At 68.8% G+C, this 55691-nt stretch carries 59 protein-coding genes and 1 tRNA gene (2 of these 60 cut by a window edge); 32 read left to right on the top strand and 28 right to left on the bottom strand.

The features are described 5' to 3' along the window. The 6 genes from RS883_RS11580 to RS883_RS11605 all read left to right on the top strand — a co-directional run. Positions 1-380, top strand: the 3' portion of a protein-coding gene (locus RS883_RS11580; RefSeq protein WP_315765097.1) for a TIGR03013 family XrtA/PEP-CTERM system glycosyltransferase. 1009 nt of this gene lie to the left of the window's left edge; 380 of the gene's 1389 nt are visible here — the last part of the coding sequence; its start codon lies off the left edge, out of view; the stop codon is at positions 378-380. Between the two features lie 7 nt (positions 381-387). Then, positions 388-2433, top strand: coding sequence for an XrtA/PEP-CTERM system histidine kinase PrsK (gene prsK, locus RS883_RS11585; RefSeq protein WP_315760347.1), 2046 nt, complete (start codon positions 388-390; stop codon positions 2431-2433). After that, on the top strand, positions 2430-3779 hold the full coding sequence (gene prsR, locus RS883_RS11590; protein ID WP_315760348.1) for a PEP-CTERM-box response regulator transcription factor: 1350 nt from the start codon (positions 2430-2432) through the stop codon (positions 3777-3779). The genes prsK and prsR overlap by 4 nt, the downstream gene beginning before the upstream one ends. Next, on the top strand, positions 3763-5754 hold the full coding sequence (locus tag RS883_RS11595; protein ID WP_315760349.1) for a tetratricopeptide repeat protein: 1992 nt from the start codon (positions 3763-3765) through the stop codon (positions 5752-5754). The genes prsR and RS883_RS11595 overlap by 17 nt, the downstream gene beginning before the upstream one ends. Before the next feature lie 74 nt (positions 5755-5828). Next, positions 5829-6023: a hypothetical protein gene (locus RS883_RS11600; protein ID WP_315760350.1), complete on the top strand. Its 195-nt coding sequence runs from the start codon at positions 5829-5831 to the stop codon at positions 6021-6023. Positions 6024-6125: 102 nt separating this feature from the next. After that, on the top strand, positions 6126-6446 hold the full coding sequence (locus tag RS883_RS11605; protein WP_315760351.1) for a multidrug efflux SMR transporter: 321 nt from the start codon (positions 6126-6128) through the stop codon (positions 6444-6446). 45 nt (positions 6447-6491) lie between these two features. Here the strand turns inward: RS883_RS11605 and RS883_RS11610 are convergent, their stop codons facing one another. From RS883_RS11610 to RS883_RS11620, 3 genes are all read right to left on the bottom strand, one after another. After that, positions 6492-6950, bottom strand: a complete 459-nt coding sequence (locus RS883_RS11610; RefSeq protein ID WP_315760352.1) for a hypothetical protein — start codon at positions 6948-6950, stop codon at positions 6492-6494. Between the two features lie 120 nt (positions 6951-7070). Next, the gene (locus RS883_RS11615; RefSeq protein ID WP_315760353.1) at positions 7071-8285 is read right to left on the bottom strand and encodes a dipeptidase; all 1215 of its coding nucleotides are present in this window, start codon (positions 8283-8285) and stop codon (positions 7071-7073) included. A gap of 20 nt (positions 8286-8305) precedes the next feature. Further along, a complete protein-coding gene (locus RS883_RS11620; protein WP_315760354.1) occupies positions 8306-9304 on the bottom strand; it encodes an adenosine kinase in 999 nt (332 codons plus the stop codon). A 17-nt stretch (positions 9305-9321) separates the two neighbouring features. Here RS883_RS11620 and RS883_RS11625 point away from each other — a divergent pair, with 17 nt between their 5' ends. Together RS883_RS11625 and RS883_RS11630 are read left to right on the top strand one after the other, a co-directional pair. Then, entirely contained in the window at positions 9322-10080 is a 759-nt protein-coding gene (locus tag RS883_RS11625; protein ID WP_315760355.1) for an EI24 domain-containing protein, read from the top strand. After that, positions 10077-10451 carry a hypothetical protein gene (locus RS883_RS11630; RefSeq protein ID WP_315760356.1) on the top strand — a complete coding sequence of 125 codons (375 nt, stop codon included), beginning with the start codon at positions 10077-10079 and terminating at the stop codon, positions 10449-10451. Before RS883_RS11625 ends, RS883_RS11630 begins: the two co-directional genes overlap by 4 nt. A gap of 233 nt (positions 10452-10684) precedes the next feature. On the opposite strand, the gene RS883_RS11635 is transcribed toward RS883_RS11630, so the two are convergent. The 8 genes from RS883_RS11635 to carA all read right to left on the bottom strand — a co-directional run bounded on the left by RS883_RS11635 (position 10685) and on the right by carA (position 20518). Then, positions 10685-12256 carry a peptide chain release factor 3 gene (locus RS883_RS11635; RefSeq protein WP_315760357.1) on the bottom strand — a complete coding sequence of 524 codons (1572 nt, stop codon included), beginning with the start codon at positions 12254-12256 and terminating at the stop codon, positions 10685-10687. 43 nt (positions 12257-12299) lie between these two features. Further along, positions 12300-13499, bottom strand: coding sequence for an MFS transporter (locus RS883_RS11640; protein ID WP_315760358.1), 1200 nt, complete (start codon positions 13497-13499; stop codon positions 12300-12302). Positions 13500-13568: 69 nt separating this feature from the next. After that, complete coding sequence (locus RS883_RS11645) at positions 13569-14435, bottom strand: aldose 1-epimerase family protein (RefSeq protein ID WP_315760359.1); 867 nt, start codon at positions 14433-14435, stop codon at positions 13569-13571. Next, a complete protein-coding gene (locus tag RS883_RS11650) occupies positions 14432-15067 on the bottom strand; it encodes a rhomboid family intramembrane serine protease (protein ID WP_315760360.1) in 636 nt (211 codons plus the stop codon). Before RS883_RS11650 ends, RS883_RS11645 begins: the two co-directional genes overlap by 4 nt. An 8-nt stretch (positions 15068-15075) precedes the next feature. Beyond that, positions 15076-15552: a transcription elongation factor GreA gene (greA, locus tag RS883_RS11655; RefSeq protein WP_315760361.1), complete on the bottom strand. Its 477-nt coding sequence runs from the start codon at positions 15550-15552 to the stop codon at positions 15076-15078. Positions 15553-15630: 78 nt separating this feature from the next. Then, positions 15631-18969, bottom strand: a complete 3339-nt coding sequence (gene carB, locus RS883_RS11660; protein ID WP_315760362.1) for a carbamoyl-phosphate synthase large subunit — start codon at positions 18967-18969, stop codon at positions 15631-15633. Beyond that, the gene (locus tag RS883_RS11665) at positions 18969-19250 is read right to left on the bottom strand and encodes a hypothetical protein (protein WP_315760363.1); all 282 of its coding nucleotides are present in this window, start codon (positions 19248-19250) and stop codon (positions 18969-18971) included. The genes carB and RS883_RS11665 overlap by 1 nt, the downstream gene beginning before the upstream one ends. Continuing rightward, entirely contained in the window at positions 19247-20518 is a 1272-nt protein-coding gene (gene carA / locus RS883_RS11670; RefSeq protein ID WP_315760364.1) for a glutamine-hydrolyzing carbamoyl-phosphate synthase small subunit, read from the bottom strand. Before carA ends, RS883_RS11665 begins: the two co-directional genes overlap by 4 nt. A 139-nt stretch (positions 20519-20657) precedes the next feature. Between carA and RS883_RS11675 the strand changes: the two genes are divergently transcribed. The 8 genes from RS883_RS11675 (at position 20658) to RS883_RS11710 (ending at position 28753) form a co-directional block, all read left to right on the top strand. Then, the gene (locus RS883_RS11675; protein ID WP_315760365.1) at positions 20658-21110 is read left to right on the top strand and encodes a GatB/YqeY domain-containing protein; all 453 of its coding nucleotides are present in this window, start codon (positions 20658-20660) and stop codon (positions 21108-21110) included. Between the two features lie 255 nt (positions 21111-21365). After that, a complete protein-coding gene (locus RS883_RS11680) occupies positions 21366-21755 on the top strand; it encodes a GIY-YIG nuclease family protein (RefSeq protein WP_315760366.1) in 390 nt (129 codons plus the stop codon). Next, entirely contained in the window at positions 21752-23617 is a 1866-nt protein-coding gene (gene dnaG, locus RS883_RS11685) for a DNA primase (RefSeq protein ID WP_315760367.1), read from the top strand. The genes RS883_RS11680 and dnaG overlap by 4 nt, the downstream gene beginning before the upstream one ends. 142 nt (positions 23618-23759) lie before the next feature. After that, entirely contained in the window at positions 23760-25790 is a 2031-nt protein-coding gene (gene rpoD, locus RS883_RS11690; protein WP_315760368.1) for an RNA polymerase sigma factor RpoD, read from the top strand. Between the two features lie 202 nt (positions 25791-25992). Continuing rightward, positions 25993-26199 carry a ParD-like family protein gene (locus RS883_RS11695; protein ID WP_315760369.1) on the top strand — a complete coding sequence of 69 codons (207 nt, stop codon included), beginning with the start codon at positions 25993-25995 and terminating at the stop codon, positions 26197-26199. A 1-nt stretch (position 26200) separates the two neighbouring features. Then, complete coding sequence (map, locus tag RS883_RS11700; protein ID WP_315760370.1) at positions 26201-26968, top strand: type I methionyl aminopeptidase; 768 nt, start codon at positions 26201-26203, stop codon at positions 26966-26968. A 74-nt stretch (positions 26969-27042) separates the two neighbouring features. After that, a complete protein-coding gene (locus tag RS883_RS11705) occupies positions 27043-27888 on the top strand; it encodes an Mbeg1-like protein (RefSeq protein WP_315760371.1) in 846 nt (281 codons plus the stop codon). Between the two features lie 70 nt (positions 27889-27958). Next, the gene (locus RS883_RS11710) at positions 27959-28753 is read left to right on the top strand and encodes a hypothetical protein (protein ID WP_315760372.1); all 795 of its coding nucleotides are present in this window, start codon (positions 27959-27961) and stop codon (positions 28751-28753) included. A gap of 198 nt (positions 28754-28951) precedes the next feature. On the opposite strand, the gene RS883_RS11715 is transcribed toward RS883_RS11710, so the two are convergent. The 15 genes from RS883_RS11715 to RS883_RS11785 form a co-directional block, all read right to left on the bottom strand. Then, complete coding sequence (locus RS883_RS11715) at positions 28952-29812, bottom strand: DUF1521 domain-containing protein (RefSeq protein ID WP_315760373.1); 861 nt, start codon at positions 29810-29812, stop codon at positions 28952-28954. Between the two features lie 47 nt (positions 29813-29859). Beyond that, entirely contained in the window at positions 29860-30294 is a 435-nt protein-coding gene (locus RS883_RS11720; RefSeq protein ID WP_315760374.1) for a hypothetical protein, read from the bottom strand. Between the two features lie 109 nt (positions 30295-30403). Continuing rightward, positions 30404-30670 (bottom strand): hypothetical protein, encoded by a 267-nt coding sequence (locus RS883_RS11725; RefSeq protein WP_315760375.1) that lies wholly within the window; start codon positions 30668-30670, stop codon positions 30404-30406. A 45-nt stretch (positions 30671-30715) separates the two neighbouring features. Beyond that, complete coding sequence (locus tag RS883_RS11730) at positions 30716-31003, bottom strand: hypothetical protein (protein ID WP_315760376.1); 288 nt, start codon at positions 31001-31003, stop codon at positions 30716-30718. Between the two features lie 17 nt (positions 31004-31020). Next, positions 31021-31308, bottom strand: coding sequence for a hypothetical protein (locus tag RS883_RS11735; protein ID WP_315760377.1), 288 nt, complete (start codon positions 31306-31308; stop codon positions 31021-31023). A gap of 27 nt (positions 31309-31335) precedes the next feature. Then, positions 31336-31629: a hypothetical protein gene (locus tag RS883_RS11740; RefSeq protein ID WP_315760378.1), complete on the bottom strand. Its 294-nt coding sequence runs from the start codon at positions 31627-31629 to the stop codon at positions 31336-31338. 81 nt (positions 31630-31710) lie between these two features. After that, the gene (locus tag RS883_RS11745) at positions 31711-32310 is read right to left on the bottom strand and encodes a hypothetical protein (protein WP_315760379.1); all 600 of its coding nucleotides are present in this window, start codon (positions 32308-32310) and stop codon (positions 31711-31713) included. Positions 32311-32430: 120 nt separating this feature from the next. Continuing rightward, entirely contained in the window at positions 32431-32787 is a 357-nt protein-coding gene (locus tag RS883_RS11750; RefSeq protein ID WP_315760380.1) for a helix-turn-helix transcriptional regulator, read from the bottom strand. Further along, on the bottom strand, positions 32784-33578 hold the full coding sequence (gene sctT, locus RS883_RS11755; protein ID WP_315760381.1) for a type III secretion system export apparatus subunit SctT: 795 nt from the start codon (positions 33576-33578) through the stop codon (positions 32784-32786). Before sctT ends, RS883_RS11750 begins: the two co-directional genes overlap by 4 nt. Continuing rightward, complete coding sequence (sctS, locus tag RS883_RS11760; protein WP_315760382.1) at positions 33578-33847, bottom strand: type III secretion system export apparatus subunit SctS; 270 nt, start codon at positions 33845-33847, stop codon at positions 33578-33580. Before sctS ends, sctT begins: the two co-directional genes overlap by 1 nt. Before the next feature lie 228 nt (positions 33848-34075). Beyond that, positions 34076-34732: a type III secretion system export apparatus subunit SctR gene (gene sctR / locus RS883_RS11765; RefSeq protein WP_315760383.1), complete on the bottom strand. Its 657-nt coding sequence runs from the start codon at positions 34730-34732 to the stop codon at positions 34076-34078. Between the two features lie 3 nt (positions 34733-34735). After that, complete coding sequence (locus RS883_RS11770) at positions 34736-35008, bottom strand: FliM/FliN family flagellar motor C-terminal domain-containing protein (protein ID WP_315760384.1); 273 nt, start codon at positions 35006-35008, stop codon at positions 34736-34738. Then, the gene (locus tag RS883_RS11775; protein WP_315760385.1) at positions 35009-35647 is read right to left on the bottom strand and encodes a hypothetical protein; all 639 of its coding nucleotides are present in this window, start codon (positions 35645-35647) and stop codon (positions 35009-35011) included. Next, the gene (gene fliO / locus RS883_RS11780) at positions 35644-35937 is read right to left on the bottom strand and encodes a flagellar biosynthetic protein FliO (RefSeq protein WP_315760386.1); all 294 of its coding nucleotides are present in this window, start codon (positions 35935-35937) and stop codon (positions 35644-35646) included. Before fliO ends, RS883_RS11775 begins: the two co-directional genes overlap by 4 nt. Further along, a complete protein-coding gene (locus RS883_RS11785) occupies positions 35934-37073 on the bottom strand; it encodes an EscU/YscU/HrcU family type III secretion system export apparatus switch protein (RefSeq protein ID WP_315760387.1) in 1140 nt (379 codons plus the stop codon). The genes fliO and RS883_RS11785 overlap by 4 nt, the downstream gene beginning before the upstream one ends. A 446-nt stretch (positions 37074-37519) precedes the next feature. On the opposite strand from RS883_RS11785, the gene RS883_RS11790 reads away from it, so the two are divergent. The 13 genes from RS883_RS11790 (at position 37520) to RS883_RS11850 (ending at position 48325) form a co-directional block, all read left to right on the top strand. Continuing rightward, positions 37520-38308, top strand: coding sequence for a lytic transglycosylase domain-containing protein (locus RS883_RS11790; protein WP_315760388.1), 789 nt, complete (start codon positions 37520-37522; stop codon positions 38306-38308). Then, positions 38305-40269 (top strand): flagellar biosynthesis protein FlhA, encoded by a 1965-nt coding sequence (locus tag RS883_RS11795; protein ID WP_315760389.1) that lies wholly within the window; start codon positions 38305-38307, stop codon positions 40267-40269. The genes RS883_RS11790 and RS883_RS11795 overlap by 4 nt, the downstream gene beginning before the upstream one ends. Beyond that, positions 40266-42149, top strand: coding sequence for a type III secretion system outer membrane ring subunit SctC (gene sctC, locus RS883_RS11800; protein ID WP_315760390.1), 1884 nt, complete (start codon positions 40266-40268; stop codon positions 42147-42149). The genes RS883_RS11795 and sctC overlap by 4 nt, the downstream gene beginning before the upstream one ends. Beyond that, on the top strand, positions 42146-43285 hold the full coding sequence (locus tag RS883_RS11805) for a hypothetical protein (protein ID WP_315760391.1): 1140 nt from the start codon (positions 42146-42148) through the stop codon (positions 43283-43285). Before sctC ends, RS883_RS11805 begins: the two co-directional genes overlap by 4 nt. Positions 43286-43306: 21 nt before the next feature. Beyond that, positions 43307-43627, top strand: coding sequence for a hypothetical protein (locus tag RS883_RS11810; RefSeq protein ID WP_315760392.1), 321 nt, complete (start codon positions 43307-43309; stop codon positions 43625-43627). 5 nt (positions 43628-43632) lie between these two features. Next, a complete protein-coding gene (locus RS883_RS11815) occupies positions 43633-44034 on the top strand; it encodes a hypothetical protein (protein ID WP_315760393.1) in 402 nt (133 codons plus the stop codon). Between the two features lie 19 nt (positions 44035-44053). Next, entirely contained in the window at positions 44054-44794 is a 741-nt protein-coding gene (gene sctJ, locus RS883_RS11820; RefSeq protein WP_315760394.1) for a type III secretion system inner membrane ring lipoprotein SctJ, read from the top strand. After that, entirely contained in the window at positions 44791-45246 is a 456-nt protein-coding gene (locus RS883_RS11825) for a hypothetical protein (RefSeq protein ID WP_315760395.1), read from the top strand. Before sctJ ends, RS883_RS11825 begins: the two co-directional genes overlap by 4 nt. Next, the gene (locus RS883_RS11830; RefSeq protein WP_315760396.1) at positions 45243-45845 is read left to right on the top strand and encodes a hypothetical protein; all 603 of its coding nucleotides are present in this window, start codon (positions 45243-45245) and stop codon (positions 45843-45845) included. Before RS883_RS11825 ends, RS883_RS11830 begins: the two co-directional genes overlap by 4 nt. Then, positions 45835-47145, top strand: a complete 1311-nt coding sequence (locus tag RS883_RS11835) for a FliI/YscN family ATPase (protein ID WP_315760397.1) — start codon at positions 45835-45837, stop codon at positions 47143-47145. Before RS883_RS11830 ends, RS883_RS11835 begins: the two co-directional genes overlap by 11 nt. Then, positions 47142-47585 carry a hypothetical protein gene (locus RS883_RS11840; protein ID WP_315760398.1) on the top strand — a complete coding sequence of 148 codons (444 nt, stop codon included), beginning with the start codon at positions 47142-47144 and terminating at the stop codon, positions 47583-47585. Before RS883_RS11835 ends, RS883_RS11840 begins: the two co-directional genes overlap by 4 nt. Next, positions 47582-48184: a hypothetical protein gene (locus tag RS883_RS11845; RefSeq protein WP_315760399.1), complete on the top strand. Its 603-nt coding sequence runs from the start codon at positions 47582-47584 to the stop codon at positions 48182-48184. Before RS883_RS11840 ends, RS883_RS11845 begins: the two co-directional genes overlap by 4 nt. Before the next feature lie 66 nt (positions 48185-48250). Beyond that, a tRNA-Val gene (locus tag RS883_RS11850) sits at positions 48251-48325 on the top strand. A gap of 288 nt (positions 48326-48613) precedes the next feature. On the opposite strand, the gene RS883_RS11855 is transcribed toward RS883_RS11850, so the two are convergent. Beyond that, on the bottom strand, positions 48614-49621 hold the full coding sequence (locus RS883_RS11855; protein WP_315765100.1) for a D-glycerate dehydrogenase: 1008 nt from the start codon (positions 49619-49621) through the stop codon (positions 48614-48616). Positions 49622-49716: 95 nt separating this feature from the next. On the opposite strand from RS883_RS11855, the gene RS883_RS11860 reads away from it, so the two are divergent. Together RS883_RS11860 and RS883_RS11865 are read left to right on the top strand one after the other, a co-directional pair. Next, entirely contained in the window at positions 49717-50205 is a 489-nt protein-coding gene (locus RS883_RS11860; protein ID WP_315760400.1) for an SH3 domain-containing protein, read from the top strand. 99 nt (positions 50206-50304) lie between these two features. Further along, positions 50305-52353: a M10 family metallopeptidase gene (locus RS883_RS11865; protein ID WP_315760401.1), complete on the top strand. Its 2049-nt coding sequence runs from the start codon at positions 50305-50307 to the stop codon at positions 52351-52353. Between the two features lie 51 nt (positions 52354-52404). Here the strand turns inward: RS883_RS11865 and RS883_RS11870 are convergent, their stop codons facing one another. Then, complete coding sequence (locus tag RS883_RS11870) at positions 52405-54576, bottom strand: M10 family metallopeptidase C-terminal domain-containing protein (RefSeq protein ID WP_315760402.1); 2172 nt, start codon at positions 54574-54576, stop codon at positions 52405-52407. 315 nt (positions 54577-54891) lie between these two features. Between RS883_RS11870 and nadC the strand changes: the two genes are divergently transcribed. After that, on the top strand, positions 54892-55691 hold the 5' portion of the coding sequence (gene nadC / locus RS883_RS11875) for a carboxylating nicotinate-nucleotide diphosphorylase (protein WP_315760403.1). It continues 43 nt past the right edge of the window; 800 of the gene's 843 nt are visible here — the first part of the coding sequence; it begins with the start codon at positions 54892-54894; the stop codon falls past the right edge of the window.

Here is a 55691-nt window from a genome sequence, read left to right on the forward strand (position 1 = left end):
GCACCGCCGTCTGGGCCGAGAAGGACGATCCGCGCATCACCCGCATCGGCCGCATCATTCGCAAGACGCGGATCGACGAGCTGCCGCAATGCTGGAGCGTGCTGAAGGGCGAGATGAGCTTCGTCGGCCCGCGGCCCGAACGACCGCAGTTCGTCGACGATCTCGAACAGAAGCTGCCTTATTACGCCGAGCGGCACATGGTGAAGCCGGGGATTACCGGCTGGGCACAGATCAACTATCCCTATGGCGCCTCGATCGAGGATGCGCGGCAGAAGCTCGAATACGACCTCTACTACGCCAAGAACTACTCGCCTTTTCTCGACGTGCTGATCCTGCTCCAGACGCTGCGCGTGGTGCTCTGGCCCGAAGGGGCACGCTGAGGCAGCCATGGCGGAGGGGCTTGCCGCACTCCTGACGCTCTGGAGCCACGCGCTCGCCGCGTTGTTGTTCGCGGCGCTCGGGTTCTGGAGCTGGCGTTCGCGGCGGCGCGGGCGCGCGCTGCCGCTCGCCTTCGCCGTCACCGCCATCTGGGCGCTCGCCGTCGCAGGATTGGGCGGCGCGGACGGCGTGACCCGGCTTGCCGAAGCGGCGCGCAATCTCGCCTGGCTCGGCTTTCTGTGGCGGATGCAGGTGCATGGCGGCGTGCTGACGGCGCGCCGGTCGAGCGCGGCGTCGCATGTCGCCGTCGCATCGGTCTTCGTGCTCGGCGGGCTCGTCGGGTCGGGCGGCGCGATGATCCGCGATTTGGAAATCGCGCACGTGCTGGCCGAGGCGGGGGTCGTCCTCCGCCTGCTCGCCGCCGTCGCCGGCCTCGTCCTCGTCCAACATGCCCATGCGCGCTCGCTTTCCGCCAGCGGCCGGGCGGCGGCGCTCGGCATCGCGGCGATGTGGCTGGTCGACGTCAACCTGCTGACGCTCGCCTGGGCGACGGCGAGCTGGCCCGCGCCGATGCTCGCCACTCGCGGCGCGGTGATGGTCGCGGTCGCGGGGGTGTTCGCCGCCGACCTTCAGCGCGAGGGCGACCGACCCGTCCAGCTCTCCCGCGCGGTCGCGGTCCAGTCGCTCTCGCTGCTCGCCGTGCTCAGCTATTTCGCGATCTTCGCGGGCGTGACCGAAGGACTGGCGGCGTTCGGCGGCGACCATGCGCGCGTGCTCCAGACCGCCTTCGTGTTCGGCTCCACCGCCGCCGCGCTCGCGATCCTGTCGGCACCGCGGGCGCGCGCGTGGCTGCGCGTCAAGGCGGCCAAGCACCTGTTCCGCCACCGCTACGACTATCGCCACGAATGGATGCGCTTCACCGAGACGCTTGGCCACCGCGGCGAGGACGAGGCACTCGGCGCCCGCGTCACCCGCGCGCTCGCCGACCTGCTGGAGGCGCCAGGCGGCGTTCTTCTCACCTGCTCGGGCGACGCGCTGGCGCCCGCCGCCGACTGGCGCTGGGACGGCCCGCCCTTGCCGCAGCACATCGACGACGGCACGCTTGCCCGCCACCTGGCCGAAACCGGGCGCATCATGGAACTCGACGCCGTTCGCGCCGGCGCTGCCTCGATCGACGCCGACGCCGTGCCAGAGGCCTTGCGCGACCTCGACGAGGCCTGGGTGATCGTGCCCCTTCCTCATCCCGGAGGACTTGCCGGCGCGATCGTGCTCGCCCGGCCGGCGCTGCCGAACGCGCTCGACTGGGAGGATTTCGACCTCCTCAAGGTCGCCGGACGCCAGGCCGCCAGCACCATCGCCGAACAACAGGCACAGGCGCGCCTCGCCGAGGCCGAGCGCTTCGACGAGTTCAACCGCCGCTTCGCCTTCATCCTCCACGACATCAAGAATCTGGTGAGCCAATTGAGCCTCGTCGCGCGCAATGCCGAACGCCATGCCGACAACCCTGCGTTTCGCGCCGACATGGTCGCGACGCTCAAGGAATCGGCGACGCGGATGAACGAGCTCGTCGCTCGCCTCTCGCCGGCCCAGGCGCCGCGCCCCGAAAGCCCGCGCGCGGTCGCGCTGCTCGCGGTGGCTGAAGCGCTCGCGGCCGAGCGGCGGCTCGTCCATCCGGTCGTCGTCACCGGCGATGCCGAGGCGCTGGCGCTCGCCGATCCTGCCGGCGCCGCCCAGGTGCTCCGCCACCTCCTCCAGAACGCGATCGAGGCGAGCCCGCCCGGCGAACCCGTCGGCGTCGCGGTGCGGCGGGAGGGCGATCGCGTCGTCGCCGAGGTGATCGATCGTGGCTGCGGCATGTCCGCCGCCTTCGTCCGCGATCGCCTGTTCCGCCCCTTCGCCTCGACCAAGGCGACCGGCTTCGGCATCGGCGCCTATGAAGCGCGCGCGATCGCACTGGCGATGGGCGGCGGGATCGAGGTGTCGAGCCGCGAGGGCGAGGGCAGCCGCTTTCGCCTGACGCTCCCCGCCGCAACCAGCATGGAGCGCGCGGCATGAGCGCCCCCCTTCCCAAGCTACTCGTCGTCGAGGACGATCCCGGCCTCCAGCGGCAACTCCGCTGGGCCTATGACGGCTATGAAGTACTGATCGCCGCCGACCGTGCCGCCGCGCTGACGCTGCTGCGCGCCGAGGAGCCTGCGGTGGCGACGCTCGACCTCGGCCTGCCGCCCGATCCGGACGGCGTCAGCGAAGGCTTTGCCGCGCTGGCGGAAATGCTCGCGCTCAAGCCCGACCTGAAGGTCATCGTCGCCTCCGGCCATGGCGAGCGCGAGAGCGCGCGTCGCGCGATCGCCGAGGGGGCGTGGGACTTCTATTCGAAACCGATCGACATCGACGCGCTCGGCCTGATCGTCGCGCGCGCCTTTCACGTCCATGCGCTGGAGGCGGAGAACCGCCGCCTTGCCGCGCGCGGCGACACGGTCACCGGCCTCGTCACCGCCGCGCCCGAGATGCTCAAGGTCACGCGCATGATCGAGCGGGTGGCGGGCGCCGACGTCTCGGTGATGCTGCTGGGCGCCAGCGGCACGGGCAAGGAAGTGCTGGCGCGCAGCCTCCACGACGCGAGCCCGCGCGCCAGGGGCAGCTTCGTCGCGATCAACTGTGCCGCGATCCCCGACACGCTCCTCGAGAGCGAGCTGTTCGGTCACGAAAAGGGCGCCTTCACCGGCGCAGTCAAGACGACCGAGGGCAAGATCGAGCAGGCCGCGGGCGGCACCCTGTTCCTCGACGAGATCGGCGACGTGCCGCTGCCGCTTCAGGTAAAATTGCTCCGCTTCCTTCAGGAGCGCGTGATCGAGCGGATCGGCGGGCGCCGCGCGATCCCCGTCGACACGCGCATCGTCTGCGCGACGCATCAGGACATCGACGCGATGGTCGCCGACGGTCGCTTCCGCGAGGACCTTTACTACCGCCTGGCCGAGATCATCGTCCGCATCCCCGCGCTCGCCGAGCGGTCGGGCGATGCCGTCCTTCTCGCCCGCCACTTCCTCAAGCGCCACGCCGACGCGATGAAGCTGCCGGTCAAGGGCTTCACCCCCGACGCGATCGCCGCAATCGAGGGGTGGGGCTGGCCCGGCAACGTGCGCGAGCTCGAGAACCGGGTGAAGCGCGCGGTCATCATGGCCGATGGCAGCCACGTCACCGCCGATGATCTCGACCTGACCGGCGACGGCGCGCCCGCGCTGCCGATCAACCTCCGCGCCGTGCGAGAAGCGGCCGACCGCGCCGCGATCCGACAGGCGCTGGCCCATGCCGAGGGTAACATCTCCGGCACCGCCCGCCTGCTCGGGATCAGCCGGCCCACTCTCTATGACTTGATGAAGGCCTATGACCTCCAGCCCTGATCCCAAGCCCACCAGCCGCCGCAGCCTTCGCCGGCGCTGGCGCCGCCGCATCGTTATCGGCGTCATCGCGCTGTTCGGGCTCGGCGTCGTCACGCTCGGCATCCGCGGGCTCCTTCCCGACCGCGCCGATCGTCCGGCGGCCGAGAAGTCGCTGGCGATGGCGCAGGCGCTGCTGAAGGCTGGCAACCCCTCCGCCGCACGCGCCGCAGCGGGCGATGCGGTCGCCGCCGATCCCAACTGGGGGGAGGCGCAGGTGGGCCTCGCCCGGATGCAGCTGGCGCTCGACGACGGGCTCGGCGCCGGCGCGTCGCTCGATCGCGCGCAGGCGGTCGGATACGACATGCGCCGCACCCGCGCGCTTCGTGCGCGCGCGATGATGCTGATGGGCGATCCCAAGCGCGCCGCCGCCGAACTCGCCGCCGCCGATCCGCGCGACGCGGCGGAGGCCGATCTCGTCCGCGCCGAACTAGCGACCCGCACCGGCCGGCATGGCGAGGCGCTGTCGATCCTCGATCGCGCCGTCGCCGCGCGCCCGGCCGACGGCACCGCATGGCTTGCGCTCGCGCGCGCCCGCCGCGCCGCCGCCGACGTCTCCGGCGCGATCGCCGCGAGCGAGCGTGCGGTCGCCGCCGCCCCGCGGTCGACCGATGCGCTGGCGCTCCGCGGCGAGCTGGTCCGAGACCAATATGGCCTTGTCGCCGCGCTCCCCTGGTTCGAGCGGTCGCTGGCCAGCGATCCGCGCAACCACGCCGCGCTCATCCAATATGCCGCCACGCTCGGCGACGTCGGTCGCACGCGCGACATGCTCGCCGCGCTCCGCCGCGCGACTCAGGTCCGCAAGGGAAGCGCGCAGGCACTCTACCTCCAGGCCGTCCTCGCCGCCCGCGCACGCAAGTTCGAGCTTGCCCGCGACGTGCTCGACCATACCAACGGCGCGATCGACGGCATGCCGGGCGTCATGCTGCTGCGCGGCGTCCTCGACCTTCAGGCCGGCGAACAGGAACAGGCGATCGCGACGCTCCGCACGCTCGTCACCCGCCAGCCGATGAACCTGACCGCGCGCAAGCTCCTCGCCACCGCCTATCTCCGCTCCGATGCCTCGCGCAATGCGATCGACGTGCTCGCCCCCGTGGTCGCCCGCGGCGATGCCGACAGCTATGCGCTGGCGCTGAGCGCGCGCGCGCACGAGCGCATCGGCGCGCGGGAAATCGCCGCCCGGCTGCTCGATCGCGCCGCCGTGCCTGCTGCCACGGAAAGCGCCGCGTTCAGTCCCGACGACGGGCTCCAGGTGCTTCGTGCCCGCGCCGCCAGCGGTCCGCCGGGCGAGCGTATCGCGCTGATCCGCGGCCTGATTGCCGCCGCCGACGGCCCGCAGGCGCTTGCCGAGGCGCGCGCGCTGGCCGAGAGCAATCCCGGCGTCCCCGCCGCGCAGATGCTGCTCGGCGACGTCTGGATGATGGGCAAGCGCCCCGCCGACGCTGCGGCCGCCTATGCCAGCGCCGCCGCGCTCCGCTTCGACGAGCCCGCGGCGATGCGGCTGGTCGAGGCGCTCGACCTTGCCGGCAAGCGGCAGGAAGCGGCGAACGCGCTCGCGCTGTTCCTGTCGCAGAATCCGCAGAACGTCGCCGCCCTGCGTCTCTCCGCGCACTGGCAGCTTGCCGCGGAGGACTATGCCGCCGCCGCCGCGACCCTGGAGGAATTGCGCCTGCGTGTCGGCGACCGCGACGCCGGGCTGCTTGCCGAGCTGACGCTCGCGCATCTCGGCCTCGGCAACGATGCGCGCGCCGCCGAGTACGCCGCGGCCGCCTATGCGCTCCAGCCGCAAAGCCCCGCCGTCGCCGACGCCTACGGCGCAGCGCTGCTGGCGACGGGCGACACCGGCGGTGCCCGCGACCTCTTCCGCAAGGCCGCGCTGCTCGCCCCCGGCAATCCGCTGATCGCCGCGCATTTGAGGGAAGCGGAAGCGGCCGGGTGAGCTCAACCTGCCCCCTCTCTTCCGGGGAGGGGAGAAAAGGCGTAAGGTCGCGCTGCTTGTCAGGAGCATCGCGCATGAACAACGCCATCGTCCTCGCCCGCTCGACCTATCTCTGGATCGCCGCCGGCCTGATCTTCGGCTTCACGCTGTTTGCCGGATCGACGGGCAGCCTGCCGCTCATCAAGGGCGCGCTGATCGCCAATGGCGTGTTCGCGCTCCTCGGCATCGCCTTCGGCGTCTGGACCGGCCGCAAGGTCGCCCGGCGCTAGACCCGGTGCACCCGATCGGTTAGGCGCAGCCGCGCGCGGCCTCTTGCGGGTTTCCGGCCGCCGCCTCCTTTCCGAGCCCGAGTTGCATAGGAGAACGCCGACATGGCGTGGCTCATCCTCGGCGTGGCGGTCGTCACCGAGATCATCTGGGCGTTGAGCTTGAAATGGGCAGCGACGCAGGCAAGCTGGTCCGCCTCGATCGTTCCGATCGTGCTCAGCTTCGTCAACATGGGGCTGCTCGCGCTGGCGATGCGGGGCCTGCCCGCGGGCACCGCCTACGCGGTCTGGACGGGGCTCGGCGCGGTCGGCGTGACGATCTTCGGCATCTGGCTGTTCGGTGAGAAGGTCAATGTCGCGCAGCTCGGCTTCATCGCGCTGATCGTGGTGGGCGTCGTCGGCACCAAGCTGACGGCCACCGCCTGATCCGAATGGCGGGGGAGCGCCCTTCGCTCCCCCCCGAACTCAAGCTTACTTCGTGTGCTCGTGGACCAGCTCGCGCGTCCGGCTCTCGATGCTGTCGTTATATTCCTTGAACAGCGCCATCGCCTTGTCCTGACCGCCTTCCTGCTTGGCCAGCGCCGCCATGAACCGGACGTCGTCCGCCGTCGCCGACCAGCCGAGATCGTCGGTGCCACCCTTCAGCGGGGTGATGACGATCGTCGACGGCTTGCCCGTTTCGGTGTGATAGACGATCGGCGCGGGCACCCCGGCGACCTTGGCCGCGGGCATGAAGTGCTTGCTGATGATCGTCCACAACCGCGAGTTCGGCTTGGCGACCAGCGTCTCCATCGTCAGGTAACGCACATCCGCCACGCGCTCGGCCTTGGTCGGGAAGCTCGGTGCCGGCGCCGGTGCGGTCTGGCCCAGCGCCCCCGTCTGAAGCACGCAGAACAACGCAGCGCCAAGCGCCGTGATACGAATAGCCATCAAGATTCCCCCCGTATAAGTCGAGTCGTTCAACTCGACTTGGGGATTGAACCTCATCTCTTCGGCGCTGTCTAATCGCCACCAGGAGGCACCTGATTTCACGGCGGTTCTTCGGCGCGACTATTCTCTCGCCGCTGCCTCCACCGCCCGCATCATGCGCAGCATGTTGCCGCCCGCCAGCTTGGCGAGGTCGGCATCGCTCCATCCGCGCCGCATCAGCTCGGCGAACAGCAGCCGCCAGCCGTCGACGCCCGTCATCCCCTCCGGTCCCGTCCCGCTGATCCCGTCATAATCGCCGCCCAGGCCGACATGATCGCGACCGGCGACGCGCGCGATATGCTCGACATGGTCGGCGACGTCGGCCGCGGTGGTGCGCGGCATCGGGTGCGCGGCGACCCACTCGGCCATCCGCGCCTCGACCGCCGCCGCCGGCTCGCCCAGCAACAGTCCCGCGGGCGAACTCTTGAGCCGCGCCTCTTCCGCCGCCTTCTCCGCCTGCCAGCCGCGGACCTTGGCCGATACGAAGACGGGATAGACGTTGACCATGACGATCCCGCCCTTGGCCGCAGCCGCGCGCAGCACGTCGTCAGGCACGTTGCGCGGGTGCGGGTTCACCGCGAATGCGTTGGAGTGGCTGAACATCACCGGCGCGCGCGACGCCGTGATCGCCGCCATCGCCGTCGCCGACGAGGTATGGCTGAGATCGACGATCATGCCGATCCGGTTCATCTCGGCGATCACCTGCCGCCCGAAGTCGGTCAGTCCGCGCACCTCGGGCACGTCGGTGCCGCTGTCGGCCCAGCCGACATTCTTCGTGTGGGTCAGCGTCAGATAGGCGACGCCCAGCGCCTTGTACTGGCGCAGCACCGCCAGATTGCCGTCGATCTGGTGCCCGCCCTCGGCGCCGATCAGCCCGGCGATCCGCCCGGCCTTGCGCGCCGCTTCGATGTCGGCGGCAGTGGTCGCCAGCACCATGCGGTCGGGATAGCGTGCGACCATCCGGCGGACGAGGTCGATCTGCTCCAGCGTCGTCTCGACCGCTTTCGGCCCCGCCTCCGTCGCCGGAATCCACACCGACCAGAATTGCGCGGCATAGCCCGCGCGTCTCAGCCGCGGCAGGTCGGTCTGGAGCGGCGGATCGAGCCGCGCGGTATCTGTGGAAAGGTCGACGCGCTCCGGCGCCGACCCGTATTTCTCGCGCAGTTCCCAGGCGAGATCGTTGTGCCCGTCGATCACCGGACGGTTCGCCAAGAACCGGTCGAGCCGCGCCTCGACTGACTGCGCCGCCACCGGTGCGGGGAGGAGCAACGCCGCGATCCAGATCAGCCCGCGCATCGCCCTCTCCCCCGTCCGCCTCATCCGAGTTTCTGCGCGATCATCGCCTTCAGGTCCACCTCGGGACGTGCACCGTAATGCGAGATGATCTCGGCCGCGCACAGCGCACCCATCCGCAGCGACGTGGACAGGTCGCGGCCCTGCGCCTGACCGTGGAGGAAGCCCGCGGCGAACAGGTCGCCCGCGCCCGTCGTGTCGAGCAGCCGCTCGATCGGCTCGGCCGCGACCGATGCGCGCTCGCCATTGGCGATCGCGATCGCGCCATGCTCGCCGCGCGTGACGACGAGCACGGGCACCTGCGCCGCGACCTGATCGACCGCCGCATCGAAATCCTCGACCTGCGCCAGCGCGAGCAATTCGTTCTCGTTGGCGAACAGGATGTCGATCAGCCCGTCGGCGAGCAGGCGGCGAAAATCGTCGCCGTGGCGGCTGATGCAGAAGGTGTCGGACAGCGTGAACGCGACCTTGCGGCCGGCGCCCCGCGCCACCTCGATCGCCGCACGCATCGCCTGGCGCGGTTCCTCGGGATCCCAGAGGTAGCCCTCGAGATAGAGGATCGCCGCCGCTTCGATCATCGCGCGATCCAGCGCCGCCTCGGGCAGGAACTGCGAGGCGCCCAGGAAGGTATTCATCGTCCGCTGCCCGTCGGGGGTGACGAAGATCAGGCAGCGCGCGGTCGTCGGCTCGCCTGCGCGCGATGCGGTGTCGAAGCGGACGCCCTGCGCGCGGATATCGTGCGCGAACACCTGGCCCAGCTGGTCGTCGGCGACCTGGCCGATGAAGCCGCACTTGCCGCCAAGCGCGGCGATGCCCGCAACCGTGTTCGCCGCCGAACCGCCGGAAATCTCGCGACCCGGCCCCATCTTGCCATAGAGCGCGGCAGCAGCCTCGGGCGAGAAGACGAGCTGCATCGATCCCTTGGCCATGCCCTCCTGGGCGAGGAAGGCGTCGTCGGCCTGCGCGAGAATGTCGACGATCGCGTTACCGATGGCGACGACGTCGTAGGTGGCTTCGGTCAATTGCATACTCCTGGCGTTTGCGCGCGGTTATCGCCGCGACGGCGGCGGCGCAAGCAACGCTGGCGCTTGGCCGTCCGTGCGTGCCAGAAGCGGCGGCGATGCTGCGTGACCTTGCCCTGTCGATCGGTCAGCTCGGCGACCCGCCGGTCCGACGCGTGCTCTTCAAGTCGCTGGCGCTGACCGCTGCCTTGTTCGTCGCTTTTGGCGCCGCGTTCTGGTGGGGCGCGCGGCGCGTCGCGCTCGCTTACGGTGCGGGCGGGTGGAGCGAGCTGGCGGGCGCGGCGGCAGTCGTCATCGCGGTGCTCGCCTCTTGGCTCCTGTTCCGTGCGGTTGCGATTGCGGTGATCGGCATCTTCGCCGACGAAGTGGTCGAGGCAGTCGAGCGGCGCCACTATCCCGCCGCGCTCACGACCGCCCGCAACGTGGCCATGGCGCGTGGCGCGGCGATGGGGCTGGGTTCGGCTTCGCGCACCATCCTCGTCAATCTGGTGCTGTCGCCCGTCTATGTCGCGCTGCTGGTCACCGGCGTAGGCACGGCCGCGGTGTTCTTCGTCGTCAATGGCTGGCTGCTCGGCCGCGACCTTGGCGACATGGTCGCGGCGCGCCATCATCCGCGAGCCGCGATGCGCGATTGGCGGAGGTCGACGCGCGGCGGGCGGATGATGCTGGGACTGGCGGGCACCGCGCTGCTGCTGATACCGGGCGTCAACCTCGTCGCGCCAGTGCTGGCCGCGGCGATAGCGACGCATTGGTATCATCGAAGGGGGCAAAGTTGAGGCACATCGGATCGGCGGCAGTAGGCGCGCTCCTCCTTGGCGGCTGTGCCGCGGTGCCCGCGCCGATGGCCAGCCCCCCGCCCCCGCCGGCCAAGCCGACCTACACCACCGTCGGGCTGGAACGCGTGCTCGGCCAGACCGCCAATGCGCTGACGCAGCTGTTCGGCACGCCCGATGCGGAGGTGACCGAGGGGACCGGGCGGAAACTCCAGTTCGGCAGCGGCATCTGCGTGCTCGACGCCTATCTCTATCCCAAGCAGGGCGGCGGCGTGCCGGTCGTCACCCATGTCGACGCCCGCCAGCGCGACGGCCGCGCCATCGACCGCGCAAGCTGCGTCGCGGCGCTGACCCGGCGGACGGGGGGGCGGTAGGCCGCCTAAGCAGGACGCCTCCTCTCACCGTTTGTGCTGAGCTTGTCGAAGCACGTGCCGCAAGCGCAGCAGTCGTGACACGTCCTTCGACAGGCTCAGGACGAACGGGGGTAAGGGAGGCTTTCCTGTCCCCACCCGTTCGGTTTGGGCGAAGTCGAGAACCCTGATCGGGCGTACCGCTTACCCCGTTTCTCGACTTCGCTCAAAACGAACGCTGTTTGTGGGGATGGCTCTTACCGCTCCCGCGTCGCCGCGAACTTCACCTTCGAGTAGCGGTCCGCGATATACCCTACTTCCCACGCCGACTTGGCGAGGAATACCGGGTTGCCGTCGCGATCCTTCGCCATCGCCGAGCGGTTGAGGTCGGTGAACTCCTTCATCGCCGCCGGATCCTCCGACGAGATCCATCGCGCGGTCTCGAATGGTGCCGGCTCCAGGCTGGCGGCGACCTTGTACTCCGCCTCCAGCCGCGACAGCAGCACCTCGAGCTGAAGCTGCCCAACCACGCCGATCACCCAGTTGGAGCCGATCTCGGGATAGAAGACCTGGGTCACCCCCTCCTCGGCCATGTCGTCCAGCGCCTTGCGCAGCTGCTTCGTCTTGGTCGGATCCTTCAACACCACACGGCGCAGGATCTCCGGCGCAAAGTTCGGCAGGCCGGTGAACCGCACGCCTGGCCGCTCGGACAGCGTGTCGCCGACGCGCAGCACGCCGTGGTTGGGAATGCCGATGATGTCGCCCGGGAACGCCTCGTCGGCGAGCTCGCGCTCGCGAGCGAAGAACAGGATCGGCGAGTGGATCGCGATCGGCTTGCCATGCCCACTGGGCGTCAACTTCATGCCGCGCTTGAACGTGCCCGAGCACAGCCGCATGAAGGCGATGCGGTCGCGGTGATTGGGGTCCATGTTCGCCTGGACCTTGAACACGAAGCCGGTCACCTCCGGGTTCGCCGGGCTGACGGGCGCGGGTTCGGCGGGCTGCGGGCGCGGCGGCGGCGCGTGTTCGGCCAGCGCGCCGATCAGCGCATCGACGCCGAACTCCTTCAGCGCCGAACCGAAATAGACGGGCGTCAGGTCGCCGTTGCGATACGCCTCGACGTCGAACGGCGCGTACCCCGCCATCGCCAGCTCCGCATCTTCGCGCAGCTTGGCGACACCCGGCGCCGACAACAGCTCGTCCAGCTTCGGGTCGTGGAGGCCCGACACCTGGATCACCTTGCCCTGGAACTCGCGGCTCGGCCCCTCGGGCAGCAACAGGCGATTGCCGACCAGGTCGTAGATGCCCTCGAACTCGCCGCCCATGCCGACCGGCCACGTCATCGGCGTGACGTCGAGCGCGAGCAGCTCGGCGATCTCGTCCAGAGTCTCGAATACCGGGCGACCCTCGCGATCGACCTTGTTGACGAAGGTGATGATCGGCACCGAACGGAGGCGGCAGACCTCGAACAGCTTGCGCGTCTGGCTCTCGATACCCTTGGCGACGTCGATCACCATCACCGCCGAATCGACGGCGGTCAGCGTGCGGTACGTATCCTCGCTGAAATCCTCGTGGCCCGGCGTGTCGAGCAGGTTGAAGGTCACGCCCTCCCGCTCGAACGTCATGACCGAGCTGGTCACCGAGATGCCGCGCTGCTGCTCGATCTTCATCCAGTCGGATCGCGCGCGCCGCGCGGCGCCGCGTGCCTTGACCTCGCCCGCCAGGTGGATCGCGCCGCCGAACAGCAACAGCTTTTCGGTCAGCGTGGTCTTGCCGGCGTCGGGGTGGGAGATGATCGCAAAGGTGCGACGGTCGTCGAAATGGCTCATGTCGCGCCGCCCCTAGCGCCTAATGCCGCCGGTTGCGAGGGGCTCAGGCGGGACAGGGCTCGGGCGCACGCTGTCCGCGCTCCAGCAGCATCGACATGCCGATAAAGGCGAGGCCGCCCAGCGCCAGCAACGCGCCGACCCAGCCGGTCGAGGTCCAGCCATAACCCGCCGCGATCGCCATGCCACCGAGCAGCGGCCCGAGCGCGTTGGCGGTGTTGAACGCCGAATGATTGAGCGCCGCCGCCAGCGCCTGCGCCTCGCCCGCGACGTCCATCAGCCGCGTCTGGAGCACGGTCCCGAGCGCGCCGCCGATGCCGATCGCCGTGGCGGCAAGACACACGCTCCACAGCGCACCGGTCGCCAGCGGCCACATCAGCAGCGCCATCATCGACCAGACGAGCAGCCCCGCCGCGGTGGGCAGCAAGGCGCGGTCGGCGAAGCGCGGGACGATCAGGTTACCGCCGGTCAGCCCGATGCCGAACGCCGCCAGCGCGATCGGGATCGCACTCTCGCTGACGCCCGTCACCGCCAGCATTGTGTCCGCGAGGTAGGTATAGACCGCGAACATGCCGCCGAACCCGATCGCGCCCGCCGCCAGCGTCAGCCAGATCTGCGTCTTGCCCAGCGCGCGCAGCTCCCGCAGCGGACTGGCGCCCGGCTCCGGCTCGTCGCGCGGCGCGAGCACGAACACCAAAGCCGCGGTCAACAACGCCAAGACCGCGACGATCGCGAATACCCAGCGCCAGCCGACCGCCTGACCCAGGAAGTTGGCGAGCGGCACGCCGACGATCGTCGCCGCGGTCAGCCCCAGCATCACGCGTGCCACCGCCTTGGTCCGCTGCTCGGTCGGGACCAGCCCCGCCGCGACCAAAGCCGCGATCCCGAAATAGGCGCCGTGCGGCAGCCCCGCGAGAAAGCGGAAAACCAGCATCTGAGGATAATCGCCCGCCAGCCCCGACAACCCGTTGCCGAGCGCGAAAAGCAGCATCAGCGCGACCAGCAGCATCCGCTTGGAAAATTTCGCCGCCAGTACCGCCAGCAGCGGCGCGCCGACGACGACCCCCAATGCATAGGCGCTGATCGCATGCCCCGCGGTCGTCGCGTCGATCCCCAGGTCGCGCGCGAAGAACGGCAGCAGGCTCATCGTCGCGAACTCGGTCGTGCCGATGGCGAAGCCACCCACTGCCAGCGCAAGATGGACGAGGCCGACGGGCGGCAGGGTGCTGGACGAGGGTGCGGACATGCTCCGCCAAGTGGCTATGCTGCACCGCAGCGTCAACCGCTGCGGCGTGCAATCGTCAGTGCGCGCCCGTTAACGCGACAGCGTCACCTGCATCCGCACGGTCCAGCGCGCACCGGGCGAGACGCGGCGGATACCGGGCTTCGCCCAGATATCGCCGGCGAACCCCTGGGGATCGGCGATGCCGTGCCAGGGCTCGACACAGACGAACGCGGCACCCGGCTTGGTCCAGACGCCCAGCATCGGCGTGTCGGGAAAGTCGATGATGAGCTGCGGGCCATCGACCGCGCCGTATTGCACGGATTGGCTGACGATCCGCTTCCACACCAGCGCATCGATCGCGAACAGCTCGTCGGCGAGCGACAGCGTGCGCCCGTCGAGCGGGCTTGGCCGATCCTCCGGACCGATCAGCCCACCCTCGACGATCCGCGCGAGATTGGAGGGCTCGGCGGCCTCGAACAGGATGCGGTGCTCGGCGCGGTCGCGGCCATAAGGGAGCGGCCAAGCGAATGCGGGATGGAAGCCGATGCTCGCGGGCAGGTCGCGGTCGTCGCGATTCTCGACGCTCACCTCGGTGATCAGCGTCGCGCCCCGAATCGAATGCCGCACGTCGAGCGCGAAGGCGAAGGGATAGTGCGCTCGCGTCTCGGCACTGTCGGTCAGGCGGAAGGTAACGGCATCGGGCCACTGCTCGACCACCTCGAACAGGCTGTGCCGCGCGAAACCATGCTTGGGCATCGGATAGCGCGTGCCGTCGATCGTCCAGTGATCGTCCACCAGCGCGCCGACATTGGGAAACAGGATCGGCGCGCGACCCTTCCAGAACTCAGGGTTAGCGTCGGTCATCAACTCGCGCCCGCCATCGTCGAGGAGGTGCGAGAGCTCGGCGCCGAGCGGATTGATCTGGGCCGTCAGGTCGGCCGAGGCGATGGTAATCATGCGCCGCGCCAGTGCCAGCGCACCAGCGGCCGCGCAAGCGCCACCCCGGCGATGAACCCGCCGACATGCGCCGCCCCTGCGACGGGCATCGACGTGCCCGCGCTGATGAAGCCGATCGCCATGTTGATCGCGGTCCAGGCCGCGACCAGCCACAGGATATGGACGGTCTGCGCCGACAGCGGCCCGATCGCCCGCGTGCGATTACGGCTGAACAGCACCGAATAGGCGCCGACGATTCCGGAGATCGCGCCGCTCGCACCGATCATCGGCACTGCCGATTGCGGATCGAGCAGCCAGTGCGCCAGCACCGCCGCCACCGCGCCGATGCCATAGAGGATGCCGATTGCCTGCCAGCCCACCGCGCGCTCGGTCGAGGCGCCGGTATAGCCGAGCATCAGCAGGTTGAAGCCGAGATGCAGGAAGCTTGCGTGGACGAGCGTCGCGCTGAACGGCGTCAGCCACACGGGCAGCAGGTCCGCCTGATCGAGCAGCGGCAGGCCGTCGCCCAGCCGCGCCGGGATGAACCCGGCATAGACCGCGGCATAGCCGACCATGTCGGACAGCAGCAGCACAGCGCCCGCGATGCCCGTCACCACCGCGATCGCGGCCGTGGCGGGCGCGCGGCTCAGCATCGCTCGGCTCAGACGAACTCGATCTTGGAGACGAGATAATAGCGGTCGCCCGCGGGCACCGACACCTCGACCTCGTCGTCTACGCGGCGGCCGATCAGCGCGCGGCCGAGCGGCGAGTTGTAGCTGATGCGGCCGGTCTTGGCGTCCGCCTCGGTCTGGCCGACGATCTGGTACTTCACCGGCTTCTCGTCCTCGTCCAGGAGCGTCACCGTCGCGCCGAACACGACCTTGTCGCCCGACAGGTCGCGCGGATCGATGACCTGCGCGCGGCTGAGCTTGTCTTCGATGTCGGCGATCGTCGCCTCGATCTGTCCCTGGCGCTCCTTGGCGGCGTGGTATTCGGCGTTTTCGGACAGGTCGCCGTGCGCGCGCGCTTCCTCGATCGCATCGACGATCAGGGGGCGTTCCGTTTTCAACCGCTTCAGCTCGCTGGTGAGCGTATCATAGCCCTCCTGCAGCATCGGCATCTTCTCGACGGTCGCCATACCCAGTTCCTTCAACAGCCCCTTTTCGCGCGACCCCTGTTCCGGGAACGCCCGCACACCAACCGATTATTATGGGGATTAATCGTGCGAACGCGAATAATAGGCCTGTAGGGATCGCACTTCAAGGGACTGGCGCTGCTGTGCAGCGATCGCCTGCGCTGCCGCGACACTGGCCGAAGCGGTCGTGAAATACGGCACTTTCATCCCGAGCGCGGACTGGCGGATCTCCGCGGAATCCTTGTGCGACTGCCACCCTTCGGTGGTGTTGAAGATGAGGTCGATGCCGCCGTCCAGGATGCGGTCGACGATGTGCGGACGGCCCTGCGCCACCTTGTTGACGCGCTCCACCGCGATGCCCTGTCCGCTGAGGAAGTCGGCGGTGCCGCCCGTCGCGATGATCGTGAACCCGAGCTCGGCCAGGATGCGCACGCCCGGCAGCACCACCGCCTTGTCGCCGTCCTTGACGCTGACGAACAGCCGACCCTCGGCCGGCAGCACGGTGCCGGCGCCCAGCTGCGACTTGGCGAAGGCGATCGCGAAGTCGGTGTCGATCCCCATCACCTCACCTGTCGACTTCATCTCCGGCGACAGCACGGGATCGACGCCGGGGAAGCGCGCGAACGGGAACACCGCTTCCTTGACCGCGATGTGATCGATGTTGCGGTCGATCGGCGGCAGGTTGGCGAGCTTCTCGCCCGCCATCACGCGGCTGGCGTACTTGGCGATCGGCGCGCCGATCGCCTTGGCGACGAACGGCACCGTGCGGCTGGCGCGCGGATTGACCTCGATGAGGTAGACCTCGCCATCCTTGACCGCGAACTGGATGTTCATCAGCCCGACGACGGAGAGCGCCCTGGCGAGCACCGCGGTCTGGCGCTCGATCTCGGCGATGACGTCGCCCGGCAGGCTGTAGGGCGGAAGCGAGCAGGCGCTGTCGCCCGAATGGACGCCCGCCTCCTCGATATGCTGGAGCACGCCGGCGACGGTCACATCGGTGCCGTCGCTGATCGCATCGACATCGACCTCGATCGCGTCGCGCAGATACTGGTCGATCAGCACCGGCGCGTCGCCCGACACCTGCACCGCGGTCTGGATATAGGCCTCCAGCTGCGGGGTGCCGTCGACGATCTCCATCGCGCGGCCGCCCAGCACATAGCTGGGCCGCATCAGCACCGGATAGCCGATGCGCTCGGCGACCGCGATCGCCTCCTCCCGGCTGCGCGCGATACCATTGGCGGGCTGCTTGAGGCCGAGCTTGGCGATCAGCGCGGCGAACCGCTCGCGGTCTTCGGCGAGGTCGATCGCGTCGGGCGAGGTGCCCAGGATCGGGATCCCCGCGCCTTCGAGCGCGCGTGCCAGGTTGAGCGGCGTCTGCCCGCCGAACTGGACGATCACGCCGACCAGCTCGCCATTGGCCTTCTCGGTCTCGAGGATCTCGAGCACGTCCTCGGCGGTCAGCGGCTCGAAATAGAGACGGTCCGACGTATCATAGTCGGTGCTCACCGTCTCCGGGTTGCAGTTGACCATGATCGTCTCATAGCCCGCGTCCGCTAGCGCGAAGCAGGCATGGCAGCAGCAATAGTCGAACTCGATCCCCTGCCCGATCCGGTTCGGCCCGCCGCCCAGGATGACGATCTTGCGCCGGTTCGTCGGCTGGCTCTCGTCCTCGGGCGCGCCGAAGCTCGGCGCTTCGTAGGTCGAGTACATATAAGGCGTCTTAGCCTCGAACTCGGCGGCGCAGGTGTCGATCCGCTTGAACACCGGGCGCACGCCCAGCTTGTGGCGAAGCTCGCGCACCTCGTTCTCGTTGACGCCGCCGGTCATCGCCTTGACCGCCTCGTGGATCAGGCCGCCGCGCGCCGGGAAGCGGTGGCGGAGCCCCGCGCTCTCGACCGCCAGATAGGCGAGCCGCCGGTCGCTGAAGCCCATCGCCTTCAGCCGCCGCATCCCGGCCGCGTCGCGCGGCAGACCGCTGGCGATCACCTCCGCCTCTGCGTCGACGATCTCCTTGATGCGGTTGAGGAACCAGGGATCGTACTTGGCGATCGCATGGACTTCCTCGACGGACAGGCCTTCACGAAGGGCTTGCGCGGCGACCAGGAGACGGTCGGGCGTGGCCTGCGAAAGCGCCGCCTCGATCTCCGCCTTGGGCGCGCCCTTCAGGTGCTCGACGTCGTTGAAGCCGGACAGGCCGGTCTCCAGCCCGCGCAGCGCCTTTTGCAGGCTCTCGTGGATCGACCGGCCGATCGCCATCACCTCGCCCACCGACTTCATCGCGGTGGAGAGCAAAGGCTCCGACCCCTTGAACTTCTCGAACGCGAAGCGCGGGATCTTGGTGACGACGTAATCGATCGTGGGCTCGAACGACGCGGGCGTCGCGCCGGTGATGTCGTTCTCGATCTCGTCCAGCGTGTAGCCGACCGCCAGCTTCGCCGCGACCTTGGCGATCGGGAAGCCCGTCGCCTTCGACGCCAATGCCGAGGAGCGGCTGACCCGCGGGTTCATCTCGATGACGATCAGGCGGCCGTCCTTGGGATTGACCGCGAACTGGACGTTCGACCCGCCGGTCTCCACGCCGATCTCACGCAGCACCGCGATGCTCGCGTTGCGCATGATCTGATATTCCTTGTCCGTCAGCGTCAGGGCCGGCGCGACGGTGATGCTGTCGCCGGTATGGACGCCCATCGGATCGATATTCTCGATCGAGCAGACGATGATGGCGTTGTCGGCGCGATCGCGCACGACCTCCATCTCATATTCCTTCCAGCCGAGCAGCGATTCCTCGATCAGCACCTCGGTGGTGGGCGACGCGTCCAGGCCCTTGCGGACGATCTCGACGAACTCTTCGCGGTTATAGGCGATGCCGCCGCCGGTGCCGCCCAGCGTGAAGCTCGGCCGGATGATCGCGGGGAGGCCGGTCTTCTCCAGTCCCTCCAGCGCTTCCTCGACGGTGTGCGCAATCGCGGAGCGGGCGCTTTCCAGCCCGATCTTGTCCATCGCCGCGCGGAATTTCTGCCGGTCCTCGGCCTTGTCGATCGCCTCTGCATCGGCGCCGATCATGGTGACGCCGTACTTCTCGAACGTCCCGTCGGCGAACAGCGCCAGCGCGGTGTTGAGCGCGGTCTGGCCACCCATCGTCGGCAGGACCGCCCAACCACCCGGAAACGCTGCCGTCTCCTTCTCGATGATCTTGGCGACGATCGCCGGCGTGATCGGCTCGACATAGGTCGCGTCGGCGAGCTCCGGATCGGTCATGATCGTCGCGGGGTTGGAGTTGACGAGGACGACGCGATAGCCCTCCTCCTTCAACGCCTTGATCGCCTGCGTGCCCGAATAGTCGAACTCGCACGCCTGCCCGATAACGATCGGCCCCGCGCCAATGACGAGGATGGAGGAGATGTCGATGCGTTTGGGCATTAGTCGCGTGCCTTATTCGTAACTGGCTCAGCAAGCCATCTGATGCCTTCCAAGGTTAGATGCGCAACCTCGTAGAACGGCTCGCTCACAACCCTAGTCTTGATGAAGCCGAGATCATCCAGTCGCTTCACGCTCCACTGTACTGCCAGCGGACCGATGTCTTGCTGAGCAAAATGCTTCTCAAGAAGAGCACCGGTCAGCGCCTCTGAAACCTCAAGGTTCTGGCTGATCGTATAAATCGCCGAGAGGACCTCTCGATCAAGCCTTTCAGGAGGGATCACCGCAGCATCCCCACGAACCGCTCGAACAGATAAAAGCTGTCCTGCGGACCCGGCGATGCCTCGGGGTGATATTGCACACTGAACGCCGGGCGATCCGTCAGTTCGAAGCCGGCGTTGGAGCCGTCGAACAGCGACACGTGCGTCTCGCGCGCGGTGTCGGGCAGCGTCTCGGTCACGACCGCGAAGCCGTGGTTCATGCTGGTGATCTCGACGACGTTGTCCGACAGGCGCTTGACCGGGTGGTTGGCGCCGCGGTGGCCCTGGTGCATCTTGGTGGTCCTGGCCCCCACCGCGAGCCCGAGCAACTGGTGGCCCAGGCAGATGCCGAACACCGGCAGCTTCTCGTCCAGCACGCGGCGGATGACCGGGACGGCATATTCGCCGGTCGCCGCAGGGTCGCCGGGACCGTTCGACAGGAATACGCCATCGGGCTGGAGCGCCATCACCTCGTCATAGCTCGCCGTCGCCGGCAGCACCGACACCCGCGCACCCGCGGCGACGAGGTTGCGGAAGATGTTGCGCTTCGAACCGTAGTCGATCGCGACGACGTGGGGGCGGGCGGCGTCGGGGGTGTCGTTTAGGGCACGTCCTTCGACAAGCTCAGGACGAACGGAGTTAGAGATTGCGCCCCCTTCCTCCGTTCGTGCTGAGCTTGTCGAAGCACGTGCCTCGGGCGCCACGCTGTCGTCATAGCCGCGGCCGAGCTGCCACAGCCCGCCTTCCCAGCCATAATGCATCTGGGTCGACACCGTCTTGGCCAGGTCCATGCCCTCCAGCCCCGGCCACGCCCGCGCCTCGGCCAGCAGCGCCTCGACGTCGAACTGGCCGGACGGCGAGTGCGCGATGACGCCGTTCGGCGCCCCGCCCCCGCGGATGCGGCGGGTCAGCGCGCGCGTGTCGATGCCCGACAGGCCGATGCGCGCATGCTTCTTCATCCACGCGTCCAGCCGCTCGGCGGCGCGGAAGTTGGAGGGTTCGGTCACGTCCTGGCGGACGATCATTCCCAGCGCGTGAGGGTCGTCCGCCTCGATATCCTCGGCATTGGTGCCGACGTTGCCGATGTGCGGAAAGGTGAAGGTGATGATCTGCCCGGCATAGGAGGGGTCGGTCATCACCTCCTGGTACCCGGTCATCGCGGTGTTGAAGCACACCTCGCCCACCGCGGCGCCCTCGGCGCCGAAGCCGCGGCCCCAGATCACCTCACCCGATGCCAGGACCAGCACCCCCGTGGCTCCTTCGGGCGCATGACTAGGGCTGGCGTCGGCCATGGATACGGCTACTCCGGGAACAGGGTTGGCGATGTCGCTAAGCCGCGTCCGCTAGAGCCCATGCCGCCCCCCGTCAACCGGTGACGGCCAGAGCCTCGTCCGCTATCGGTGGCGGTTTCCGCATTCGAAGAGACCCCGCATGATTCGCGACGACATCAAGGCCGCGCTCGTCACCGCCATGAAGGGCGGCGACAAGGAAGGCACCGCCACGATCCGCCTGATCCAGTCCGCCATCAAGAACCGCGACATTGAGGCGCGGACCGGCTCGGCCCCCGCCGACGACGACGTTTTGGTGGTCGAGGTATTGCAGAAGATGGTCAAGCAGCGCCGCGAATCGATCGAGATGTACGAAAAGGGCAACCGCTCCGAACTCGCCGCCGCCGAAGCGGGCGAGGTCGCGGTGATCGAGCGGTTCCTGCCCAAGACGCTGGATGCGGCCGAAACCGCCGCGGCGATCGAGACGATCAAGGCCGACCTCGGCGCGACCGGCATGAAGGACATGGGCCGCGTCATGGCCGAGCTGAAGGCGCGCCACGGTGCGGTGCTCGACATGAGCAAGGCGAGCGCCGCGGTGAAGGCGGCGCTGGGTTAAGGGAACCGGCAGCGTTTGCGGCACGTCCTTCGACAAGTTCAGGACGAACGGTGGATTGTCGTCCTCCTATCGTTTGTAGCTTGGGATTACGCCCCCTCCACGTTCGTCCTGAGCTTGTCGAAGGACGTGTCTGAGGCTGCTCTCTCGCTTGCCGAAGAGCGTACTCGATCCCCCCGTTCGTCCTGAGCTTGTCGAAGGACGTGCCAAACGCGATCCGTTCTCGACCGGATCGCCCTACTCTGTCATGAGCCAGGAATGGCGTTCTGGGCTTATCTTCTGCGCTGCGCCGACGACAGCTTCTACGCGGGGCACACCGACAATCTCGACGCTCGGATCGCTCAGCATCTTGCCGGAAAGGGCAGCGACTTTACTGCGCGCCGCCAGCCGCTGACACTCGTCTGGTCACAGGATTTCGCCAGCCGCATCGAAGCGCTCGAGGCCGAGCATCGGATCAAGGGATGGTCGCGCGCGAAGAAGGCGGCGTTGATCGCCGGTGACTGGGCCTTGATTTCGCAACTGGCATCATTCGGGGCACGTCCTTCAACAAGCTCAGGACGAACGGACTTGGGAAGTGTAGACGCTTCTTTCCCCGTTCGTCCTGAGTTTGTCGAAGGGCGTGCCGCAACCGCACCACTCGCCCCATGACCCTAACCCCCGCCTTCCTCGACGAGCTCCGCGCCCGCACCACGCTCTCCGCGCTCGTCGGACGCACGGTCAAACTCCAGCGCGCCGGGCGCGAACACCGTGCCTGCTGTCCGTTCCACAACGAGAAATCGCCAAGCTTCTACGTCAACGACGAGAAGGGGTTTTATCACTGCTTCGGGTGCGGGGCGCATGGCGATGCGATTCGGTGGCTGACCGACAACCAGGGCCTGCCCTTCATGGATGCGGTCAAGGAGCTCGCGCAGGCCGCCGGCCTCGACCTGCCCGCCCCCGATCCGCGCGCCGCGCAGAAGGCGGAGCGGGCCAAGTCGCTTCACGACACGATGGCGGCGGCGGCGAAGTGGTTCGAGGAACAGCTCTGGGGCCTGGGCGGCGAGGAAGCGCGCGGCTTGCTCGATCGGCGCGGGGTCAAGGCGGAGACGGCGCGAACCTTCGGCCTCGGCTTCGCGCCGGACAGCCGCGGGCGGCTGCGCCAGGCGCTCTCCGAGTTCGGCGACGCGATGCTGCTCGAATGCGGCCTCCTGATCGCGGTCGACGGCAAGGAGCCCTATGACCGGTTCCGCGGCCGGCTGATGATCCCGATCCGCGACGCGCGCGGCCGCGTGATCGCGTTTGGCGGCCGGATCATCGGCGCGGGCGAGCCCAAATATCTGAACTCGCCGGAAACGCCGCTCTTCGACAAGGGGCGCACGCTCTACAATCTCGACCGCGCGGGCGCCGCGTCGCGCAAGGCGGGGCGCGTGATCGCGGTCGAGGGCTATATGGACGTGATCGCGCTCGCCCAGGCCGGGTTCGGCGAGGCGGTGGCGCCGCTCGGTACCGCGCTGACCGAGCAGCAGCTCGAGCGGCTGTGGCGAATGGCCGACGTGCCGATCCTCTGCTTCGACGGCGACGCCGCGGGCCAGAAGGCCGCGATCCGCGCCGCCACCCGCGCGCTACCGATGCTGGCGCCGGGTCGCAGCCTCTCGTTCGTGACGCTGCCCGGTGGGCAGGACCCCGACGATTATGTCCGCTCGGCTGGAGCCCCCGCGATGGAAGCAGCGCTCACCGGCGCCGAACCGCTGGTCGAGCGGCTGTGGCGCCACGCCACCGATGCGCCGGCGACCACGCCCGAGGAGCGCGCCGGCCTTCGCGCGCGTCTGGCCGAGCAGGCCGACACCATCGCGCATACCGGCGTGCGCGCCGAATATCATGCCGACTTCAAGAACCGCTTTTTCGAGCAGTTCTCCCGCCGCTCCGCCCCGCCGCCGCCACAGCGCGCGGCCCAGCCCCGCGGCCGCTTCGGCCCGCGCGGCTGGCAACCGCCAGAAGCGCCGCCGGGTGACGAAGCTCGGGCGGTCGGCACCGGCGGTATCGACCGCGTGCTCGCAAAGGCGGTGCTCGCCGGACTGATCCGCCACCCGGCGGAAATCGCCCGCCACATGGAGATCCTCGGCTCGCTGCGCCTTGCCGACGGCGCGCTCGCCCGCGCGTTCGAGGCGGTGGTCGATCTGGCGATCGAGGACCATGCGCTCGATCATTCCCGCCTAGTCACGATCTTGGCCCGATCGGGGTTCGATCAGGTGGCGAACGACCTGCTCCGGGCAGACTCCCTTCCCTTCTCGTTTACGCATGCCGGTGCTGATCCCAGCCGCGCCGCTGCCGATCTCGACGAGGCGATTGCCGTTATGGTCACGCTCCCACGTGTTGATGCAGCCCTAGCCGACGCGACGTCGGCGATCATGGCCGGCTGGTCCGAAGAAGCTTGGTCACGTCAACAGACGTTGCTCCAGGAGCAGCAGCGGTTGAAGGCACGGCTCGAAAGGTTGGCGCACGCAGAGGAGGACGGCGACGCGCTCGGGTGATGGTTGATCCCTGTGGCGCAATCCCCATATCGCCCCAACAATCGTGGAGCGGCGCGCTCATGCGAGTTGCAAAATCCATACCGATAGGCATGAAGAGGCGCATTCGTTGTATAATGCGCCATCGGGTAATCGAGGGCATTTGATGGCGAAGTCGAACGGTGGCGGCGGTGAGGACACGATCGAGGTTGGCGACGCGCCGCTGATCGACCTCAACGAAGGCTCGATCAAGAAGCTGGTCGCGCGTGCCAAGAAGCGCGGCTACATCACCGTCGACCAGCTGAACGAGATGCTGCCGCAGGACCAGATGTCCTCCGAGCAGATCGAGGACATCATGGCAGCGCTCAACGACATGGGCGTGAACGTCGTCGAGAACGAGGAAGCCGGCGAGGACGCCGAGCCCGACGACGACAGCCAGGACGAGGCCGAGACGTCCGAGAGCCAGGACGACAGCGCCCCGGCCTTCGAAGCGCCCAAGAAGAAGGAGACGGTTGATCGCACCGACGATCCCGTCCGCATGTACCTGCGCGAGATGGGGGCGGTGGAGCTCCTGTCGCGCGAGGGCGAGATTGCCATCGCCAAGCGGATCGAGGCTGGCCGCGACACGATGATCCTGGGGCTGTGCGAAAGCCCGATCACCTTCAACGCGATCATCAACTGGTCGACCGCGCTCAACGAAGGCACGATGCAGCTTCGCGAGATCCTCGATCTCGACGCGATGCTGTCCAAGGACCCCGCCCCCGAATCGCTGTCCGAGGACGGCGAGGACGACGGCGAGATTTCGGAAAAGAATGCCGGCCCGTCGTTCAAGGACGAGGACGAGCCCGAAGAGGCGCCCGCCGACGACGACGAGGAGTCGATGACCGAGCGGCGCACGCCGCGCCCGTCGGACGATGACGAGGAGGACAACACCCTCTCGCTCGCCCAGATGGAAGAGACGCTGAAGCCGCAGGCGCTGGAAAAGTTCGCCAGCATCACCGCGCTCTACAAGACCTTTGCCAAGGTTCAGGGCAAGCGGCTGGACGCGATGGCGGCCGGCGGCGAGCTCACGTCGGCCGAGGAGAAGAAGTACCAGAAGCTCCGCGAGGAGCTGACGGCCGAGGTCGAGAGCGTCCAGTTCCACCAGGCCAAGATCGAGTATCTCGTCGACCAGCTCTACAGCTTCAACCGGCGCCTGACCGCGCTCGGCGGCCAGATGCTGCGCCTGGCCGAGCGGCACAAGGTCAACCGCAAGGACTTCCTCGACCGCTATATGGGCCACGAGCTCGACGAGCAGTGGCTGGCCTCGGTCGGCGGGCTCGACAAGAAGTGGAAGGCGTTCGCCGAGAACGAGGGCGGCGCGGTCGACCGCATCCGCATCGAAATCGCCGAGATCGCGCAGTCGACCGGCATGGCGCTCGGCGAGTTCCGCCGCATCGTCAACATGGTCCAGAAGGGCGAGCGCGAGGCGCGGATCGCCAAGAAGGAGATGGTCGAGGCCAATCTGCGCCTCGTGATCTCGATCGCCAAGAAGTACACCAACCGCGGCCTTCAGTTCCTGGACCTCATCCAGGAAGGCAATATCGGCCTGATGAAGGCGGTCGATAAGTTCGAGTATCGCCGCGGCTACAAGTTCTCGACCTATGCGACGTGGTGGATCCGTCAGGCGATCACCCGCTCGATCGCCGACCAGGCGCGCACGATCCGCATCCCGGTCCACATGATTGAGACGATCAACAAGCTGGTGCGGACCAGCCGCCAGTTCCTCCACGAGCAGGGCCGCGAGCCCACGCCCGAGGAGATGGCGGAGCGGCTGTCGATGCCGCTCGAAAAGGTCCGCAAGGTGATGAAGATCGCCAAGGAGCCGATCAGCCTTGAGACGCCGATCGGCGACGAGGAGGATTCGCACCTCGGCGACTTCATCGAGGACAAGAACGCGATCATCCCGGTAGATGCCGCGATCCAGGCGAACCTCAAGGAAACGGTCACCCGTGTCCTCGCCAGCCTCACTCCGCGTGAGGAGCGCGTGCTGCGCATGCGCTTCGGCATCGGCATGAACACCGACCACACGCTGGAAGAGGTCGGCCAGCAATTCTCGGTCACGCGCGAGCGCATCCGCCAGATCGAGGCGAAGGCGCTCCGCAAGCTCAAGCACCCGAGCCGCAGCCGCAAGATGCGGTCCTTCCTCGACCAGTAATCGTGGAGTGTGCCCCGGCGGAGGCGGGGGTCCAGTTGGGAATGGACAACGTGCTCCCGCGAAGGCGGGAGCCCAGGGCCGCAGGCGACAGCGCTCGTGACCCTGGGCTCCCGCCTTCGCGGGAGCACGTGCGTGCCACCGATTGACCCATCAATATACGTTCCATATACGCGGCATATACTCTTCCGCCGAAGGAACCCCGATGGGCATCGTGAAGATCGACGAAACGCTCCACGCCGAGATCCGGCGGGCGAGCGCCGTCATGTGCCGCTCGATCAATGCGCAGGCCGAGTTCTGGATGAAGATGGGCATGCTCGCCGAGGCGAACCCGACGCTCACCTTCAACGAGATCGTGCGGATGCAGCTTGCCGCCGCCGACATCGACCTGCCCGACCTCGCCGCCGCCTGACATGGTCAAGACGCGGGACGAATTGGCGCTAATGCGCAATGCCGGGCGGCTGCTCGCGCGTGTGTTCGAGATGCTCGACGAACAGGACCTTGCCGGCATGTGGACGCTCGAAGTCGATGCGCTGGTCGAGCGGTTCATCACCGAGGATCTCGCCTCGCGGCCCGCGAGCAAGGGGCAATATGGCTATGGCCATGTCCTCAATTGCTCGATCAACCAGGTCGTCTGCCACGGTGTGCCGAGCGCAGACGTGATCCTGCGCGAAGGCGACATCGTCAACCTCGACATCACGCTCGAAAAGCATGGCTTCATCGCCGATTCGAGCAAGACCTACATCGTCGGCGACGCCGCCCCCGCCGCCCGCCGCCTGGTCAAGGTCGCGCAGGAAGCGATGTGGAAGGGCATCGGTCAAGTCCGCCCCAGCAACCATGTCGGCGACATCGGCCACGCGATCGAGCGCCACGCAAAGCGCCACGGCTATTCGGTCGTGCGCGACTATTGCGGCCACGGCATCGGCCGCGAGATGCACGAGGCGCCCGCTGTCCCCGCCTTCGGTCGGCCGGGCACCGGCACGCTGCTGCGCGAGGGCATGACCTTCACGATCGAGCCGATGCTCAACCAGGGCACGCGCCGCGTGGAGACGCTCGACGACGGCTGGACCGTGGTGACCGGCGACGGCCGCCTCTCGGCCCAGTTCGAACACACCGTCGCGGTCACGGCGACTGGCGTCGAGGTGCTCACCCTGCGCGAAGGCGAGCGCGTCCCGGCCTGACCTAGTCGTTGCGACTATGTTGCCGCTGGCCTCATGCGCCTACCCTCCGGACATCCTCTCAGGAGTCGTCCGCGATGATCGAAGCCGCCGCCGCCCGCATCGCCCCCGCGACGCCTCAGCCGAGCGCGCTGTCGCCCCAGCCGATGCTCGCCCCCGTAGCCGCCTCGCGGATAGCTGCGAATGACGGCCTCTCGCCAGATCAGGTCCGCGCCAACGCGCTCCTGTCCGAGGACGTCTATCGTGCCGAGGCGACGCCGCCCGCCGGCTATCGCGAGGCGAGCGCCGCCGACCTCGACCGTCTCGGCCTCTCGCCCGAGATGCTGGAGCAGCCCGGCTCCTCGTTCCGTGCCCGCGTCTATGCGACGGGCAGCGGCGCGAGCACCGACTATGTCGTCGCCTTTCGCGGATCGCAGACGGGCGAGGACTGGAAGAACAACGTCCAGCAGGCGCTCGGCCTCAACTCCGAAAGCTATGCCAAGGCGCTGGAGATCGGCAAGCAGATCGCCCGAAGCGACGAGCAGGTCAGCTTCACCGGCCACTCGCTGGGCGGCGGGCTCGCCTCTGCCGCGGCGGTGGCGAGCGGGCGCGAGGCGGTGACCTTCAACGCCGCGGGCCTGTCGGGCGACACCATCACCGACGCGCGCGCGATCGCCGCCGCCAGTGGCCGCGGCACCGCCTCGGTCGACGCCTTCCACGTTCCCGGCGAGATCCTGCATGTGCTCCAGCAGGGCGGCGACCGTGCGATCGGCTTTGGCGTCGGCGGCATCGTCGGCGGGCTGATCGCCGACGCGCCGGAGGCCTATGGGACGCAGCACGCGCTCCCCTCCGTCCGACCCGAAGGCGTCAACTGGTTCGAGGGGCTGAACGCGATCGATCGCCATGGCATCGACTGGGTGGTCGCGGGCGCCAACGCGCTCTGACCGGAACCAAGCCGCGCCCGCCGCGCTTGGGGGCCGTGTGCGCGTCGCTCTTGCCCTCCTTCCGCTCCTCATGAGCGGCTGTGCCGAAAGCCCGGCCGCGGCGTGCTTCCGTCCCGGCACCGAGCTGCCTGACCCGGCCACGTCGCCTGCGCCCGATCTGGCGACGGCGCTCGCAAGCGGGCGAGTCGACGAGGCCAGGCGACTGATCGAAGCCGATCCCGGCGCGGCAAAGCGCGGCGAGCTGCTCGCTCATGCCGTGGCGGGCTGCCGTGTCGAGGGCGTGGCACTGATGCTCGACGCCGGTGCCTCGCCCGATGGCGATGGTGGCGGTCTGCCGCTGACGTTGGCGCTGCGGGCGAAGGATGACGCCATGGCGCGACTGCTGCTGAAGCGCGGCGCCTCGCCCAACCCGCGCGGCGCGCCGATCTTGCCGATCCGCACGGTGATCGGCCTCAACGACTTGGCCCGGGCGCAGATGCTGATCGCCGCAGGGCTCGACCTCGAAGCGCTCGAGCGGACCGGACGGCGCGCGCTCCACATCGCCCTGGATCAGGAACGCTTCCGCATCGCCGCGGCGCTGCTCGACGCCGGCGCGGACCCGTTCGCGATTGACGCGGGTGGGGCGAACCTCGGCGCCGCGGTGGTCGGGCCGACCACGACCGACGATCCCACCGAGCTTGCCGCAAAGCAGGCGCTCGCCGGCCGACTCCGCGCGCTCGGCTGGCCCGAGCCGGTGCCGCATGATCGTCAGATCGCGAGGATGGCGATCGAAGGCGCCTGGCCGCCGGCCGGTGCGCGAGGCGCGCGCCCGGTACCGCTGGAAGTGCTCGCCCTCATTCGCGAGCGGACAAAGCCGCCGCGCTAGCCAGCATTGTGCCCCGGCGAAGGCCGGGGCCCAGTTGGGAAAGCCCGAATTGTTTCGCGCACCAGCAGAGACGCTCCAACTGGGCTCCGGCCTCCGCCGGGGTACAAAATGAAAGTGCTCCCGCGAAGGCGGGAGCCCAGAGCCACGATCGCTACCACTTGGCGCCCTGGGCTCCCGCCTGCGCGGGAGCACGCAACCTCAAACCAGCAGCGGCAATTCGCGGAACGGCTCGCGTGCCGGGCCGTCCAGCGCCGTGCCCATCTCGACCGCCATGCCGAACAGCAGGAAAGCGCCCAGGAACTGACCGATCTCGCCGAAGCTCGGCATCATGCTGTCGGGACCATAGAGCCCACCCGGCCGCGTCGCGTCCAGATCGGCCTGCGTCGCGACCTCGCCGGTCAGCTCCGACCGCCAGCCCGACCCGGTCGCATTCTCCTGAAGCACGAACCCGTCGCGAGTCGCCGCGTCCAGCGCCTGGCCGTTCTGCGACATCGACACCGACAGGTCGCCGAGCTGGTTCTGGCTGATCCCGTCGACCACGATCGCATTGTCGCCGTTGGTGATCGTCAGCTTCGACGCGACATAGGCGTCGGGATTGTCGCCGAACGGCTCGGTGCCGATCGTGATCTTGGTCCCGTTCTCGAGCTGGAAGGTGGTCTGGCCCCAGAAGTCGTAGACGTGCTTGCCGTCGACCTCGACATGCGGGTCGCCCCAGATGCGCGTGGTCTCGCCGGTGTTGTCGTTGCGGATCGTGATTTCCGAATTCCGCTCGTCGAGCTGGAGCGTGTACCCGTCGCCCAGGTCGATGCCGCCGGTATGCTCGCCGGTCAGTTGCGCCTGCCAGCTCGCCTGCGGGATGGCCGAGAAGCTGCCGCCCGTCATCTGCCCCGCCTGCACCTGATACGCGCTGGCGAGCGCGCGAAAGGCGAGCGCGCCCGCTTCCAGCCGGTCGGCAAACTGCGCGGCGATTCGACCGCCCATCATCAGCCCGGCGGCGGCGCCCAGCTGGCTTGCGGCGGCGCCGGCCATGAACCCTGCCTTGAAGCTCGCGTCGATCATCGTTGCGTCCTTTCCTGTCGTTCGGGGATCGGCAGGACGCGCGCGGATCAGCGCGACGCTTCCAGCCGGGCGGTGACTTCGTCCAGAAACTCGGCGACGCCTTCGACGCCCTCGCGGCCGGGGGCATAGGCCGCGAGGGCATCGTCGACGCGCTCCAGCGTGCTCCCGTCGACGCGCGCCGCCATATGGGCGGCGATCGTTCCCGCGAGCGCCTCGATGGCGCGCATCAGCTCGCCCTCCGCGGCCGGTGCGCTGCCGGGGAAGTGACCGGCCGCCATGTCGGCGACCTCTCGCAGGCGATAGGGGTCGGCGGAGGGCACGCGGCCCCGGCCATCGATCCCCAACTCGCCCAGGATCCGACCGACCACCGCCAGGGCCACGCCGCGGACGCTCGCCTCGCCCACGCTGGCGGGCGAGCGGCCGTCGCGACCCGCCGGGTCGATGGGGCCAAGCGGCCCGGTATGGATGCGGTCGATCGTCATGTCTCTTCCCGATCAGCGTTGTGCCAGTGAGGGGCGCGAAGCGCGCTCCGCGAAACGCTTATGAGGGATAGTCGGAACGATTAGGCGTGGCGAGACGGCGGCCGGACGATCAATAGCCGAGCCGGTCGCAAAGCGCGTACATCTGCTTCACGCGCGGATCGTCGGCGCCGAAGCGCGCGCGGATCGAGGCGCGCTGTGCGCAGGTCGACCGCGCCTTCGCAGAGGTTTCCGCGCGCGATGCCGCTCGGCCGCTGCGCGACGAATGCGCGCGCATCGTCGTACTGAGCACCGCGCCCTGCCCCGTCGCCACGGGGTCGATCTGCGCCGATGCCGGTAAGGCGCCGACGATTGCGGCCGCGCCGAGGGCAGGGATCAAGATGGACCGAAGCACGGTCGGCAAGCGGATCATGGAAGACTCTGTTTAGCGATAGCCGGCACGCGCGCACAGCCGCAGCAATGCCGGATCGCCGGCGCCAGCCGCGACACGTCGCGTCGCGGCCGCGCACTTCGCGCGCGCGATCGCCGCGTTCGATCGTTCGCCGCGTCGATTGCCCTGGTTCGCGCGCAGGATCGAGCGCGTCGTGGCGCCGTGCAGCACGGCTTGGCCGTGGTCCTGAAGCTGCGTCGTGGGAAGCTCCTGCGCGCCGGCGCTCGTTGCGCAGGCGCCCACGAGCAACGCGAGCGCCACAAGTTTGGGGATCGTTGTCACCGGCCTGCCTCGTCGCCTCAATTCAGGCCTGCGCGATGGCGTCCATCGGCCTCGTCGAACGCGACCGATCCGCGGGTCGACCCGACCCCATCGGCGGTGGCCGCATCGGGATCGCTATTGTCACCCGCGGGACCCGTTTCGCCATGCGCGACGCGCGGCGGCGAAGCGGTTTCGCTGCGTACCATTGCGTGACCCGCACTGTCGGCCAAGTCGCCCATATCGTCGTCTGACTTCTGCTCGCCGGGCGTCCGGACTCCGAGCTGTGACCGAAGGCTGGTCAGCTCTCCACTGATCGAAGCGACCATGACGCCGTCTCCCGAATGTCGGCGCGGTTAGTATCCCGCACGTGCGCACAGCGCGTTGAGACGCTGCACCTTGGGGTGGTTCGCGCCCAGATTCGCGGCGGCACGACCGCGATTGGCACAGGTGGCGGCGGCCGAGCTGCGCGAGGTGCGACTGCGCGACGTGCGCTGGCCACCGTTACGATAGGCCTCGCGGACGCCGTGGTTCATGACCTCGCCAAGTCCCGCCTGGACAGGATCCATCGCCGGGGAAATATCCTGCGCCGCCGCCGGAATGGCCACCGGTGAAAGGATCAGTGCGGCTGCCAACATCTTGAAACGCATGGGAACCTCCGCAATCGTTGGACCATGTTGGAGGTCCAGCCGCAAGGCCGAACCCCCGACATGTGTCGATAGCGCGATGAATTACTGCTTACGCGCCATGTTCGCCATCGCTTCACCGATCGCCTTGATCGACGTGCTGGCGGCGTTCGAGACCATGCTGAACTGCTGCGCGACCGTCGTGAACTCGGTCGAAAGGCTCGCGTCGCCGTCCTTGATCTGCTGCGACAGCGATTCCATTTCGTCACCCAGCTCGTTGAGTGTCGACCCGAGCGAGCGTGCGATCGCCATCAGCCAGCCTGGCGCCTTGCCGCCGCCGCGCGCCGACTTGGCATCGTCACCCTCCGACACGTCACGCGCCATGTCTTGGATGAATTCGTTGAGCTCGCGCTGCTGATCGCCGATCTCGGCCGGGCTGGCACCCGTCTCGCGACCGAGCTGTTCGATTGCCTGGTCGAGGTTCTGGGCCGAGCCCTGAACATCGCCCATCGAGCCGGCGAACGCGCCCTGCGCCATGTCGATCGCCGACTGCGGCAGCCCCAGGTTTTGGCCGAGCTGCTGGATGAACTGCTGGCCGATCTGCGACACCATCTGCATCGCCAGCTGGCTGACGATCCCGCCCACCGGGCCGAGCATCGAGGTGGCGAGGAGCGAAACCGGGTTGATACCGCCGAAACCGAACATCGTCTGTCTCCTTGAAACCGTCTGTACCGGGCGGCTTCGCTGCGCCGCCGTCCCCATCCTTTTCGCCGATCCGCCCCGCCGCCACACTCACCGATCCGACTAGCGGCCTAGTCGAATCGCTTAGCTGAGCGGATGGAACAGCACGCCGGCGAGCGCGATCAGCTCCCGCACGCCGTCCAGCTCCAGCTTGCGGCACATGTTGTTGAGGTGGACGCGCACCGTGTTCTCGCTGATGACGAGCAGCGTCGCGATGTCGGCATTGGCGCGCCCCCAGCCCAGGAAGCGGAGGACCGCCGCTTCCGTCCGGGTCAGCGTCTGGATCGACTCGATGTGGCGCGCGGGGATGCGGCTCTTGGGAATGCGGAACTCGCCGATCAGCTCCTCTTCCTCGGCGGCGACCGCATCGGCCTTGCGCAGGAGCCGCATCAGCTCGCGAAGGCGCGCTTCCTCGGCGGGGTCGAAACTGTCCTCGCTCATCGCGCTAATGCTCCGATCACCGCCTTCACCACGCCGCCGCGCTGGGCGAGGTCGTTGACCACCGCCTGCGCGATCGCGGGCACCAGCATGACGATCAGCAACGTCGCCGCCCAGCTTTTGAGCGACAGCGACAGCGAAAACACGTTGAGCTGCTGCGCGAAGCGGTTGAGCAGCCCGAGGCCGGCATCGATGACATAGAGCACCATGATGACCGGTGCCGAGACGAGGAAGGCAAGCATCATCAGCCGTCCGAACTCGTTTTCGAAGACGCGCAGCGACCCCATGTCCAGACTGGGCCAATCCGCGGCGATCGGCCAGATCGCATAGCTTTCGATCACCGTGCCGACGAGCAGCAGCAACCCGCCCGACGCCACGAAGATGACATTGGCCAGCCGTCCGAGAAAGGCGCCGTTCAGCGAGGTCATGTTGCCACCCATCGGCTCCAGGATCTGGCCGATCGTCGCGCCCACCTTGGCATCGATGATCTCGCCCGCCGCCTCGATCGCCCAGAGAAGCGTGCCGAAGAAGAAGCCGATGACGAGGCCGGCGGCGGCTTCCTTGAGCAGCATCCGTGCCCACTGGATCGCGCCCATCGCGTTGGGGTCGACCGACGGCTGCATGACGAAGGCGACGCCGCCCAGCGTCAGGATGATCGCGTTGCGGACGGTCGGCGGGATGATGTCCTTGGCGAACACCGGAACGAGCACGAACGCGAAGCCGAACCGCGCCGAGGCGAGCGCGACGAGCAGCAACTGCGCACCCCAGGGCTGCGACGCGATGCCACCCCCCATCAGCTGCGCACCATCCCCGCGAAGCCCGAAAAGATCTGGTCGCTGAACGTATAGAGGCTGCCGCCGAGCAGCCCCGCGGTGACGAACAAGGTCGCGACGACCGCAAAGAACTTCAGCGTATATTGCAGCGTCTGTTCCTGAAGCTGCGTCGCCGCCTGCACGATCGCGACGAGCAGGCCCACAGCGGACGCCGCGATGATCGGCGGCGCGGAGAGCAGGAGGACCAGCCACAGGGCCTGCGTGGTGACGGAGAGGATGGACTCGGTCATGCCACTTGCCCCGCCCTGATCCACCGTTTGGGCTGAGCTTGTCGAAGCACGTGCGCCGAAGCGCCGACACCCCAGACACGTCCTTCGACAAGCTCAGGACGAACGGGATGTGGGTCAGCCCTACCCACCCCGTTCGTGCTGAGCCTGTCGAAGCACGTGCGCCGAAGCGCCGACGCCCGAGACACGTCCTTCGACAAGCTCAGGACGAACGGAGGTTGCCCGCCGCTCTCAAACATAGCTCAGCACCAGATTGTGGCTGATCTTCACCCACCCATCGACCAGCACGAACAACAGGAGCTTGAACGGCAAGGATATGGTCACCGGCGACAACATCATCATGCCGAGCGCCAACAGGATGTTCGAGATGACCAGGTCGATGACGAGGAACGGCAGGAACAACAGAAAGCCGATCTGGAACGCCGTCGTCAGTTCCTTCACGATGAAGGCCGGGATGACGACGATGAAGTCGGTCGGCGCCGCCGCCTGGGTGTTGGTCTTGGCGGCAACGCGCGCCTGCGTACGCACGAAGAACTCGCGCTCGCCGGGATCGCTATGCTCGATCAGGAAGGCGCGCAGCGGCTCCTTGGCGCGGTCGGCGGTGGAAAAGATCTGATCGGCCTGCTGCGCGCTCGCCGCGACGTTCGGCCCGGCGGCAACCTGCATCTGCTGGATCGTCGGATACATGACATAGAGCGACAGGATCAGCGCCAGCCCGTTGAGGACGAGATTGGGCGGCACCTGCTGAAGCCCCAATGCATTGCGCACCAGGCTCAGCACGACGACGATCTTGGTGAAGCTCGTCACCATCACCGCGAAGAAGGGCGCCAGCGCAATGAGCACGACGGTGACGAGCGCCGTGCCGGGCGTGAAGGCCGAGAGGTCCATCGATCAATCCCCGATCAGGACGCCGTACGCATCGCCCACCGACACCAATGTGCCGCGCGCGAACGGCTTGCCCGCGGCGAGCAGGCGGACGGGGATGCCGCCGCCGTCGGTGGCGGCATCGACGGGCACGACGCTGCCGGCCGCCAGTCCCTGGATCTGCCCGAGCGCGAGGGCGCCCGCATCAATCTCGATCGTGACGGACACGCCGAAGCGCGCGTCGGGTGGCGGCGGCGCAGCCGGTTCGGCAGCGGCGGGGCGTTCGGTCAGGTCCTGCATTCAGGATGCTCCGATGGAATGGATGTGAAAGGCGGATCGGGCGGCATCGAACCGCCCCGAACAGGTCCGGCCCGCGACCGTCAGCCGCGCGGGCAGCGACGCGCCGCCCAGCAGCAGCAGGTCACCGGGTGCGAGCGAGGCAGCGTCATGCGGCGCGAGCTTCGGTCCCTCGACACTCAGCATCGCCGGCAGCGAGAGTGCGGCGATCAGCTCCGGCGCGAAGTCAGGGCGCGCCGGCAGCAGCGCCAGCGTGGTCGGCACCGAGAGGCGAAGACGGGAGGCGCCGCCATGGTCGATCGTGACGATCACCCCTTCGCCGGGCTCGGCGGCCAGCGTGTCGGGATCGAGCGTGAGGCCCAGCGCCGCCTCGATCGCGGCGACCAGCGGCTCGGCCCGCTCGATCGCCGCCGCCGCGCCGACGCCGTCGCCGGCGTCGAGCCGCAGCGGCGCGCCGTCCAGCCGGTCGACCGCCAGCGCCGCGCCATTGTGGAAGCGAAGCCAGTCGCCGCGCCGCTCAGGCTCGGCATCGATCCGCGCCGACAGGACGAGCCCGTCGACGCGCACGCCGTTCAATGCCGCCAGCGCGACGCGCCGCAGTTCGGCCTCGGCCGGATCGATCGCGGGGAGCGTCAGCGTCATGCCAGCGGCTCCGGCTCACCCGCGGGCCAGCTCTTGAGCAGGCTGATGCCGCCCGCGGTCACGCCGACCAGCATGACCTCGCCGCGCGCCTCGATCAGCACGACGCGCTCGGTCTGCCCCAGCGGCATCGCGCGCAGGAAGCGGATCGGCCGCTCACCCTCGCTCTCGGCGGTCTGGAAGCGGTCCTGCCAGCGACGCAGTCCCTTCAGCAGGACGAAGGCGAGCCCCAGCACCACCGCCAGCGCGATGATGACGGCGAGCAGGCTCGACAACACGGTCCACACGCTCATGCCCATTCCCCATGGCCGTCCTCACGCAGGCGCGGCGTTTCGTCGGCGCGGGCGCGGCGCGCCCACAGGATGATCTCGGCAATCACGTCGAACTGGTCCTCCGGGATGACGTCGCCGACGCCCGCCGTGGCAAAGACGGTGCGGGCGAGCGGGATGTTGCGCACGATCGGCACGCCGTTCGCCTCCGCCTCTGCGCGCATCGCGGCGGCGAGCGGCCCCTCGCCCTTGGCGGCGATCACCGGCACCGGGCAGTCTTCGGGGGCGTAGTCCAGCGCGACCGCCAGGTGCGTCGGGTTGGTGAGCAGCACGTTGGCGGTCCCCGCCGCGGCGACGGCGTTCTGGTTGGCCCATTCCTCGTGCATCTGGCGCCGTTGCTGCTTGAGCATCGGGTCGCCTTCATTGTCCTTATGCTCCTGCCGGATGTCGCGGCGGCTCATCATCAGCTTCTTGACGTAGCGATGCTGGACCCAAGCGCGGTCGGCGGCGGCGACCACCAGGAACACCGCGACCGTCCAGCCGACGAGTTGCAGCGTCAGCGACTGGGTAAGCTCCAGGATCGACTGCGCGAGCCGCGGCCCCGCCCGGCTGTCGAGGCCCCAGCCCGCCGCGTGCATCAGCGCCGCGAACTTGTCGATCGAGGCATAGAGGACACCGCCCGTGATCGCGATCACCAGCGATGCCTTGATCAGCGTCTTGAGCAACTCGAACAAATTGTCGGGGCTGAACATCCGCTTCAGCCCCTCGACGGGGTTGAGCTTGGACAGCTCGGGCTTGAGCTTCTCGGTCGTGACCAGCGCGCCGGTCTGGACGAACTCGCCCGCCACGCCGGCCAGCGTCGCCGGGATCAGCACGATCGCGGCGACCGTCAGCACCAGCACGAAGGCACTGGCGCCCAGCGTCGCCACCGTCGCCTCGAACGAGGTCTCGGTCGCATGCGCCAGGCTGAGTTCGGCAAAGTCGGCGATCCGCGCGGCGATCAGCCCCGCGCCGAGCATGAACAGGACACCCCAGGCGACCATCGCAATCGCCGCGCTCATGTCCTTGGATTTGGCGATATCGCCCTTCAGCCGCGCATCGCGCAGCCGCTTGGCGGTCGGTTTTTCGGTCTTGTCGCCGCCTTGATTCTTGTCCGCCATCCGTTACTCCGCCAGCGCCGCGCAGCCCTGGGGCGTCGCGGCGTTGGATCATCGAGTCCGCCCAACAGGGGCGTTGTGGGACGGGGACTTCGTCGCACGGGCAAGTAATGACCCTTAAAAGACGTGGCCGAAATGCGGCGGTCAAGCAGATTCGCGGCCAGGTCGATGAACGGTTTTCGCCCCGCGACGTTACGAGTGCGCAACCAACTCGCTGACCCGAATGGATGATTGTAGCTGCCCGAAGGTTCATTCGGTTCGTCGGGTTTTTTGCATCATTTGAACGCTCCACGCTTTCATCTCGCCGAAAAGCGCAACATTTGAGCAACATTCGGTCGCTAGGCGGCTGAGCGGGGACATGGCGGTTCGGCGTTCTTCGATGCCGCCTTCGTTGCACGGATCGAACCTGATTGCCGCGTTCGCGTGGCCGTCGATGGAGGGGCGAACCCGTGAAGAAGTCGAACTATAAGGTCGCGATTGCCGGCGCATTGCTGTCGGTATTCTTTACGCCTTCTTTGGCAGCCGGGCGTGACGACGACAAGGCGACACGCAAGCTGAAGAAAGAAGCTGAGCGTTACTTCATCGAGTGCCCGGTCGAGGACCAGGTGCGCGTTGCCAATGTCCGCGCGTCCGAACGCTATGCCGCGCTCAGCAATTGCGGCAACCGCATCGTCCATGTGCCACCCACCGTGCTGCCGGCCGACCTCAGCGTCGCGCGCATCATCGGTGTCGAGGATGAGGACGAGGCACCCGCCAAGAAGCGCGCCCGCGAACGCCGCGCCAAGACGCCGGTCGTGATCTCGTCGCACAGCGGCGGCCGGGTGCCCGTCAGCAGCTATGACGCGCACATCTTCCGCACCGCCGCCGCGTACAAGGTCGATCCCTTGTTCCTCCACGCGATCATCGCCACCGAATCGGCCGGCAATCCGAAGGCCGTCAGCTATGTCGGCGCGCGCGGCCTCATGCAGATCATGCCCGCCACCGGCCGCGGCCTGGGCGTCCAGCCGGTCGCGCTGTTCGATCCGGCGGTCAACGTCGATGCGGGGGCGCGCCACCTCAAGCGGCTCCAGAAGCGCTACGGCCGCAACTTCGACCTGATCCTCGGCGCCTACAATGCCGGCGAGGGTGCGGTCGCGCGCTACGGCAACCGCGTACCCCCCTATGCCGAGACGCAGGCCTATGTGCGCAAGGTGATGTCCCGCTATCAGGGCTATCGCCAGGCGGGGCTCGCGCGGTGAGTACGCTCTCCATACTGACGCGGCTGCCGCGCGGCAGCTTCCGCGCCGCCGACATGCTGCTGGTCGGCGGGGTCATCGCGATCGTCGCGCTCTTGATCCTGCCGCTGCCGGCGCTCGTGCTCGACATCCTGATCGCGGCGAACATCACCATCGGCGTGATGCTGCTCCTGAGCGCGCTCTACATCTCCAAGCCGCTCGACTTCTCGACCTTCCCGACGGTGCTGCTGCTCAGCACGCTGTTCCGTCTGTCGCTGTCGATCGCCGCAACGCGGATGATCCTGACCGAGGCGCATGCCGGCCACATCGTCCAGCAGTTCGGCGAGATGGTGGCGGGCGGCGAGCTCGTCGTCGGAATGGTGGTGTTCCTCATCATCACGATCGTCCAATTCATCGTCATCTCGAAAGGCGCCGAGCGCGTCGCCGAGGTCGCGGCGCGCTTCAGCCTGGATGCGATGCCCGGCAAGCAGCTGTCGATCGACAGCGACCTGCGCTCGGGCCTCATCACCAAGGACGAGGCGCGCGCGCGTCGCCGCACGCTGGAGAATGAATCGAAGCTTCACGGCAGCCTCGACGGTGCGATGAAGTTCGTGAAGGGCGACGCCATTGCCTCGATCGTCATCGTGCTCGTCAACCTGATCGGCGGCCTTGCCGTCGGCATGTTCTCCCGCGGCATGGCGATCGGCGAGGCGGTCGAGACCTATTCGATCCTGACGATCGGCGACGGCCTGGTCGCACAGCTTCCCGCGCTGTTCAGCGCGATGGCCGCGGGCCTGCTCGTCACACGGACGACGGATGAAGAGGCCGAACGCGATCTTGGCCCCGCCATCGCCGCACAGATCACCGGCAAGCCGCGCGTGCTGTTCATCGCGGGCGGCATCTGCGTCCTGATGAGCCTGATCCCCGGCTTCCCGGTTTTCGTCTTCCTCGGCCTTGCGCTCGCGCTGCTCGGCGGCGGGGCGATGCAGCACCCGACGACGCGCGCGTGGATCGACGGCAAATGGGCGCGGGTCGACCAGCGACCCGCGGTCATGCCGACCGAGCTCGAAGTCCGCGCCCCCGCCCCGCGCCAGGTCCGCCCGCTCCTGATCGAGGTGGCGGCGCCCGGCCTCGACGCCGCGCGCGTCGCCGCGCTGGCGGAGGGGATCACCGCGATGCTGGAGCGTGTCCAGGCACGCACCGGCCTGCCGCTTCCCGCCGCCGCGATGGAGCCCAAGGCGCTGCCGGCGGGCGAGCCGGGCAAGTGGGCCGCCTATGTCCACGATGCCCCCGTCGCCAGCGGGGCGATCGAGGGCGAGGACCTGACCCAGGTCGCGCCTGCGCTGGAGGCGGTCCTCCGCCGCGAGATCGGCCGCTTTCTCGGCCTTCAGGAAACGACGGCGCTGCTCAACCGCGTCGGCGCGGACTATCCCGACGTCGTCAAGGAAGTCGTTCGCGCCGTCCCCGCCTCCAAGATCGCCGAAGTGCTGCGCCTTCTCGCCGAAGAGGAAGTGCCGCTGCGCAACATGCGCGACGTGCTGGAGGCGATCGCCGAGGCGGGCCAGTCGGAACGCAACGCGATCCCGATCGCCGACCTCACGCGCAATTCGCTCAAGCGCTATCTGTCGCTGCCGCATGTCGTCGACGGACGCTTCCCCGTCCTCGTCGTCGGCGCCGCGCTCGAGCGGTTCCTGCGCGACAATGTCCGCACCATCGACGGCGTCGCCCGCCTGGCGATGGAGCCCGAGCATGCGCGCCAGATGATCGCGATGCTGCGCGAGCAGGTCGCCTCGACCGGCGCGCGCGCGGTGCTGACCGCGTTCGAACTGCGCCGTCCGCTCCGCCGCCTGGTCGGCCCGGACCTCTTCGAGGTGCCGATCCTCGCCTTCAACGAGCTGTCGCCGTCGATCCCCCTCGACGTCGTCGGCCAGCTCGACCGGACCCCTGCCGCCCTTGAGAACAATGACATGGGAGCGACTGAGTGAGCCTTGCACGGACTTTCACGCTGACCGGCACCGCCACCGCGGCGATTGCGGCGCTCGCGCTGCTGGCACCGCAGCCCGGCATCGCCGCCGACCCGCCGTTCCGCACGCGCCCGGTGACGCTCACCCCGCGCAACCAGGACGTCGGCGCGTTCGTGCGCGAATTCTTCTCCGCGGCGGGGCTGACGGTCAACGTCGACGCGCGCGTGACGGGCAAGATCAACGGCCGCTTTTCGGGCGCGCCGGCACAGGTATGGAGCCAGGTGGCGCGCGCCTTCAACCTCGTCGCTTATTATGACGGCTCGGTCGTCACGGTGTATTCGGGCGACCAGGTCGAGAGCCGCACCGTCTCCGTTCCCGCGGGCCGCGCGCCGGAGCTTGCCGCCGGCGTCGCCGATGCGGGCCTTGCCGACGCGACCAACCGCGTCCGCCCCACCGGCAACGCCACGATCCTCGCGACCGGCGTGCCGCGCTTCCTCGACCAGGTGCAGCAGCTCGCCGCCGCCGCGCCCACCCGCGGCCTTCCCGGCGGCGGCGTCGGTCCGCAGACGGCGCAGATCACGCCGGCGGCGGCGCAGGGGCCCTCCTACATCGAACCCTATGAGCTGCGCGTCTTCTACCTGCGCTATGCCCGGGCAGACGATACCAAGCTGGTGGCGGGCGGACGCGAGCTGACGGTGCCGGGGGTCGGCACCTCGCTCAGCCGCATCATGGGCGACGGCTCGTCGGTGTCGGGCGTCGTCGGCGGCACCTATGGCGGTCGCACGATCCGCCAGAGCGCGCAGCGCCTGGGCGGCCGCGGCCTCAACAGCGTCGCGCCCGACCTCGGCCAGACGGCGCAGCTCGCCCCCTATGACGACGAGTATCTGGGCCTGCCGCCGACGCAGCCCGTCCCTGTCGCCAGCGCGCGCGAGCCGAGCCCGCAGGGCGGCCCGCGCATCGCCATCGACCCGTCGCTCAACGCGATCATCGTCCGCGACCGGCCGGAGAACATGCCGGCCTATGAAGGGCTGGTTCGCGCGCTGGACATCGCGCCGCAGATCGTCGAGCTCGAGGCGACGATCATCGACCTCGACATCAACAAGCTGCGCGATCTGGGCATCGACTGGCGCATCCGCAGCCAGGGCTTCAACGCGCTGTTCGGCGGCGACATCCTGCGCCGCTCGGGCAACCCCAACACCGACACCAACCGCTTTGGCGCGCCCAACGAAGGCCTGTCGCTGTCGGGCGTGATCGGCGCCAATCGCGAGTTCATCGGCCGCATCTCCGCGCTGGAGCGAAAGGGCGCGGCCAAGATCGTCTCCCGCCCCCAGATCGTCACCCTGTCGAATATCGAGGCGGTGTTCGACCGGACGCGCACCTTCTACGTCCGCATCGCCGGCGATCGCCAGGTCGACCTGTTCAACGTGACCGCGGGCACGGTGCTGCGCGTCAACCCGCACGTCCTGGTCGACAATGGCCAGCAGCGCATCCGCATGGTCGTGGGTGTCGAGGACGGCACGCTGCTCGACAGCGAGGTCGACAACATCCCCGTGGTCGAGCGCGCCAGCGTCAACACCCAGGCGATGATCAACGAGGGCGAGGGCCTGCTGCTCGGCGGCCTGACCGTCAACCAGCAACTCGACGCCGAATCCAAGATCCCGCTGCTCGGCGACATCCCGCTGCTGGGCGAGCTGTTCAAGACGCGCAGCCGCAGCCGTCGCCAGACCGAACGGCTGTTCCTCATCACCCCGCGCATCATCCGCCTGGATCAGGTGCAGCAGGGCGGCGCCGTTGCAGCGCTGCCGCCGGCGGGCGGGATCAGCGAAGTCTCCGCACGGCTTCCCAGCGGCAATCCGCTGACGCCGCCGGTTCTCGAAAAGGCCACGAAGGGCAAACCATGACCCAACATCGCCAGACCCCCGCCAGCGACCTCGCCGCCGTCCTCCGCATCGTCGGCGGGCGCCTGGCCGGCAAGGACTATCCGCTCGCCCGCGACCGGCGCGTCTGCATCGGCCACGGCCTTGCCAACGACGTCGTCCTGCGCGGCGCCGGCTGTCAGGGCTGCGCGGTCGAGCTGACGCTGGGCGAGGGTTCGGCAAGCCTGCGCGTGCTGTCTGGCCAGGCCGAGCTGCTCGGCCGGACGCTGGGCGAAGGGGATGAGGCGCGGCTGCCCTCCTACCTTCCCTTCCGCCTCGGCGAACATCTGATCGCGCATGGCGAGCGCGAATCGCCGCGCTGGACCGATGCGGAGAGCGTCGCGGTCGGCCCGTGCGCCGCGCCTGTCGCGCCGCTCGCCGCACCCAGCATGCTCGACCGTGCCGAGCAGGTGGGCCGCACCGCGCTGTCCACCGTTGCCGACCGCGTCAGCGCCTTCCACGTCGCCATCGCCAGCGCCGCGATCATGCTCGTCGCCGCTGCCGCCGGCCCTACCGGCGCGTTCATCGAGGAGCAGTTCGGCGGCCCCGCCGCGCTGGAAAGCGCCTATCAGGAGGCCGGCTTCCGCGCGCTGGAGGTCACGCGCAACCCCGCCGGTGGCCTGGTCGTCGCGGGCGCGGTCGAGGACGAGGGCGACATCGCCCGCGTGCGGGAGATCGCCGCCAAGGCATACGGCCCCGTCATGGTCGACGTGAGCTCGGCCCAGAGCCTCGCAAGCGCCGCGACCGACATCCTCACGGCACAGGGCCTCGACGCCCGCGCCGTCCCCTCGGGGCTTGGCGGCATCGCGGTCGAGGCGCCCTATCTGCCTGCCGACCGCCAGGATCAGCTCCGCCAGATCCTGTCGCGCGACCTGCCCGGCCTTCGCCGCGTCAGCTTCCGCGTCGACGACAATCGCGGCGGCAACCCGCTCCAGACCCTGTTCGCCTCGAGCGGATCGGGCCTCGCCACCGTGGTCGAGGATCCCGGCCACATCGTCACCGCCGACGGCTCGCGCTGGTTCCCCGGCGCGGTGCTGCCGACGGGTCATCGCCTCGTTGCCGTCGAAGCCGGTCTCGTCCGCTTCGAAAAGGACGGCCGCGTCGAAGAACTGCGTCTCTGAACCCCCGAAGGAGAGTAACCCGTGACCCAGATCAACAACATGCCGGTCAACACCGACCTTTCGTCCCTCGCGGCCAGCCCGCTGACCAGCCAGCGCAGCAACCGCAACGCGCCCGGCAACTGGTTCGAGGCATTCGCCGCCGCCTGGGGCAATGCGCTCGACCGTCAGGCGTCGGCCATCGAGCAGCGCAGCGACATCATGGCCAACAATGGCGGCGACACGCCCTCGGCCATCACCCAGCTGACCGCCGAATCGATGAAGATGAGCTTTCTGTCGAACAGTTCGCACACCTCGCTCGACAGCGTCTCGAAGGCGCTCGAAACGATGGCGCGCAAGAGCTGAGCGCCATGTCGATCGAAGCCATCGCCGCCCAGGCGGCATCGCCGGAGATGGTCGGGGCCAAGAGCTTCGACATCGCCCCCGCCATGCCGCAGCAGGTGGGGCCACAGGCCGCCGCCCAGTTCGAGAACGCCATGGCGGCCCAGCAGGCGCAGCGCGTCGGCGGGTCCAGCGACGTGCCCCCCGCGGTCAAGGACCTGCTCAGCACGCTCGACAAGGTGAACACGGAGGCCAAGTCGGTGTCGGACTATGCCCGCACCGCCGAAAGCTCCGGCGGCGAGCTGACGCCCGGCGAGATCGTCGAGCTCACCATGCGCTGCCAGGAATTCATGTTCCACTGCCAGCTCACCTCGAACATCGCCAATCGCAGCTCGGACGGTGTCCAGCAGCTGTTCCGCCAGCAGAGCTGAGGCGGACGGGAGAAGTTCAATGCACGGCCTGATGCGCCGACTGATGCCGATCGGACTGTTCCTCGCCGCCGCGACCCTGTCGGGCTGCGGCGACCAGGAGGTCTATGGCAAGCTCAAGGAACCGCAGGCGAACGAGATGATCGCGGCGCTGCGCAGCGCCAACATCAGCGCCAGCAAGCAAAGCTCGGGCGAGGGCGAATGGGCGGTGGCGGTCAGCCCCGACCAGTTCGCCCGCGCGGTCGAGGTGCTGAAGGCCAACGGCCTGCCCCGCGACGAATTCCAGTCGCTGGGCGACGTGTTCGCCAAGAAGGGCTTCGTCTCCTCTCCGATCGAGGAGCGCGCGCGGCTGATCTACGGCCTCAGCCAGGAACTCAGCCGCACCGTCAGCGCGATCGACGGCGTGGTCGAGGCGCGCGTCCACCTGGCGATCCCCGAAACCGACCCGCTGTCCGACAAGACCAAGCCGTCCTCGGCGGCGGTGTTCGTCAAGTATCAGCCCGGCTTTGAGCTTCGCAGCCAGACAGGCGCGATCAAGAGCCTCGTCACCAACTCGGTCGAGGGGCTCCAGTACGACAAGGTCTCGGTCGTGATGTTCCCCAGCCAGGCCGCGCCCGTCCAGCGCGACCTGTCGGTGGCGCAGTTCGACACGCCGCTGGTGCGCATCCTCCTCGTCCTCGGCGTCGTCGCCTGGCCGGTAGTGCTGTTCCTGCGTCGTCGCCGCCGCGGCAACGTGCCCGCCGTCGTCGAGACACAGGGATGAGCCGCGCGCGCCTGTTCGCGGGGCTCGCGACCGCGCGGGCCGCCGGCGTCGCGGTCAGCCGCGCAGACCGGCTCCGCGGCAAGCCGCGTGCGACGGTCAGCCTGGCCGAGCTCGCCGACTGGCCGCGCTGGCCCTCGCTTCCCGCCGATGCGCGCGAGCGGGTCTGGCGGGTGGCGGCGCTCGTCGCTGCGCGCGATGCGCTGCCCGAGGTGATCGACGGCGCGACGCTGCGCGGCCTCGCCGCCGCGGTGGGTGAAGATCGGCTGGAGGCGGTGCTCGACCTGCCCCCCGGCGGCGGCGGCCCGCTGCCGCCCACGACGCTGCTCGGCGAAGCGGGCCGCCGCCTCGCCGAAGCCGCCCTGCCCCCCGCCCTCGCCGCCGCGATGGGGCACACGCCCACCGGCCCGACCGATGCGGCCGCCGTCGCGCAGGCGGAGGCGATCGCCGCATGAGCTATGTCCTCCATCGCAGCGACACCGCGCTGCTCGCCGCACGCGGTCCCATCGTCAAGGCGGGCGAGCGCGCCCACCTGACCGACGCGATCGCGCTGATCGGCCGGCTCCAGGCCGACGCCGCCGCCGCTGACGCTGCCCGCGCGCAGGCCGAAACCGAAGCGCGCCAGCGCGGCCATGACGAGGGCTATGCCGCCGGCCGCGCCGCCTTTGCCGACGCGATTGCCGCGCTCGCCGCTCAGGGCGCCGCCCACCGCGCGCACGAGGAAAGCGAGATCGCCACGCTCGCGCTCACCGCGCTTCGCCAGATCGCGGGCGACCTTGGCGATGCCGAAGTGATGCAGGGCGTCGCCCTCCGCGCCGCCCGCGCCGTGGTGCCGCAAGGTCCCGTCGTGGTCGAGGTGTCGCCCGCGATCGCCGCGGAGGTCGAGGCCGGCCTCGCCCGCCTCGATCCCGGTACCGAAGCGAGCGTCCGCGTCGACCCGACGCTCGGCGACCGCCAGTGCCGCGTAACTGGCCCCGACAGCCGCATCATTGCCGATCTCGATCGCCAGCTTGCCGAACTCGGCGAGCGCTGGGGGGTGACCGATGAGCATTGAGGCACGCGTCCAGGACCTCGTCCGCACGTTGGGCGAGGCCCCCGCCTTCGAACAGCGCGGCCGCGTTCGCGGCGCGATCGGCACCTCGATTCGCGTCGCCGGCCTGTCCGCACGCATCGGCCAGTCCTGCGCGCTCCTCGACCGCGACGGCGCCGAAGTGCTTTCCGCCGAGGTCGTCGGCCTTGCCGATGGCGAGGTGCTGCTCTCCCCGCTCGGCGACCTGCGCGGGCTGTCCAGCGAGACCGAGGTCGTGGTCCGCGTCGGGGACGATCGCGTGCCCGTCGGCCCCGGCCTGCTCGGCCGCGTCCTCGACGCGCGCCTCCGCCCGCTCGACGGCGGCCCGCCGGTCGAGGGCGACGCGTTTCGGCCGCTCTATGGCGACAGTCCCAACCCGATGACGCGCGCGCGCATCGACACCGGCGTCGAGACGGGCGTTCGCGCCATCGACGGCCTGCTGCCGCTCGGCCGCGGCCAGCGCACCGGCGTGTTCGCCGCGGCCGGCGGCGGCAAGTCGACCCTGCTCGCCACCCTCGCCCGCCAGACCCGCGCCGACGCCGTCGTCATCGCGCTGATCGGCGAGCGCGGCCGCGAGGTGCGCGAGTTTGTCGAGGACAACCTGGGCGAGGAGGGGCTCGCCCGCTCCGTCGTCGTCGTCGCCACCTCCGACCGCCCGGCACTGGAGCGCGCCCGCGCCGCCCATGCCGCCACCGCGATTGCGGAGGGGCTCCGTGCCGAAGGCCGCCACGTCCTTCTCCTCATGGACTCGGTCACCCGCTTCGCCCGCGCCCTGCGCGAGATCGGTCTCGCGAGCGGCGAGCCGCCCGTCCGCCGCGGCTTCCCGCCCTCCGTCTTTGCCGAGTTGCCGCGCTTGTTCGAGCGCGCCGGCGCCAATGAGACGGGCGCGATCACCGCGCTCTACACCGTGCTGCTCGAGGACGAGGTCGACGATCCCGTCGGCGAGGAAGTACGCTCGCTGCTCGACGGCCACATCTATCTTTCGCGCAAGCTCGCCGCACGCGGCCATTATCCGGCGATCGACGTGCTCGCCAGCCAGAGCCGCCTGATGACCCAGCTCACCGATGCTGCGCAGCAATCCGCAGCAACGGCGCTGCGCGCTCACCTGTCCAAGCTCGCGGAGATCGAGATCCTGCTGCAGGTCGGCGACTACAAGCCCGGCCAGGATGCCGCCGCCGACCGCGCGATCGCCGCGCGCGACGCGATCGACGCGTTCCTGCGCCAGCGCCATGACGAGCCGGTCGCCGCAGCGACCACCAACGCGCTGCTGCGGAGCTTCGGATGACCGCGCCGCTCACCGTCCTGACGGGCCTGCGCGCCCGCGACGTCGATCGCGCCGCCCGCGCCGCTCAGGCCGCCGCCACCGCGGTCGAAGCGGCGCTGGTCGCCGTCCGCGACGCCGACCTGGCGCTCGCCAAGGCCCGCACGCTCGCGGCTGCCGCGGCCGAGGCGCGTTTCGCCCGCCCCGGCGACGAATGCGTCCGCCTCTACCTGGATCGCTGCACAGATCAGGTCGCCGCCGCTGTGGCCGACCTCGAACAGGCGCAGCAGGCGCTCGCCACCGCAGAACAGGCGGCCGAACAGGCCCGCCGCGACTGGATGCGGGCTCAGGCGCGCCGCGACGTCATCACCGACCTCGCCGCCGATCAGATCCGCGACGCCGGCCGCGCCGCCGAGCGCCGCAGCGCCGACGAATGCCAGCAGCCCCGCGGGAGAGCCGCATGACCACCATCGCCAACGATCGCCCCGCCACGCCCGTCGCCAACCGCGCGCGCACCGACACCCGCACCGCCGCCGAGCCCGAGCGCCGCGACAGGTTCGAGGAAGCGCTCAGCCGCCGCGAAAAGAAGGGCGACACCGACCGCAGCGAAGCGTCGACCCAGGGCCAGGGCAGCGCGACGCATGCCGAGCCGCACCCGCAGTCGCGCTTCGACCTCATGGGCGACGATCAGCACCGCGGGAAGCAGCAAGCGCCGACTCAGGTCGAGGCCGTCCCCGGTGCCGCCGCCGACCGCACGATCGCTGCCGAGGCGCCCGCCGCCCCCACGCCGACGCCTGCGGCCCAGCCGACCATCCCCACCACCCATGCCGAGTTCGCCGCCCGCCTCGACCTGCCGTCCACCCCGCTCGGCAGCGAGTTCCAGCTGTCGATGTCCGACCCGCGCTGGCTGGCGAGCACCGCCACGATCCAGCGCACGCCCTCGGGCGGCCTCGCGCTCGACGTCGAGACGCGCGGCGACAGCGAGGGCGACGAAGCGCGCGAGACGCTCCGCGCCCGGCTGGAGGCGCGCGGCCACCGCATCGAGCGGCTCGATCTCGGTTGAACGCAGAAGCTTGCGTTTTGGGGCTTGCACCACCCCGCCCCCGCCGCTAACAGCGCCACTCCCGGCGGGCGTGTAGCTCAGTGGTAGAGCACTGTGTTGACATCGCAGGGGTCGCAAGTTCAATCCTTGCCACGCCCACCATCGAAAACCCCGCCAGGTCAACGGCTTGGCGGGGTTTTTGGTTTTTTGGCGACTGCGCTCCCCAAACCCGTTCGTGCTGAGCTTGTCGAAGCACGTGCCCAAGCGGATTGCCTCTAACACGCCCTTCGACAAGCTTAGGACGAACGGAGGTAAGGGGCACGTTACCGGCAAAGCCCGTTTGTGCTGAGCCTGTCGAAGCACGTACCCGGTGCGCATCGTCCGCAACACGTCCTTCGACAAGCCTGCCCTGAGCCTGCCGAAGGGCTCAGGACGAACGGGGCGCGTTAGTCAGGCCCACCCCTCCAGCACCTGATCCGGCGGGCGATGCCCGTCCGCCCAAGCGCGGATGTTGGCGATCACCTTCTCGCCCGACGCCACGCGACCTTCCATCGTCGCCGATCCCATGTGCGGCGTCATCACGACATTGTGCAGCGCCAGCAGCCGCGGGTCGATCGCCGGCTCATAATGCCAGACGTCCAGCCCTGCGCCCGCCAGCCGCCCGGCCTCCAGCGCCTCGACCATCGCTTCCTCGTCGACGATCCCACCGCGCGAAGCATTGATGAGATAGACGTGCGGCCCGAGCAGCCCGATCCGCCGCCGGTCGATCAGGTTCTCGCTCTCGGCATTGCGCGGCGTGTGGATCGTCAGGATGTCGATCGCGCCCAGCATCTCGTCCAGATCGGCATGCCAGGTCGCGCCGAGCGCTTCCTCGACCACCGCGGGCAACCGCCGGCGATTGTGATAGTGGATCGACAGCCCGAACGCGCGTGCGCGCACCGCCACCGCCTGGCCGATGCGGCCCATGCCGACGATGCCCAGCGCCTTGCCGCCGATGCGGTGGCCCAGCATCGCGCAGGGGCTCCACCCCGTCCACGCGCCCGATCGCACCAGCTTCTCGCCCTCCGCCAGCCGTCGCGGCACCGACAGGATCAGCGCCATCGTCATGTCGGCAGTATCCTCTGTCAGGACACCCGGCGTGTTGGTGACGACGATGCCGCGCGCCCGCGCCGCCTTGAGGTCGATATGGTTCACCCCCGCGCCGTAATTGGCCAGGAGCCGCAGGCGATTGGGTGCGGCCCGGATCAGCTCGGCATCCAGATGGTCGGTGACGCCAGGCACCAGCACGTCGCAATCCGCCATTGCCGCGGCCAGCTGCTCGCGCGACAACGCATGGTCGTCCCGATTGGGGACGAGCTCGAACAGCTCGTCCATGCGCGCGATGACCGGTTCGGGAAGCTGCCGCGTCACGATCACGCGGGGGCGCCGGGGGCGGGACAAGCGCGTCGGATCGGCCATGCCCGCGGGCTTGGCGCGCCCGCCGCGTCCAGTCAACGCCATTGATGCCGGCCGTCCGATCCGGTTAGTGGGGCAAAGGGCAACAGGACAGTTTGATGCGCGTATCCCGCTGGAGCGCCGCGATGGCGGCATTGCTGATGACGAGCTTGGGCGTGACCGCGCTCGAGGCGCAGACGCGCAAGCCGCCCTATTACGCCTCGATCTCCGCGTCGAAGGCGCGGATGCGGACGGGGCCGGGCCGCAACTATCCGGCGAGTTGGCTCTATGTCCGCGCCGACCTGCCGATCAAGGTCGTCGACATCTATCGCGACTGGCGCAAGGTCGAGGATCCCGGTGGCACGCAAGGATGGATGCAGGTCGGCCTCCTCAGCGACACGCGCACCGCGATCATCCAGGGCGGGATCGCGGTGCTGCGCGATCAGCCGGCCGCCTCGGGCCGGACCGCCTGGCGCGCGGCGCCCGGCGTCGTCGGCCGGATCAGCCGCTGCGCGCGCGGCTGGTGCTATCTCGACGTCAAGGGTCGCGGCGGCTTTGTCGAGCAAGCGCGGCTGTGGGGCGTCGCGCCCGACGAGGACATGAACTGACGCCCCTCAGTCCGTCGCATCGGTCCGCTTCCCTCCACTTCGTGTTAACCGGTTGGCGCGCTTAGGCTGTCCGCTGGGGTTTGTGGGGAGTATCGGGGCGTGCTGCTGACATTGAGCCGTGAGGCGATCGCGGCCGGGCTGGTCGAGTCCGGGTTCGGCCTGGGAACGGGCCAGTTCACCTTTTCCATCGCGAACACTGTCAGCCGCTGGGCCGACTATGGCGCCGGCGACGAGCCCTCGACCGACTATTCCATCTTCAACGCGGTTCAGGCCGATGCGATGCGCCGCGCCATCGCCGCCTGGGACGAGGTGATCGCCCCCAACTTTACCGAGGTGATCGAAACTGCCGACAAGGCGGGCGAGGTGCGCGTCGCCTTCACCAACCTGGCGGGGAACGTCGGCGGCATCGCCTATATGGGTTCGCTCGGCAGCAGCGGCCGCACGGGCGACATCTGGATCGACAGCGACTATCGCGGCTCGGCGTTTGGCGCGACCGACGACGCCTATACCACGCTGGTGCACGAGATCGGTCATGCGCTCGGCCTGAAGCACAGCTTCGACGACCCTGCCCTGCCCACCGCCTATGACGATACGCGCCATACCGTGATGGCCTATGACGCGCCGAAGGACGGCATCGTCACGACCTTCGAGGAGCGCGCCGACGGGCTTTATTCGCTGTTCGCCTGGGTGCCGACGGTCGGACCGACGATCCTCGACATCGCCGCCGTCCAGTCGATCTACGGCGCCGACACGCGCACGCGGACTGGCGACGACGTCTATCGCTTCGACCAGGACGAGGCTTCGATCCGCACGATCTGGGACGCGGGCGGCAACGACACGATCGACCTGTCCAACTTCACGCGAGCGAGCCATGTCGACCTTCGCCCCGGCGCGATGTCGAGCATCGGCATCTGGTCGGCGGAAAGCCAGGCCAGCCACTGGACGGGCAAGGTCGGCTGGGCCGGCGATTTCATCCGCGAGCAGTTCGACGAGACGAGCTTCACCTGGCAGAACAATCTCGGCATCGCGTTCGGCGCGACGATCGAGAACGCGGTCGGCGGCGCCGGGGATGACGTCCTGCTGGGCAACGACGTCGCCAACCGCCTGACCGGCGGTAAGGGCGACGACCGGCTCGACGGCGGCCTTGGCGACGATTGGCTCGTCGGTGGCGCTGGCCGCAACACGCTCGACGGCGGTGCTGGCATCGACACGGCAGGCTATGACGCGGCCTTTGCCGACGCGACGATCACCAAGGTCGGCACCGGCTATTCGGTCGCGCTGCGCGACGGCACGATCAGCGACACCCTCGCCAATATCGAGCGCATCGCCTTTCGCGACCAGGTCGTCGACCTGACCGCCAAGGAGCCTTCGTACATCCTCGCCGCATCGGCGGGCGCGCGTGCGACGATCGGTGGCCCCTCGCTGGTGTTCGGCGACGATGGCGCACAGGCGCTGACGATCCTCGACATGGCGGGTCGCGTGACGCTCGACGCGTCGTTCAACCTGGGCGGCGACAGCGTCCGCCTGACCGGAAACGCCGCCGCCTGGACGGTCGTGCGAAGCGGCTCGTCGGTGATCCTCGACGATGGCGACACACAGGTGGTGGTGCCGATCGGCGCGCGCACCGATCTCGTCTTTGACGACGGCGCGCGCGATCTCGGCTACCATGAAGATGCCGCTGAGGTCCGCCTGGGCTCGCAGGTCGTGACAAACAGCGCCGCCGCCATCGCGGCGAAATCGGACGCCGCCGCAGCCGTCGCGACCGATCCGGACGTCCCCGCCTTCCTCTCGCTCTTCACCGATGGTGAAGCGACCGCCGGCGGCAATCTCCTCATCTTCGGCACGCCGGAGGGGCATGAGACGGTGACGCTCCTCGCGGGCAGCCACGCGATCTTCGACGCGTCGTTCAACGCCGGCGGCGACACGATCGTCATCGCCGGCGACGCCGACGGCTTCCGCGCCGCGCGCTCGGGCAGCAGCGTCGTGATCGAGGGTGGCGGCGGCAGCTACACGCTGCCGATCGGGACGGAGGCGACGACGCTGCGCTTCGCCGATGGCGCGTTGGCGCTCCGCTACGACGATATCGCCGGCGCGGTGAAGCTGGGCGACGCGGTCCTCAGCACCGACTTCGCCGCCTTCTCGTTCTGACGCAAAAAGGGCGGGCGGCCGGTCGACCCGGCCGCCCGCCCCCTCGCTGGATCAGAGGACGAGGTCGCCGACGACCAGCGCCTTGTTGCCGATGCTGACGGTGAAGTCGGCATTGCCGTCGCCGTTGACGTCGCCCTGGAGCAGCCCGCCGGCAAAGCGGAGCTGACCCGCCGTGCCGTTGAAGGCGTTCGACCCGATGAATACGAACGCGTCGTTGCCGGCGATCGCCGTATTGGCGTCGATCGCCGACACGTCGATCTTGTCGACCCGGCTCAGGAAGTCGGTGATCGTGTCATAAGCGCCATTGGCCTCGCCGAACTTGAAGATGTCGTTGCCGATCCCGCCTGTCAGCGTGTCGTTGCCCGCACCGCCATCCAGCGTGTCGTTGCCCAGGAAGCCGTCGAGCACGTCGTTGCCCGCGCCGCCCATAAGCACGTTGTTCTGGACGTTGCCGGTCAGCGTGTCGTTGAACGCCGAGCCGATAATGTTCTCGAACCCGAACGCGACATCGCCCGCCGCGCCGCCGGCGAACTGGCTGGTCTGGAAGTTGACCGTCACCGCCGTCAGCGAGTCGGCATAGGTCAGCGTGTCGATGCCCGCGCCGCCGTCCATCCGGTCGTTGCCGCCGATGCCGCCGCCGATGATGTTGTCGCGCGCGTCGCCGGTGATCGTGTCGTTGAAGCGCGAGCCGATCACGCCCTCGATCGCGATCAGGCGGTCGCCCGCCGCGCCGCCGCCCGTGGTGCCGGCGACCATGCTGACGGTGATGCCGCTCGTCGCGGTGGCATAGCTGACGGTGTCGACGCCCGCGCCGCCGTCGATGCGGTTCGCGGCCGCATTGGCATAGATGGTGTCGTTGCCACCGCCGCCGACCGCATTCTCGATGATCGCGCCGTAGGCGATGCCGACATTGTCGGTCAGGCGCCCGCGGAAGGGATCGTTGAGCACCGCGTTGATGTTGGCCTGATAGGTCGCCTGCGTGATCGGCGCATAACCCGCCGCCGCGCGGTTGGCGTTCACCTGATCCAGGCTGAGCGCCAGCACCTCGGCCTGGGTCATGCCGCCGATCGACGACAGCGAGCCGGGATTCAGGTCGATGATCTGGTTGGTGTTGTAGCCTGACACGTCCAGCGTGTCGTTGCCGCCGGCATCCCAGATCGCCACGAACGGCGCGGTGTTGACGGTGAAGTCGAACGCCGCACGGCCCGCATTGCTGTTGAAGCCGTAGGTCGTGTTGCCGGTCCGCGTCGTCATGTCGGCGCCGTACATCTGCTGCGCGACATAGATGTCGTGGAGCATCGGCGTCTGGCCATAGCTGATCGTGTGGATGCGGAAATCGGTGTCGCGCACGCCGATGTCGCGCGGGTTCCAGTACGACATGATCGTATAGTTGCGCGCATCCTGATAATATTCGGCGCCGTTCGCGTAGTTGACCGAGAAGCCGGGGCCGAAATTATACTTGCCCGGATGGTCCAGGCCGATCGCGTGGCCGATCTCGTGCGTCAGCGTGTTGCCGGCATAGCCGCCCTGCTGGAACTGGAAGTTGCTCGCCTGGCTGGACGAGACCCAGACGTCGCCGCCCAGCCCCTGCACCTGCGCGTCGATCGATGCGAGGCCATACAGGGTCTTCTGCGGAAAATAGGCATAGGCCTGCGTTTCGGGCGCATCGGCCAGGCCGCCGAAATTGATGTCGGCATTGGCGGAGTTCGTCTCGACGAACTTCACATTCAGCACGTCGTCCCAATATTGGAGCGACTGGCGCGCGGCCGCACGCTGCTCGGCGGTGAACGCCGTGAAGTTGAAATACTCGTCCGAGCCGTAATAGCCGCCGAGATACTCGAACGTGTAGCCCTGTCCCTCCAGATCGCTCAGGTTGTTGAAGAAACCGAACGTGATCGTCTTGGGATCGGCGTCGCCCTTCTGCACCGTGTTGTCGCCGCCCGGGTTCCAGCTATGGCCGTTGCGGTTCAGGTTCTCGGTGATCTGCTGGAGGTTCCAGATCGGCTTGCCATTGGGCGCGGTGGTGCCCGCCTGGGGGTCGACCGAGGCATCGTTGGTCAGGATCTTGGGGTCGTTGACGCCGGCGCCGTGCAGCCCGCACGAGCAACCCTGCGGATGAAGTCCGGCATCCACCGCGTTGAGAACGCTGCGCCCCGCGGTTCGCGCCAGTGCCAGTGCGTCGCCGGCATTGCTGTCGAAAACAAAGGCAGCCCGGCTGTTCATCATACCCATAATCATCCCCTTGCGCTCGGTCGCATACGGGCCGGGACCGGGCCATATGCCCGGTGTTCGACCATGACGAGAAGGGGACGATTTCGAATCGCGGCGTGCGATCCATGGTGTTTTATTCGCCGCGTTCGACCGCCTGTCTGGCGCCCGTCTCTTCCCCGCCCCGGCCGCCAAGTAGCGGACCGGCCCTTAACTGGCCGGGATGGTTGAACTTCGCCGCGCGACTGTCAATCATCCGATCAGCGCGACCGTTGCATTTTTCCGACGCGATGCGTTGCCGCCACGGCAACCTGCGATTACCCGCGGCCTATGCATGGACTGGAAGCTTTCGATTTGAACGCCTTCGTCGCCGCGACGCTGGCGGAGGACCTGGGCCCCGGCGGCGACGTCACGTCGGCGGCGGTCATCCCCGCCGATGCGCGCTTCGACGGGGTGATGGACAGCCGCGACGCGATCGTCGTCGCCGGCCTGCCGATCGCGGAGGCGTTCTTCCGCAACCTCGATCCCGATGTCCGGATCGAGCGGCTGGTCGAGGACGGCGCCGCCGTGCCCGCGGGCACCGACCTGCTCCGCCTCTCGGGCAGGGCGCGCGCGCTGCTCACCGCCGAACGCTCGGCGCTCAACACCGTCCAGCATCTGTCGGGCGTGGCGACGCTGACGCGCAGCTATGTCGACGCGATCGAGGGCACCGGCGCGGTGCTGCTCGACACGCGAAAGACGCTGCCCGGCCTTCGCCTGATCGAGAAATATGCGACGCGGATGGGCGGCGCGACCAACCACCGCATGGGGCTGTGGGACGCGGCGATGATCAAGGACAATCATGTCGCCGTCGCCGGATCGGTCGAGGCCGCGACCGCCCGCGCCGTCGCCGCCGGCATCCCGCGCATCATCGTCGAGGTCGACCGCCTCGACCAGATCGAACCCGCGATCGGCGCGGGCGCGACGCACCTCCTCCTCGACAACATGGCGCCGGCGATGCTGCGCGAGGCGGTCGCGCTCGTCGCCGGTCGCGCCAGGACGGAGGCATCGGGCGGCGTCCGCCTCGACACGATCCGCGCCATTGCCGAAAGCGGCGTCGATTATGTCAGCGTCGGCCGCCTGACCCAGTC

The sequence above is a fragment of the Sphingomonas sp. Y38-1Y genome (assembly GCF_032391395.1).
Taxonomy (GTDB): domain Bacteria; phylum Pseudomonadota; class Alphaproteobacteria; order Sphingomonadales; family Sphingomonadaceae; genus Sphingomonas.

Coding starts and splice junctions, on each gene's coding strand:
- RS883_RS11830 (WP_315760396.1), top strand. CDS start 45,243: ATGAGCTATGTCCTCCATCGCAGCGACACCGCGCTGCTCGCCGCACGC.
- RS883_RS11715 (WP_315760373.1), bottom strand. CDS start 29,812: ATGATCGACGCGAGCTTCAAGGCAGGGTTCATGGCCGGCGCCGCCGCA.
- RS883_RS11595 (WP_315760349.1), top strand. CDS start 3,763: ATGACCTCCAGCCCTGATCCCAAGCCCACCAGCCGCCGCAGCCTTCGC.
- prsK (WP_315760347.1), top strand. CDS start 388: ATGGCGGAGGGGCTTGCCGCACTCCTGACGCTCTGGAGCCACGCGCTC.
- RS883_RS11770 (WP_315760384.1), bottom strand. CDS start 35,008: ATGCAGGACCTGACCGAACGCCCCGCCGCTGCCGAACCGGCTGCGCCG.
- carA (WP_315760364.1), bottom strand. CDS start 20,518: ATGGCCGACGCCAGCCCTAGTCATGCGCCCGAAGGAGCCACGGGGGTG.
- RS883_RS11705 (WP_315760371.1), top strand. CDS start 27,043: ATGATCGAAGCCGCCGCCGCCCGCATCGCCCCCGCGACGCCTCAGCCG.
- RS883_RS11615 (WP_315760353.1), bottom strand. CDS start 8,285: ATGCGCGGGCTGATCTGGATCGCGGCGTTGCTCCTCCCCGCACCGGTG.
- dnaG (WP_315760367.1), top strand. CDS start 21,752: ATGACCCTAACCCCCGCCTTCCTCGACGAGCTCCGCGCCCGCACCACG.
- sctS (WP_315760382.1), bottom strand. CDS start 33,847: ATGACCGAGTCCATCCTCTCCGTCACCACGCAGGCCCTGTGGCTGGTC.
- RS883_RS11720 (WP_315760374.1), bottom strand. CDS start 30,294: ATGACGATCGACCGCATCCATACCGGGCCGCTTGGCCCCATCGACCCG.
- fliO (WP_315760386.1), bottom strand. CDS start 35,937: ATGAGCGTGTGGACCGTGTTGTCGAGCCTGCTCGCCGTCATCATCGCG.
- sctR (WP_315760383.1), bottom strand. CDS start 34,732: ATGGACCTCTCGGCCTTCACGCCCGGCACGGCGCTCGTCACCGTCGTG.
- RS883_RS11650 (WP_315760360.1), bottom strand. CDS start 15,067: ATGCTGAGCCGCGCGCCCGCCACGGCCGCGATCGCGGTGGTGACGGGC.
- RS883_RS11600 (WP_315760350.1), top strand. CDS start 5,829: ATGAACAACGCCATCGTCCTCGCCCGCTCGACCTATCTCTGGATCGCC.
- RS883_RS11845 (WP_315760399.1), top strand. CDS start 47,582: ATGACCACCATCGCCAACGATCGCCCCGCCACGCCCGTCGCCAACCGC.
- RS883_RS11640 (WP_315760358.1), bottom strand. CDS start 13,499: ATGTCCGCACCCTCGTCCAGCACCCTGCCGCCCGTCGGCCTCGTCCAT.
- sctJ (WP_315760394.1), top strand. CDS start 44,054: ATGCACGGCCTGATGCGCCGACTGATGCCGATCGGACTGTTCCTCGCC.
- rpoD (WP_315760368.1), top strand. CDS start 23,760: ATGGCGAAGTCGAACGGTGGCGGCGGTGAGGACACGATCGAGGTTGGC.
- RS883_RS11785 (WP_315760387.1), bottom strand. CDS start 37,073: ATGGCGGACAAGAATCAAGGCGGCGACAAGACCGAAAAACCGACCGCC.
- RS883_RS11825 (WP_315760395.1), top strand. CDS start 44,791: ATGAGCCGCGCGCGCCTGTTCGCGGGGCTCGCGACCGCGCGGGCCGCC.
- RS883_RS11735 (WP_315760377.1), bottom strand. CDS start 31,308: ATGGTCGCTTCGATCAGTGGAGAGCTGACCAGCCTTCGGTCACAGCTC.
- RS883_RS11695 (WP_315760369.1), top strand. CDS start 25,993: ATGGGCATCGTGAAGATCGACGAAACGCTCCACGCCGAGATCCGGCGG.
- RS883_RS11645 (WP_315760359.1), bottom strand. CDS start 14,435: ATGATTACCATCGCCTCGGCCGACCTGACGGCCCAGATCAATCCGCTC.
- greA (WP_315760361.1), bottom strand. CDS start 15,552: ATGGCGACCGTCGAGAAGATGCCGATGCTGCAGGAGGGCTATGATACG.
- RS883_RS11870 (WP_315760402.1), bottom strand. CDS start 54,576: ATGAACAGCCGGGCTGCCTTTGTTTTCGACAGCAATGCCGGCGACGCA.
- RS883_RS11855 (WP_315765100.1), bottom strand. CDS start 49,621: ATGGCCGATCCGACGCGCTTGTCCCGCCCCCGGCGCCCCCGCGTGATC.
- RS883_RS11750 (WP_315760380.1), bottom strand. CDS start 32,787: ATGAGCGAGGACAGTTTCGACCCCGCCGAGGAAGCGCGCCTTCGCGAG.
- RS883_RS11635 (WP_315760357.1), bottom strand. CDS start 12,256: ATGAGCCATTTCGACGACCGTCGCACCTTTGCGATCATCTCCCACCCC.
- map (WP_315760370.1), top strand. CDS start 26,201: ATGGTCAAGACGCGGGACGAATTGGCGCTAATGCGCAATGCCGGGCGG.
- RS883_RS11745 (WP_315760379.1), bottom strand. CDS start 32,310: ATGTTCGGTTTCGGCGGTATCAACCCGGTTTCGCTCCTCGCCACCTCG.
- RS883_RS11605 (WP_315760351.1), top strand. CDS start 6,126: ATGGCGTGGCTCATCCTCGGCGTGGCGGTCGTCACCGAGATCATCTGG.
- RS883_RS11740 (WP_315760378.1), bottom strand. CDS start 31,629: ATGCGTTTCAAGATGTTGGCAGCCGCACTGATCCTTTCACCGGTGGCC.
- RS883_RS11840 (WP_315760398.1), top strand. CDS start 47,142: ATGACCGCGCCGCTCACCGTCCTGACGGGCCTGCGCGCCCGCGACGTC.
- RS883_RS11775 (WP_315760385.1), bottom strand. CDS start 35,647: ATGACGCTGACGCTCCCCGCGATCGATCCGGCCGAGGCCGAACTGCGG.
- carB (WP_315760362.1), bottom strand. CDS start 18,969: ATGCCCAAACGCATCGACATCTCCTCCATCCTCGTCATTGGCGCGGGG.
- sctT (WP_315760381.1), bottom strand. CDS start 33,578: ATGGGGGGTGGCATCGCGTCGCAGCCCTGGGGTGCGCAGTTGCTGCTC.
- RS883_RS11675 (WP_315760365.1), top strand. CDS start 20,658: ATGATTCGCGACGACATCAAGGCCGCGCTCGTCACCGCCATGAAGGGC.
- prsR (WP_315760348.1), top strand. CDS start 2,430: ATGAGCGCCCCCCTTCCCAAGCTACTCGTCGTCGAGGACGATCCCGGC.
- RS883_RS11815 (WP_315760393.1), top strand. CDS start 43,633: ATGTCGATCGAAGCCATCGCCGCCCAGGCGGCATCGCCGGAGATGGTC.
- RS883_RS11610 (WP_315760352.1), bottom strand. CDS start 6,950: ATGGCTATTCGTATCACGGCGCTTGGCGCTGCGTTGTTCTGCGTGCTT.
- RS883_RS11805 (WP_315760391.1), top strand. CDS start 42,146: ATGACCCAACATCGCCAGACCCCCGCCAGCGACCTCGCCGCCGTCCTC.
- RS883_RS11835 (WP_315760397.1), top strand. CDS start 45,835: ATGAGCATTGAGGCACGCGTCCAGGACCTCGTCCGCACGTTGGGCGAG.
- RS883_RS11680 (WP_315760366.1), top strand. CDS start 21,366: ATGGCGTTCTGGGCTTATCTTCTGCGCTGCGCCGACGACAGCTTCTAC.
- RS883_RS11860 (WP_315760400.1), top strand. CDS start 49,717: ATGCGCGTATCCCGCTGGAGCGCCGCGATGGCGGCATTGCTGATGACG.
- RS883_RS11710 (WP_315760372.1), top strand. CDS start 27,959: ATGAGCGGCTGTGCCGAAAGCCCGGCCGCGGCGTGCTTCCGTCCCGGC.